The 54,612-nt window shown below is 66.6% G+C and carries 54 protein-coding genes, 1 tRNA gene, 1 pseudogene and 2 riboswitches (1 of these 58 running past the window's edge); of the genes and pseudogenes, 25 read left to right on the forward strand and 31 right to left on the reverse strand.

Annotated elements, in window-relative coordinates; translation table 11 throughout:
- Positions 1-2,576, forward strand: partial view of a TonB-dependent receptor plug domain-containing protein gene (locus tag AC3DE2_RS00665; RefSeq protein WP_488424623.1) — the 3' portion only. The gene continues 376 nt to the left of window position 1, outside the view; the window shows 2,576 of its 2,952 coding nt (coding positions 377-2,952); its start codon lies off the left edge, out of view; it ends in the stop codon at positions 2,574-2,576.
- Positions 2,577-2,767: 191 nt separating this feature from the next.
- On the opposite strand, the gene AC3DE2_RS00670 is transcribed toward AC3DE2_RS00665, so the two are convergent.
- The 3 genes from AC3DE2_RS00670 to AC3DE2_RS00680 form a co-directional block, all read right to left on the reverse strand.
- Positions 2,768-3,226 carry a hypothetical protein gene (locus tag AC3DE2_RS00670; RefSeq protein ID WP_488424624.1) on the reverse strand — a complete coding sequence of 153 codons (459 nt, stop codon included), beginning with the start codon at positions 3,224-3,226 and terminating at the stop codon, positions 2,768-2,770.
- Positions 3,227-3,282: 56 nt separating this feature from the next.
- Entirely contained in the window at positions 3,283-3,555 is a 273-nt protein-coding gene (locus tag AC3DE2_RS00675) for a hypothetical protein (protein WP_488424626.1), read from the reverse strand.
- Between the two features lie 172 nt (positions 3,556-3,727).
- A complete protein-coding gene (locus AC3DE2_RS00680; RefSeq protein WP_488424627.1) occupies positions 3,728-5,362 on the reverse strand; it encodes a serine hydrolase domain-containing protein in 1,635 nt (544 codons plus the stop codon).
- 635 nt (positions 5,363-5,997) lie between these two features.
- Here AC3DE2_RS00680 and AC3DE2_RS00685 point away from each other — a divergent pair.
- Together AC3DE2_RS00685 and AC3DE2_RS00690 are read left to right on the forward strand one after the other, a co-directional pair.
- Complete coding sequence (locus AC3DE2_RS00685) at positions 5,998-6,576, forward strand: CPBP family glutamic-type intramembrane protease (RefSeq protein ID WP_488424628.1); 579 nt, start codon at positions 5,998-6,000, stop codon at positions 6,574-6,576.
- Between the two features lie 275 nt (positions 6,577-6,851).
- Entirely contained in the window at positions 6,852-7,025 is a 174-nt protein-coding gene (locus AC3DE2_RS00690) for a hypothetical protein (protein WP_488424629.1), read from the forward strand.
- A gap of 117 nt (positions 7,026-7,142) precedes the next feature.
- Here the strand turns inward: AC3DE2_RS00690 and AC3DE2_RS00695 are convergent, their stop codons facing one another.
- The gene (locus AC3DE2_RS00695) at positions 7,143-7,547 is read right to left on the reverse strand and encodes a hypothetical protein (RefSeq protein ID WP_488424630.1); all 405 of its coding nucleotides are present in this window, start codon (positions 7,545-7,547) and stop codon (positions 7,143-7,145) included.
- A gap of 3 nt (positions 7,548-7,550) precedes the next feature.
- Complete coding sequence (locus AC3DE2_RS00700) at positions 7,551-7,982, reverse strand: Arm DNA-binding domain-containing protein (RefSeq protein ID WP_488424631.1); 432 nt, start codon at positions 7,980-7,982, stop codon at positions 7,551-7,553.
- A gap of 197 nt (positions 7,983-8,179) precedes the next feature.
- Here AC3DE2_RS00700 and AC3DE2_RS00705 point away from each other — a divergent pair, with 197 nt between their 5' ends.
- Complete coding sequence (locus AC3DE2_RS00705; protein ID WP_488424632.1) at positions 8,180-8,644, forward strand: hypothetical protein; 465 nt, start codon at positions 8,180-8,182, stop codon at positions 8,642-8,644.
- 158 nt (positions 8,645-8,802) lie between these two features.
- Here the strand turns inward: AC3DE2_RS00705 and AC3DE2_RS00710 are convergent.
- A tRNA-Met gene (locus tag AC3DE2_RS00710) sits at positions 8,803-8,879 on the reverse strand.
- A 118-nt stretch (positions 8,880-8,997) separates the two neighbouring features.
- Here AC3DE2_RS00710 and AC3DE2_RS00715 point away from each other — a divergent pair.
- The 3 genes from AC3DE2_RS00715 to bfr all read left to right on the forward strand — a co-directional run bounded on the left by AC3DE2_RS00715 (position 8,998) and on the right by bfr (position 10,513).
- Positions 8,998-9,594 (forward strand): RNA pyrophosphohydrolase, encoded by a 597-nt coding sequence (locus AC3DE2_RS00715; RefSeq protein WP_295374510.1) that lies wholly within the window; start codon positions 8,998-9,000, stop codon positions 9,592-9,594.
- A gap of 65 nt (positions 9,595-9,659) precedes the next feature.
- Positions 9,660-9,875 (forward strand): (2Fe-2S)-binding protein, encoded by a 216-nt coding sequence (locus AC3DE2_RS00720; protein WP_295374513.1) that lies wholly within the window; start codon positions 9,660-9,662, stop codon positions 9,873-9,875.
- A gap of 167 nt (positions 9,876-10,042) precedes the next feature.
- Entirely contained in the window at positions 10,043-10,513 is a 471-nt protein-coding gene (gene bfr, locus AC3DE2_RS00725) for a bacterioferritin (RefSeq protein ID WP_295374549.1), read from the forward strand.
- On the opposite strand, the gene AC3DE2_RS00730 is transcribed toward bfr, so the two are convergent.
- The 3 genes from AC3DE2_RS00730 to AC3DE2_RS00740 all read right to left on the reverse strand — a co-directional run bounded on the left by AC3DE2_RS00730 (position 10,486) and on the right by AC3DE2_RS00740 (position 15,545).
- Positions 10,486-12,924, reverse strand: coding sequence for an ATP-binding protein (locus AC3DE2_RS00730; RefSeq protein WP_488425229.1), 2,439 nt, complete (start codon positions 12,922-12,924; stop codon positions 10,486-10,488). The genes bfr and AC3DE2_RS00730 overlap by 28 nt on opposite strands.
- A 38-nt stretch (positions 12,925-12,962) precedes the next feature.
- A complete protein-coding gene (locus AC3DE2_RS00735) occupies positions 12,963-14,858 on the reverse strand; it encodes an EAL domain-containing protein (RefSeq protein WP_488424633.1) in 1,896 nt (631 codons plus the stop codon).
- Positions 14,859-14,939: 81 nt separating this feature from the next.
- Positions 14,940-15,545 (reverse strand): DUF4126 domain-containing protein, encoded by a 606-nt coding sequence (locus AC3DE2_RS00740; protein ID WP_295374518.1) that lies wholly within the window; start codon positions 15,543-15,545, stop codon positions 14,940-14,942.
- A gap of 95 nt (positions 15,546-15,640) precedes the next feature.
- On the opposite strand from AC3DE2_RS00740, the gene AC3DE2_RS00745 reads away from it, so the two are divergent.
- The 6 genes and pseudogenes from AC3DE2_RS00745 (at position 15,641) to AC3DE2_RS00770 (ending at position 20,254) form a co-directional block, all read left to right on the forward strand.
- The gene (locus AC3DE2_RS00745; protein ID WP_488424634.1) at positions 15,641-16,372 is read left to right on the forward strand and encodes a DUF6776 family protein; all 732 of its coding nucleotides are present in this window, start codon (positions 15,641-15,643) and stop codon (positions 16,370-16,372) included.
- Between the two features lie 2 nt (positions 16,373-16,374).
- A pseudogene (locus AC3DE2_RS00750) lies at positions 16,375-16,743 on the forward strand (bactofilin family protein); the annotation flags it as partial.
- 96 nt (positions 16,744-16,839) lie between these two features.
- Complete coding sequence (locus AC3DE2_RS00755) at positions 16,840-17,562, forward strand: DUF6776 family protein (RefSeq protein ID WP_295374524.1); 723 nt, start codon at positions 16,840-16,842, stop codon at positions 17,560-17,562.
- 27 nt (positions 17,563-17,589) lie between these two features.
- Positions 17,590-17,970 (forward strand): iron-sulfur cluster insertion protein ErpA, encoded by a 381-nt coding sequence (erpA, locus tag AC3DE2_RS00760; RefSeq protein ID WP_295374527.1) that lies wholly within the window; start codon positions 17,590-17,592, stop codon positions 17,968-17,970.
- Between the two features lie 55 nt (positions 17,971-18,025).
- The gene (gene nudC / locus AC3DE2_RS00765; protein ID WP_488424635.1) at positions 18,026-18,955 is read left to right on the forward strand and encodes an NAD(+) diphosphatase; all 930 of its coding nucleotides are present in this window, start codon (positions 18,026-18,028) and stop codon (positions 18,953-18,955) included.
- 405 nt (positions 18,956-19,360) lie between these two features.
- Positions 19,361-20,254 carry a cobalamin biosynthesis protein gene (locus AC3DE2_RS00770; RefSeq protein ID WP_488424636.1) on the forward strand — a complete coding sequence of 298 codons (894 nt, stop codon included), beginning with the start codon at positions 19,361-19,363 and terminating at the stop codon, positions 20,252-20,254.
- A gap of 298 nt (positions 20,255-20,552) precedes the next feature.
- On the opposite strand, the gene AC3DE2_RS00775 is transcribed toward AC3DE2_RS00770, so the two are convergent.
- The 8 genes from AC3DE2_RS00775 to AC3DE2_RS00810 form a co-directional block, all read right to left on the reverse strand.
- Positions 20,553-20,960, reverse strand: coding sequence for a DUF2752 domain-containing protein (locus AC3DE2_RS00775; protein ID WP_488425230.1), 408 nt, complete (start codon positions 20,958-20,960; stop codon positions 20,553-20,555).
- A gap of 7 nt (positions 20,961-20,967) precedes the next feature.
- Entirely contained in the window at positions 20,968-21,336 is a 369-nt protein-coding gene (locus AC3DE2_RS00780) for a CD225/dispanin family protein (protein WP_295374537.1), read from the reverse strand.
- A gap of 84 nt (positions 21,337-21,420) precedes the next feature.
- Positions 21,421-23,340, reverse strand: a complete 1,920-nt coding sequence (locus AC3DE2_RS00785) for an MFS transporter (RefSeq protein ID WP_295374540.1) — start codon at positions 23,338-23,340, stop codon at positions 21,421-21,423.
- 339 nt (positions 23,341-23,679) lie between these two features.
- Entirely contained in the window at positions 23,680-24,972 is a 1,293-nt protein-coding gene (gene purD, locus AC3DE2_RS00790) for a phosphoribosylamine--glycine ligase (RefSeq protein WP_488424637.1), read from the reverse strand.
- Positions 24,973-25,046: 74 nt separating this feature from the next.
- Complete coding sequence (locus AC3DE2_RS00795) at positions 25,047-25,913, reverse strand: DNA-methyltransferase (RefSeq protein WP_488424639.1); 867 nt, start codon at positions 25,911-25,913, stop codon at positions 25,047-25,049.
- A gap of 2 nt (positions 25,914-25,915) precedes the next feature.
- Complete coding sequence (gene purH, locus AC3DE2_RS00800) at positions 25,916-27,499, reverse strand: bifunctional phosphoribosylaminoimidazolecarboxamide formyltransferase/IMP cyclohydrolase (RefSeq protein ID WP_488424641.1); 1,584 nt, start codon at positions 27,497-27,499, stop codon at positions 25,916-25,918.
- Between the two features lie 119 nt (positions 27,500-27,618).
- Positions 27,619-27,888, reverse strand: coding sequence for a DNA-binding transcriptional regulator Fis (gene fis / locus AC3DE2_RS00805; protein ID WP_295377876.1), 270 nt, complete (start codon positions 27,886-27,888; stop codon positions 27,619-27,621).
- Between the two features lie 129 nt (positions 27,889-28,017).
- Positions 28,018-29,022, reverse strand: a complete 1,005-nt coding sequence (locus AC3DE2_RS00810) for a DUF3426 domain-containing protein (RefSeq protein ID WP_488424643.1) — start codon at positions 29,020-29,022, stop codon at positions 28,018-28,020.
- A gap of 15 nt (positions 29,023-29,037) precedes the next feature.
- Here AC3DE2_RS00810 and AC3DE2_RS00815 point away from each other — a divergent pair, with 15 nt between their 5' ends.
- Both AC3DE2_RS00815 and AC3DE2_RS00820 read left to right on the forward strand, forming a co-directional pair.
- Positions 29,038-29,418 carry a DUF4019 domain-containing protein gene (locus tag AC3DE2_RS00815; RefSeq protein WP_488425231.1) on the forward strand — a complete coding sequence of 127 codons (381 nt, stop codon included), beginning with the start codon at positions 29,038-29,040 and terminating at the stop codon, positions 29,416-29,418.
- Between the two features lie 201 nt (positions 29,419-29,619).
- Entirely contained in the window at positions 29,620-30,678 is a 1,059-nt protein-coding gene (locus AC3DE2_RS00820) for a serine hydrolase domain-containing protein (protein WP_488424644.1), read from the forward strand.
- 25 nt (positions 30,679-30,703) lie between these two features.
- Here AC3DE2_RS00820 and AC3DE2_RS00825 read toward each other — a convergent pair whose 3' ends face one another.
- From AC3DE2_RS00825 to prmA, 3 genes are all read right to left on the reverse strand, one after another.
- Positions 30,704-31,096 (reverse strand): GFA family protein, encoded by a 393-nt coding sequence (locus tag AC3DE2_RS00825; RefSeq protein WP_488424646.1) that lies wholly within the window; start codon positions 31,094-31,096, stop codon positions 30,704-30,706.
- Between the two features lie 148 nt (positions 31,097-31,244).
- Positions 31,245-31,625 carry a helix-turn-helix transcriptional regulator gene (locus AC3DE2_RS00830; RefSeq protein ID WP_295377888.1) on the reverse strand — a complete coding sequence of 127 codons (381 nt, stop codon included), beginning with the start codon at positions 31,623-31,625 and terminating at the stop codon, positions 31,245-31,247.
- Positions 31,626-31,776: 151 nt separating this feature from the next.
- Positions 31,777-32,700, reverse strand: a complete 924-nt coding sequence (gene prmA / locus AC3DE2_RS00835; protein WP_295377890.1) for a 50S ribosomal protein L11 methyltransferase — start codon at positions 32,698-32,700, stop codon at positions 31,777-31,779.
- 100 nt (positions 32,701-32,800) lie between these two features.
- Here prmA and AC3DE2_RS00840 point away from each other — a divergent pair, with 100 nt between their 5' ends.
- The 4 genes from AC3DE2_RS00840 (at position 32,801) to AC3DE2_RS00855 (ending at position 37,543) form a co-directional block, all read left to right on the forward strand.
- A complete protein-coding gene (locus AC3DE2_RS00840; RefSeq protein ID WP_295377892.1) occupies positions 32,801-33,727 on the forward strand; it encodes a hypothetical protein in 927 nt (308 codons plus the stop codon).
- The gene (locus AC3DE2_RS00845; RefSeq protein ID WP_295377895.1) at positions 33,724-34,089 is read left to right on the forward strand and encodes a hypothetical protein; all 366 of its coding nucleotides are present in this window, start codon (positions 33,724-33,726) and stop codon (positions 34,087-34,089) included. The genes AC3DE2_RS00840 and AC3DE2_RS00845 overlap by 4 nt, the downstream gene beginning before the upstream one ends.
- A 98-nt stretch (positions 34,090-34,187) precedes the next feature.
- The gene (locus tag AC3DE2_RS00850; RefSeq protein WP_488424647.1) at positions 34,188-35,405 is read left to right on the forward strand and encodes a hypothetical protein; all 1,218 of its coding nucleotides are present in this window, start codon (positions 34,188-34,190) and stop codon (positions 35,403-35,405) included.
- Positions 35,405-37,543, forward strand: coding sequence for a WG repeat-containing protein (locus AC3DE2_RS00855; RefSeq protein WP_295377899.1), 2,139 nt, complete (start codon positions 35,405-35,407; stop codon positions 37,541-37,543). The genes AC3DE2_RS00850 and AC3DE2_RS00855 overlap by 1 nt, the downstream gene beginning before the upstream one ends.
- Positions 37,544-37,915: 372 nt before the next feature.
- On the opposite strand, the gene accC is transcribed toward AC3DE2_RS00855, so the two are convergent.
- The 5 genes from accC to aroQ form a co-directional block, all read right to left on the reverse strand.
- Entirely contained in the window at positions 37,916-39,283 is a 1,368-nt protein-coding gene (gene accC / locus AC3DE2_RS00860) for an acetyl-CoA carboxylase biotin carboxylase subunit (protein WP_295377901.1), read from the reverse strand.
- Positions 39,273-39,653 (reverse strand): four helix bundle protein, encoded by a 381-nt coding sequence (locus AC3DE2_RS00865; RefSeq protein ID WP_488424648.1) that lies wholly within the window; start codon positions 39,651-39,653, stop codon positions 39,273-39,275. Before AC3DE2_RS00865 ends, accC begins: the two co-directional genes overlap by 11 nt.
- A gap of 87 nt (positions 39,654-39,740) precedes the next feature.
- Positions 39,741-40,220 (reverse strand): acetyl-CoA carboxylase biotin carboxyl carrier protein, encoded by a 480-nt coding sequence (gene accB / locus AC3DE2_RS00870; RefSeq protein WP_295377906.1) that lies wholly within the window; start codon positions 40,218-40,220, stop codon positions 39,741-39,743.
- A gap of 53 nt (positions 40,221-40,273) precedes the next feature.
- Positions 40,274-40,696, reverse strand: a complete 423-nt coding sequence (locus AC3DE2_RS00875; protein WP_488424649.1) for a lysozyme inhibitor LprI family protein — start codon at positions 40,694-40,696, stop codon at positions 40,274-40,276.
- On the reverse strand, positions 40,696-41,145 hold the full coding sequence (gene aroQ, locus AC3DE2_RS00880; protein WP_488424650.1) for a type II 3-dehydroquinate dehydratase: 450 nt from the start codon (positions 41,143-41,145) through the stop codon (positions 40,696-40,698). Before aroQ ends, AC3DE2_RS00875 begins: the two co-directional genes overlap by 1 nt.
- A gap of 258 nt (positions 41,146-41,403) precedes the next feature.
- On the opposite strand from aroQ, the gene AC3DE2_RS00885 reads away from it, so the two are divergent.
- Both AC3DE2_RS00885 and AC3DE2_RS00890 read left to right on the forward strand, forming a co-directional pair.
- A complete protein-coding gene (locus AC3DE2_RS00885) occupies positions 41,404-42,093 on the forward strand; it encodes a phytanoyl-CoA dioxygenase family protein (RefSeq protein WP_488424651.1) in 690 nt (229 codons plus the stop codon).
- Positions 42,094-42,352: 259 nt separating this feature from the next.
- Entirely contained in the window at positions 42,353-43,399 is a 1,047-nt protein-coding gene (locus tag AC3DE2_RS00890) for a DUF5694 domain-containing protein (RefSeq protein ID WP_488424652.1), read from the forward strand.
- A gap of 473 nt (positions 43,400-43,872) precedes the next feature.
- Here AC3DE2_RS00890 and AC3DE2_RS00895 read toward each other — a convergent pair whose 3' ends face one another.
- From AC3DE2_RS00895 to cutA, 3 genes are read right to left on the reverse strand one after another with little or no spacing between them, the layout of a single operon-like run.
- Positions 43,873-44,469, reverse strand: a complete 597-nt coding sequence (locus tag AC3DE2_RS00895) for a TlpA family protein disulfide reductase (protein WP_488424653.1) — start codon at positions 44,467-44,469, stop codon at positions 43,873-43,875.
- Complete coding sequence (locus AC3DE2_RS00900) at positions 44,466-46,799, reverse strand: protein-disulfide reductase DsbD family protein (RefSeq protein WP_488424654.1); 2,334 nt, start codon at positions 46,797-46,799, stop codon at positions 44,466-44,468. Before AC3DE2_RS00900 ends, AC3DE2_RS00895 begins: the two co-directional genes overlap by 4 nt.
- A 3-nt stretch (positions 46,800-46,802) precedes the next feature.
- Complete coding sequence (gene cutA / locus AC3DE2_RS00905; RefSeq protein ID WP_488424655.1) at positions 46,803-47,135, reverse strand: divalent-cation tolerance protein CutA; 333 nt, start codon at positions 47,133-47,135, stop codon at positions 46,803-46,805.
- A 206-nt stretch (positions 47,136-47,341) separates the two neighbouring features.
- On the opposite strand from cutA, the gene groES reads away from it, so the two are divergent.
- From groES to AC3DE2_RS00920, 3 genes are all read left to right on the forward strand, one after another.
- A complete protein-coding gene (groES, locus tag AC3DE2_RS00910; RefSeq protein ID WP_183640997.1) occupies positions 47,342-47,632 on the forward strand; it encodes a co-chaperone GroES in 291 nt (96 codons plus the stop codon).
- Between the two features lie 140 nt (positions 47,633-47,772).
- A complete protein-coding gene (groL, locus tag AC3DE2_RS00915) occupies positions 47,773-49,413 on the forward strand; it encodes a chaperonin GroEL (RefSeq protein WP_488424656.1) in 1,641 nt (546 codons plus the stop codon).
- Between the two features lie 340 nt (positions 49,414-49,753).
- Positions 49,754-50,827 (forward strand): 3-deoxy-7-phosphoheptulonate synthase, encoded by a 1,074-nt coding sequence (locus AC3DE2_RS00920; protein WP_488424657.1) that lies wholly within the window; start codon positions 49,754-49,756, stop codon positions 50,825-50,827.
- A gap of 187 nt (positions 50,828-51,014) precedes the next feature.
- On the opposite strand, the gene AC3DE2_RS00925 is transcribed toward AC3DE2_RS00920, so the two are convergent.
- Positions 51,015-51,632 (reverse strand): trimeric intracellular cation channel family protein, encoded by a 618-nt coding sequence (locus AC3DE2_RS00925; RefSeq protein ID WP_488424658.1) that lies wholly within the window; start codon positions 51,630-51,632, stop codon positions 51,015-51,017.
- Between the two features lie 110 nt (positions 51,633-51,742).
- Positions 51,743-51,834, reverse strand: a riboswitch (glycine riboswitch).
- 14 nt (positions 51,835-51,848) lie between these two features.
- Positions 51,849-51,937: riboswitch (glycine riboswitch) on the reverse strand.
- Between the two features lie 55 nt (positions 51,938-51,992).
- Between AC3DE2_RS00925 and AC3DE2_RS00930 the strand changes: the two genes are divergently transcribed.
- Positions 51,993-52,499 (forward strand): GNAT family N-acetyltransferase, encoded by a 507-nt coding sequence (locus AC3DE2_RS00930; RefSeq protein ID WP_488424659.1) that lies wholly within the window; start codon positions 51,993-51,995, stop codon positions 52,497-52,499.
- A 374-nt stretch (positions 52,500-52,873) separates the two neighbouring features.
- Here AC3DE2_RS00930 and AC3DE2_RS00935 read toward each other — a convergent pair whose 3' ends face one another.
- On the reverse strand, positions 52,874-54,067 hold the full coding sequence (locus AC3DE2_RS00935; RefSeq protein ID WP_295374491.1) for an acyltransferase family protein: 1,194 nt from the start codon (positions 54,065-54,067) through the stop codon (positions 52,874-52,876).
- Between the two features lie 135 nt (positions 54,068-54,202).
- On the reverse strand, positions 54,203-54,532 hold the full coding sequence (locus AC3DE2_RS00940; RefSeq protein WP_488424660.1) for a hypothetical protein: 330 nt from the start codon (positions 54,530-54,532) through the stop codon (positions 54,203-54,205).
- Positions 54,533-54,612 lie beyond the last annotated feature (80 nt).

The following is a 54,612-nucleotide window of genomic DNA, read 5'->3' on the forward strand; positions in this document are numbered from 1 at the left end:
GCAGCCTGCTGCTGATCAACGGCCATCGCGTGGCCGACTATCCGATGCCCTACCAGGGCAAGAGCAACTTCGCCAACTTCAACAACATCCCCACCGGCATCGTCGAGCGCATCGAAATCCTGGCGGGTTCCGCGTCCGCGATTTACGGCTCCGACGCGATGGGCGGCGTGATCAACGTCGTGCTCAAGGAGAACATGGAAGAGCACGTGGCGCGCGTGCGCTACGGCAAGGCCACCCGCGGCGGCCGCAACAACATGGACTTCTCGCTGTCCGGCGGCTTCACCGGCGAGCGCGGCTCGGTCGTCTACAACCTGCAGCATTTCAACCGCGGCGTGCTGCTGGCCAAGGATCGTCCGTTCATGGACGAGGAAGCCGACAAGGACTATCGCGTATGGGGCCCGGGCGAACGCCACTTCGGCGTCGCCCACCTGACGCCGTATCCCGGCCTGTACCTGCAGGACCGCGACAACCTGGTGCCGCTGGGCCTGGGCACCGCGTACCAACGCATCGCGCCGCCCTCGGGTTCCTGCGAGCAGTTCGGCAACCTGTATTACCGCGCCAACCTGCTGGGCTATGACCGCAACACCGGCACCGCCAACAACGCGGGTGAGTACTGCGCGCAGCGCGTGTTCGCCAACTGGGCGCTGCGCACCGGCAGCAAGGACGACTCGGCCTACCTGCACGGCACCTGGGACTTCAACGAGGAGGTACAGGGCTGGGCTTCGCTGGGCATCTGGCGTTCGACCGGCGACTTCAACACCTTCCTGGACGCGTTCGACAGCTCGGTCTACTGGGATCCGACCGTCAACAACGGCGCCGGCGGCAGCCGCCGCTTCCTGAAGTTCCACTCGCCGCAGGAAATGGGCGGCGAAGGCGCCATCCTGACCAAGTCGAACGAAGAAGCGATCGACTTCAGCGTCGGCCTGCGTGGCCGCCTGGCCGACAAGTTCGACTGGGAAGCGATGGTCGGCCGCGCCACCTACGAGGTGCGCGAATCGTTCCCGGTGCTGAACCAGGGCGATATGTTCGACTACTACATGGGCGCCCAGCAGGGCACCTCCGACAATGGCCTGCCGATCTACACGCCCGACTACAACAAGCTGTGGAATCCGATCTCGGTCGACGACTTCCGTTCGTTCTCCGATCGCGGCCACAAGAAGGCACGCTCCTACCTCAACCAGGCACAGTTCGTGCTCAGCGGCGACCTGTTCGAGGGCTGGGCCGGCCCGATCGGCTTCGCCGCGGTGCTGGAAGCCGGCAAGCAGGGTTACCGCCTGACCCCGGATCCCAAGACTCTCAACCAGGACGAGGACGGCTGGTACACCCCGTTCGGCAATGTCGAGCAGGGCGGCGGCGATCGCAACCGCTACGCGGCCGGCGTGGAGTTCCGCGTGCCGGTGCTGAGCACCCTGAACGCCAACATCGCGACCCGCTACGACAAGTACGACGCGGTGGCCAGCGACGCGGCGGTGACCTACCAACTGGGCCTGGAATGGCGGCCGATCGACACCCTGCTTGTGCGCGGCAGCTACGGCACCTCGTTCCGCGCGCCGGACATGCACTACATCTACGCCAAGCCGAGCTCGGGCGTCTCCGACTTCACCGACTATGTCGGCTGCGCCGATACCGGTTGGCCGAACCGCCAGTGCCCGCGCGACGACTTCAAGATCGAAGACGCGGCGGTGGAACGCACCGGTACCCCGGACCTGAAGTACGAGGAAGGCAAGTCCTGGAGCGCGGGCTTCGTGTGGGATGCGTTCAAGGGCTTCTCGCTGTCGGCCGACTACTGGTCGATCAAGGTCGACAACCTGATTGACGACATCAGCGCCGAACAGCTGCTGCTTGACGAGGCGTACTGCACGCGCGACGGTTTCGATCCGGAAGGCAAGGTCCGCGGAGTCGCCCCGAGCGCCGCCTGGTGCAACGAGGTGGTCAGCCGCATCCAGCGTACCGCGGGCGTTCCCAGCAGCGACCCGGGTTCGGTCACCATCCTGGTCAACCCGATCAACCGCGCCGAAACCGAAGTCACCGGCGTGGACGTCAACGCGCGCTACCTGATCCCGGACACCAACTGGGGCGACTGGAGCTTCAACCTCAACTACACCAACATGCTGACCTACAAGTCGCGCGGCTTCCCCACCGACAAGCTGGAGGACACCCGCAAGACCCAGAACCCGCGCACCAAGATCACCCTGAGCGCCAACTGGGTCCACGACAACTGGAACGCAACCCTGATGATGTACCAGAAGTCCGGCGGTCGTGATAACCGCTGGGGCGGGTGCATGCCGTTCGAGGATGGCTACGTGCCCAGCGGCGCGGCGAACTGCGAAGACCTGGATCCGGCCAGCCCTACCTACGGCGAATCGACCCAGCGCATCTTCAACCGCCGCGAACCGCGTCGTTACTTCAACGGCAGCGTGGGCTACTGGTTCACCGAGAACTTCAAGCTCAACCTGTACGTCAGCAACATCTTCGACAAGATCTACGGTGACAAGTGGTGCGGCGACTTCGCCTACTGCATCGACGACCCGGTCGGTCGCGAAGTGGCGGCGGAAATCATCTACAAGTTCAAGTAATCCTGCTGTATCGCATCGTCTCTCCCGATGCGACGGGGCCCGGCGAAAGCCGGGCCCTTTTTTTTGCCTTGCATCCGACCGCATCGGGCGATCCCAAAAAGACGGCACTTGCATGGCCCGGGCCAGGACATTGCGTGAAGACATTCGACTCATGCCTCCCGGCCGGCCATTCCCGGCATCGCAACCGGACGTCAGCCCAGCGCCTCGACCAACATCGGCAATCTTTCATTGATCGCGATGCCCCAACCTTCAATCATCTGGTCGAAGGAAGGCTCCTGATAGGCCTCCAGTACAGGCTCGTCCACCAAGGCGGTCATGTCGTAGCGGATGCGGACCCGGCTCATGCCTGGTGCCTGCTCTTCGACTTCGACCGCGACCGTTCCGACACGGAGTCCCGGCGTGGTGCGTGCATAGGTCGCTCGCAGGCGCGCGGGGTCGAACTCGAGCATCTGCCAGATGGTCTGCTCCTTGGTGTCACCGGTGATGAACACCATGCCACGGACGGTGTTGCCGTCCGGCGGATGAACATAACGGGGGCGCCAGGTATCAATCCAGAGTTCTTCGCCCTTGGGCGTGAACATGCGGAGCACGATCGGGGCGGATGCGGCGATATGAAGTTCGCGTTGCACGCGAACGTGGGTAACGGTCATAGAGGTTCTCCAGGCGATTCATGAAAGAAACGGCATGGACACCACTACCCCCGGCACTACGCTCCCTTGCGATCCTTCAAGTGGTGGCTGGCGGAAGCGTCAAGCTCGAGGCCATAAATCCCGCGGAGCTGCCCGATCAGGTCGAGCGTTTGCCGCGAGAACGGCTGCTTGCCTTCCAGCGCGTGCAACAGGATGCCCTCGAGCAACTCGCTCAGGGTCATGTCCTTGTGCTCGGCCAGGCCCTTCAGGACCTTGACCAGGCGCTTTTCCAGCCGTACACCTGTCTGGATACGTTCCACCTCGAATGAGGCGATCTCGTTCTTGGGCATGGCAGGCACGGCGGCATGAAGTTCGGCGTCATCCTACCACGGTATTTATCTACCTTGGTAAGGATGGCGGCGAGCTCAGGGCGCAGAAGAAGGAAAAGAAGCCTTTTCTCCGACGGACGGCATGGAGATGCCTGCGCAGCATCCATCGCCAGCTGCCCGGCCCACCCCTGGTCTAGGGCCTCCGGGCGAAACGGAGCCTGCCCAGGTTCTCGCCCACGAAATCGAATCCCTCGATTCGTCCGGAACCCATCCTGACGAACTGGATCGTGCCCATGCCGCCCACGAACCTGTCGATATGGGCCGGATGCGGCGCAAGCTCCGCATCGCCCCGGCGGAAGTGATGGATGACGAGCCTGCCGTCCTTCACGTCCACCTTGTACTGCGTGGCCAGATCGTCGTTGGAATAGACGCCGGCATACGCATCCAGGGCGGCGGGCGTGAAAGGCTCCACCTTCTCCCCTTCGACCGAGCGGAACAGGAGCACGGGCTTGCCTTGCCTCGCGGAGAAGGAAATGGGCGCGCGATAGGCGGGCACCCAGAACGCCGTGTCCGATTTCGCTTCGGTCGGCACCTTCTCTTCGCCCAGGTATTGCGCCATCAGCCGACCATTTTCCAGCGAGAGGGTGATCGCGTCATCCTTCCAGCGATAGACGCCCGCCAGAGCGCGCAGCCGCGCGGGGGCCGGATGTACGGTCGGCGCGTCACGCAAGCCATCCGTCTTTCCGTCGGCCGGCGATTCCGCTTCGTCCAGGAACAACGCCGCCACCTGCGGCACCTTCCTCGGATTCATGTCGTTGTCGCCGGCGTTGTTCAAGGCAACCACCGAAAGATGCCGCGCGGGATAGTGCCGGAGATTGGCGCGATAGCCGCCCCAGGCGCCGGTATGGAAAACGATGTCCTGGCCACGGTCCTGGCCCAGCATCAGGCCGAAGCCGTAGGGGACTTTCTCACCGCTGGCCAGCGCGCCCGGTTCCACCATCCGCAGATAGATCGGATCCCGGGCGGCCAGCCTGCGGTCGAAATGGATCGCCCAGCGGCCGAGATCGCGCAACGTGGACAGCATGTAGACGCCGCTGTCCTGCTGCAGATCGCGGCGGAAGCCATGTTCGCCGCGCGAATAGGGCATCGCCGCGCCCTTGATGATCCCGGCATAGTCGTCCACGAACCGGGTTGAATCCATCCCGATTGGATGAAAGATGTTTTCCGCCGTCCACTGCGGAAACGGCTTGCCACCGGCTCTGGCGACGATCGTCTGCAACAGCAGGTATTCGGTGTTGCTGTAGGCGTAGCGTGTGCCCGGCTTGAACGCCAGGTCTTTCTGCGCGACCGCGGTGCGCATGCAGTCATCACCGGAGAAAGCGTCGTTCCAGCGCCATCCGGCCGCGACCAGGACCGCGTAGCAGTCGCGGACGCCGCTGGTGTGGTGCAGCAGCTGGCGCACGCTGACCGGGCCTTCGGCGTACGCCGGCAACTCGGGCACGTATCTGCGCACGTCGTCATCCAGCGCGACCTTGCCTTGCTCGACTAGCATCGACACGGCCAGGCCGGTGAACTGCTTGGACAAGGACGCGGTGTTGAACGGGGTCGTCGGCGTGAACGGCGAGCCATATTCCATGCTGGCCAGGCCGTGGCTTCTCTCAAGCACCACCTTGCCATCCTTGATGATCGCGACCGCGTAGCCGGGCGCGTCGTCGGTGCCCGCGAAGATGGCATCGACCCGCGCGGTGAGGGGAGAAGCCTCTTCCGCGGCGAGGGTGCCAGCGCACGCAAGCAGTAGGAGCAGGAAGACGGGACGCATCGTTTTCATGGTCAGCAATCTCGCGGGGATTCAGCCATGGATGCACGAGCGACCGGAAGGGTTTAGAAGGAGCCTGCCCAGGTCGTTGCAGCCCCCAGCCCTGAGAGCTGAACGCACGGCCGTCCTTGCTTCCCCACGGCAGCGCGGCAGTGGCCACAAACCAGCCCGATGGAGATGGCAACGAGAGTGCTGCCATCCCTCGAATTTGATGACGAAAGCCAGCTTTGACCTGAGGCAACTGGTGCCCGCAGGCGAGTGCGCACACCCCGGGTGTCGCTACCGGCCAAGCCGGAACCCTGTGCTGCAGGAGAGGGAATTGGATAGACAGCCGAGTGCTGTGGCTTCTACTGGAAAATCGGGCGTCAATGTTCGCGTTATCAGCAAGAAAATAAGAAGTTTCCTATGGCCTTGGCGCGAAAACGATCCATATGTTTGACGCGCAGATTCTTGAGGGAAGGAATCTGAATGGTGGCGTATGCAAGCATCCGCCACTGCCGACGTTTGAGTGAATGGAGAAGTGCAATGCGTGAGCTGAAAAGCAAAGAAAAAAATAAATGCCGTTAGCGGCGGATTTCGTGCCATCACCATCAGTATTGCAGCCAACTTGATTTACGACGGGCTCAAGGCTGCGGGTGGTGCGCTGAATGAGCACTACAGTCGTCAGAGTACGGCAGTTCGCGACAAACCATCTGGTCGAGGTCGCGCCTTGCTGTAAGAAAAATCCGCGTCCGCACTCACGGGTGCGGACGCGGCAACGGAGGGCATGTCGGTTGCATAAGCGGGATGTTGAATTTCTGCTGATTGGGTCGCTTGTAAGTTTCCTTGCGGCAGCAATGGTGGCCTATCTGCTTTTTCGCTATTTCGGCCTCTCTGCGGCGGCGGATGATGTGCCAAAAACAAGAGGGGATGTGGCTCTATTTATACTGACCAGCGTCATGGCCGCTCCCGTTCTAGAGACGATGCTGCTCGCTTGGCTATTTAGCGCTTTGCTGAGGATGAAATTTGGCGCAATGAGTGCTGCGGTCGTGTGTGTAATCGCATTTGCCGCGGCGCACGCCATGCGGGAACCCTATCAAACGCTTGTCGTCCTGATTCCTGGTGGTGTTTTCATGTTTCCCTTTGTCCAGGCGGGAGGGCGGGACATCAAGCGTTGTGCATTGCTTTCCATGGGCGCAAATGCCTTGCACAACTCATATGCCGTAGTTGCATTTCTGGTCGGCTAAATGTGGTGCTCCTCTGCATTATCCGTTTATCCGATTTTTCGATGACTGCTGGAATGTGGTGACCAAGCAGGAGCACCGCGAGGACCATCTTGGGTGTGTGACGTGCTTGGCAATGCCGGATAGCCAGATGCCCATCTGGATGAGCATTGATGGCGGTCGCGAGGCGACCCGATAATGGATTGTCGAGTGAGACGACTAAGCGCCCCGCGAATAATGGACGACACGCTTGACGGGGATAACGAGGCTCGGTTATTTGTTGGATAGAGGAGTTTGTAATGGCTAAAGAAAATGGTTTATTCGGATCTATCGCATACAAGATCGAAGAGATCTCTAACGCTAGATCCTTCAAGGCTCTGTTGATTTTGATAGCAATTGAAGTTGCGTACTTCGCTCTCAAAGAGTTCTGGATGGGGTTCAAGGATGGAGTTGCTAGCGTTATCGGAGGATGATTGATCAGGCTTCCAATTTAATTTCAAGATTGATAGACCGCTAGATAAACGGGGGTGCCCGTGCTCCTCATGTTGGGAGATTGGTGCGAATACGGCCTAACGCAGGGACGCAATACTTCAATCCAGGGCTAGTAGTTCGCCCCTCCGCAGCCCAGTGTTCATCGCCAGCAACACGGCCGGCGTCAAATGGTCGGCATAGGCTCCCTCTGGAACCTCTGGAAGCAGCGGGCGTTTCCTGGCTGCGCGCCACTCATTGGCTGACCTACGTGCGGCAACGTGGTCGATGTCGCGCGCTGTAAGCGCGCCCCGTAAGCACTGCTCCTCAGCAGGACTCAGGAACCGCACCACGCCCCGCGGCTTCGCTGCCTTCATCCGTAACTGCTGGATGGGATTCTGTTCCAGCATGCCCCACTTAACTGCCTTGGCGATGACCGCCCGGAAGCTGGCGAGGTCGCGCCATGCGGTCGTCTTGGTGATGAGTCCTTCTCCGTCGGGTCGTGCCTTGGTCTGCAGGCGCTCCATCCATCACCGTTCGACCCATGCCGAATTGAGGTCAGACATAGGCATGTCCAGCGCGCGTTGGAATACCCGCTCCATGCGGTTGATGTACTTATCCGCGCCTTTCAGTTCACTGCGAGCCCATGGGCCGTAGTGGTCGCTTAGGAACACCGCGAGGGTCATCTTGGGCGTCATGGGCTTGGCGATGCTGGGCAGCCCAGTCTGGATGTACTCCGCGATGATTTTGCGAGCGATGTCCCGAGCTTGGTCGAGGGTCAGATGCCCAGCAGACCCCAGCGTACGACGCTTCCCATGCTCCCAGGTGACGACCCATGCTTTATGCCCACTGGGCTGCACCCGGAGCAGTAAGCCGCGTACCTGTGTGTCCCTGAGCTCGTAGGCGCGTTCTTTGGGCTGGGCTGTCGCCACGATACGCTTGGTGAGGTTGGTGACTGACATTCGGACGGCTTCCGTGGCTGGTGTAAGCCAACGATAGAAAGGGCCGGAGGTTCATGTTTGGACGCGGATTGTCCGTATTTGGGTAGCAGCGGCAGCTTTTGAGTTATCGCGATAGACTCTTGCATGGCTACCGCTGCAAAGGCGGGGTGCCTCAACAACGAGGGCAGGGGATGAAGCTAAGGTTGACTGTGGCTCCCATGATGCTGGGACTTGCGGGCTGCGCCACGATGGGCGACAGACCCACGGAACAGATGATTGCTCAGCAACTGACCAAGGAGCGGAAGCTCGTACATCTGACATCCACAATGTCTCCGGAGCAGTTGCGACAGAAAGCGGTTGAAACTGACTGCGGTAAGGAGACGAAGGACATCACTTCCATCATGCCCGTGGTGGGGACTGGGGTCGTCGGTGTTTCGAGTAGATACGAGTACACGATGCAATCGGGTACCAGCCCGAATGGAGACAGCTGGGTAGCCCTGCGGACGACCAATGGCACCTTGCACAGCTCACCAATGGGATACACGATGAAACCCACAGATACGGGTGGTTCGCAAGTGACCGTTTATGCCGCCGACAAGAGGCAATTGGACTCGATTCGAGCGCACGTCGAGTCCGGAACATTGCTGTGCCATTGGCGCGATTACAGCTATCCCTACGACTGAACCGGTTCGTGGCCGCAAGGTGGTGGGCTTGCGTGCTACGCGCCATCCCTAAGCCACCCTGAAGCCGGCTCCACCCTCTCCGCCATCCCCGGCGAACGACCACAAAAAAACCGCCTCTTGGGCGGCTTTGACTAACACCTTGATTCCTAAACCCTGCATGGTGGCTATGGGTGGACTCGAACCACCGACCCCAGCATTATGAGTGCTGTGCTCTAACCGGCTGAGCTACATAGCCGTGCAGGAACCGCACATTTTTCCGGTTCGGGCGTCGCCTGTCAATCCAGCCGGGCCGGCTTGTCGGCACGGGCCGGGCGTGGCAGAGTCGGGGACAGTAGATTTCAGGAGTCCGCATCGTGATCGATCCGGACGGTTACCGACCGAACGTCGGCATTGTGTTGATGCGCCCGGATGGCCGGGTGTTCTGGGCGCGAAGGGTGCGCCGGGACGGCTGGCAGTTCCCGCAGGGCGGGATGAACACCGATGAGACGCCGGTCGAGGCCATGTACCGCGAGTTGCGCGAAGAAACCGGCCTGTTGCCCGAACATGTCGAAGTGTTGGGGGCCACGCCCGGCTGGCTGCGCTATCGGCTGCCGCCACGCGCCATCCGCCACCATGAACGCCAGGTCTGCATCGGCCAGAAGCAGGTCTGGTTCCTGCTGCGCTTGGTGGGCGATGAGACCCATCTGCGCCTGGACGCCACCGACACCCCCGAATTCGACCACTGGCGGTGGGTGGATTTCTGGTACCCCATCGAGCACGTGGTGATGTTCAAGCGCGGGGTGTACGCGCGTGCCCTGGGTCATCTGGCCTCCTATGCCCGCAGCGTCGTCGCGACCTTGGCCGTGCCGCCCCAGCGGTCTGAGCGGTTGGGGGAGGGCCACAGTCGCCCCCGCCCGCGAAACCGGCCGAAGCGTAAACAGGGCCAAGGCGCCGGCGAAGCCAAGAATTGACAATCATTCTCATTCGCGGTCAAATGCGTACCGGGCCGCTCCGGCCCGCCCATCCGACCGCCGCCGTGTACGTCTGCATCTGCAACGGAGTCACCGACCACCAGATCCGCGAGGCCGCCGCCAACGGCGTGCGCACGGTGGCCGAGCTGACCATGCGGACCGGCTGCGGTGCCACCTGCGGCAGCTGCCTGGACATGGCCGGCGGCCTGCTGGATGCGCATCACGCCCGTGCCGAGCGCGAGTTCAGCCTGCCGATCCTGGGCCTTTCCCAAGCTGCCTGATCGCCTGCCTGCCTGATCCACGGGTGTTCCCGCGCGCGTACCGCCGCACGCGCTGATCGCCGTCCGCTTTACCCCCCCTCCGACAAAAATGAGCACGATTCGCGTTCCGTCACCGGGCGGAACGAACGGTTAGCATGCGCCCCGTCCACACGCACGGGAGCAACGCCATGAAGGGCGACGCCAAGGTCATCGAATTCCTCAACAAGGCGCTCTACAACGAGCTGACCGCGATCAACCAGTACTTCCTGCACGCCAAGATGCTGAAGAACTGGGGTCTGAAGGAACTGGCCGAACACGAGTACAAGGAATCCATCGACGAGATGAAGCACGCCGACAAGCTGGCCGAGCGCATCCTGTTCCTGGACGGCCTGCCGAACTTCCAGGCACTGGGCAAGCTGCGCATCGGCGAGAATCCGCGCGAACTGCTGGAGTGCGATCTGGCGCTGGAGATGGAAGGCCTGCCGCTGCTGCGTGACGCGATCAAGTATTGCGAGGACCAGGGCGACTACGTCAGCCGCCAGTTGTTCGCCGACATCCTGGATTCGGAAGAAGAGCACGTGGACTGGCTGGAAACCCAGCTGTCGCTGATCGAGCGCATCGGCGAACCGAACTATCTGTTGACCAAGCTCGAGGATTGAGTGGCGCTGGCCACCGGTATCGGTGGCCGTCCCAGCTGCTGGGTCGCATAGCCCAGCAGCGCCATCCGCGCGCGCGCGTACTCGGCAATCACCAATGCCACCGCCACCGCGGGGCGGTCGAGTTTGGCCGCGCGCGCGCCCAGTTCGACCCGCTTGGCCGCCGCCGACAGGGCCATCGCGCCGACGTTGGCGCTGGAGGATTTCAGGGTGTGCGCGGCGTCGCGCATCGCATCCAGATCCGGCACCGCGGCGGCCTTCTCCAGCGCGGCGATCAGGCGCGGCGCGTCTTCCAGGAACAGGCTGATGATGCGTACGGTTTCGTCGCCGGCGATCTCGCGCAGTTCCTCCAGCATGCTGTGGTCCAGCACCGGGAACGTCGGCGTGGCGGCGCGCGCGGCCGCGGCGGCATCGGCCGGGATTGGCTTCACCGATGCCGGTTCGGGATGGCGTAGCGCGGCGACCGCGACATGGCCGGGCAGCCAGCGTTGCAGGCAGGCTTCCAGTTGTTCGCGGGTGACCGGCTTGGCGAGATAGTCGTCCATGCCGGCATCCAGGCAACGCTGGCGATCGCCGGCCATCGCGTTGGCCGTCATCGCCACGATCGGCAGTCGCCGTTGCGCGCCGAGCTCGTTTTCGTGCGTGCGCCAGCGGCGGGTCGCGCTGTAGCCGTCCAGCACCGGCATCTGGCAGTCCATGAACACCAGATCGAAGGGTTCGATCATCATCCGCTGCAGCGCCAGTTCGCCATTGGCTTCCGACTCGCTGCGGAATCCCAGCGCGGCCAGCAGCTTCTGCGCCACCAGCAGGTTCACCGGGTTGTCTTCCACCAGCAGCAGGCGCGCCTCGGTCGATGGCGTGCCGCTCGCCGTTGCCTGCGCATCGGTACCGGTGTCGGCCGGCGCTTCCGCGGTGTCCGCGCTCGCCGGTAGCGGATCGAACATCGGCGCTGGCGCGGGAGCCGGCGTGGCCTCGACGTCTTCGAAGATATCTCCGATCACCACCGGCGGCACCGCGGATTCCGGTTCGGAAGACTGCCCGGTCAGGGCCGCGCGTAACGCCGAATCCGGGGCCTGGCGCGACAGCAGGGTGCTGTCGCTGCGCAGTTCCTCGGGCACGGTCTCGTCGCCGTACAGCCAGATCAGGCGAACCGGCGCCGCACCCGCGGGACGCCGCGCCAGGGTGCGATGCAGGGCGCGGGCGGTGCTGCGGATGCCGGCGGCGTCGGCGACCACGGCGACGAAGTCGTCGTTGCGCGTTTCGCCGGCAACGCGCAAGCGCTCGAGCGCTTCCTGCGTCGTTTCCACCACGTTGACCTGCAGGCCCCAGTTGGTCAGCAGCAGGCCGAGCCTCTGGCGCAGGCGGTTGTCGGGCGTCACCACCAGCACGCGCCCCTGATCGAAGGCGTGCGGATCGCGCATCTTCATGTCACCGATGACCTTGGTCAGCGGGGCTTCGAACCAGAAGGTCGAGCCGCGGCCGGGTTCGGAGACCAGATCGATGCGCCCGCCCATCAGCTCGACGATGCGCTTGCAGATGGCCAGGCCAAGGCCGGTACCGCCGTACAGCCGGGTGGTGGATGCGTCGGCCTGGGTGAAGGAGCGGAACAGGCGCGCCTGCGCGTCGGCGGAAATGCCGATGCCGGTGTCGCGCACCTCGAAGCGCAGCAGGTGCTGGGCGGAGGTTTCGCCGAGGCGGCGCACCACCAGGGTGACGCCGCCCCGCTCGGTGAACTTGATCGCGTTGCCGATCAGGTTGCTCAGCACCTGGCGCAGGCGCACCGGATCCCCGCGCACGGGCAGGCGCACCTGCGGGTCCAACTGCAGGCCCAGGCGCAGGCCCTTGTTCTCGGCGGGACGCTGCATCAGCTGCAGCACGCCATCGAGCAGCTCGCGCAGGTTGAACGCGGTGATCTCCAGCTCCAGCTTGTTCGCTTCCAGCTTGGAGTAGTCGAGGATGTCGTCGACGATGCGCAGCAACTGGTGCGAAGACGCGCTGGCGGTGTTGAGCATCTCGCGGTGATCGCTGGCCAGCGGCGCGCGCGCCAGCATGTCCAGCATCGGCACGATGCCGTTGAGCGGGGTGCGGATCTCGTGGCTCATGGTGGCCAGGAATTCGCCCTTGGCCAGCACCGCCGATTCGGCGGCCTGCTTGGCCTGCAGCAGTTCCTGTTCCAGTTGGTCATGGCGCTGCAGATCCCGGCGCAGCGCGTTGCGTTCGGATTCGGCGATGGCCGCGCGCGCTTCGGCGCCGGCCAGTTCGCGGTGCGCGGTGCGGGCGTTGAAGGCGGCGAAGCTGCCGCACAGCATCGCGATCGCGGCGGCGGCCAGCGCGGCCTGCCACCAGGGGCCGGCGATCCCGGCATAGGGCAGGATCAGGAACACCAGCGCGGCCACGCCCGCGGCGAGGGCCAGCCAGGGGGCGACCGGGGCAGGCCGCTGCGCGGGCATGCCTACAGCACCGCGTTGTGGAAATCGAAGCCGAGTTCGCTGCCGACGGCCTGGACCAGATTGCCCTGGATGAAGTCGACGCCGCCCATCCACATCGCGGCGGCGGCCTGCGGATCCTCGATCTGCTGGCCGATGACCTGCAGCCCGGCACGATGCGCCTGGTCGATGATGCCGCGCAGTTCATCGCGCAGCTTCGGATCGGTGTGCGCGCCGGCATAGCGGCTGGCCACGCGCAGGTAACCCAGCGGCAACTGGGTGAGCAGGGCGTCGGCCTCACGTCCGGGTTCGAACTGGCTGAGGCAGAACTGCACGCCGCTGGGCATCAGCTGGTGGCAGAAATCGCGCAGGGTCACGGTATGGATCAGGGCATCGGCCATGCGCAGGTCGATGACCAGCGAAGTGCCTTCGATGCCGCGTTCGGCCAGTGCGTCCAGCAGCCACTGGGCATGCGATTCGCGCGCCAGCGTGCGCGGCGATTGCGAGACGAACAGGCGCAGCGAAGGCCCTTGAGACTGGCGCTCGGCCAGCACGTAGAGGGCATGTTCCAGTACCCAGTGATCGATCTGGGCGATGCCGCCGGCCGATTCGGCCGCCGGAATCACTTGCGAGGCGGGCAGCAGCGAGCCGTCGGGCTGGCGCATGCGCAGCAGCACCTGGTACTGGGCCTGTTCGCTGCCGGCGACGGCGACGATGGGCTGGTAGGCCAGTTCGAAGCGGCCATCTTCCAGGGCGATCTTCGGCACGTCCTCGGCGATCTGCGCCGGGGTGTAGCCGGCCAGGTTGTTGCCTTTCAGGCGCGCCTGCAGCACCGCGCGCTCGGTGGCTTCCAGCGCGCTGCCGGCGTCGGTGAAGCCGATCGACAGCGGGGTGTAGCCGATGGAGCTGCGCAGGTTGAGGGTCTCGCCGGCGCCGATCGGGAATGGATTGCGGGTCAGGCCATCGCGCAGGCGTTCGGCCTGGGCCTCGAGCGCGGCTTCGTCCAGGCCGGCGGCCAGCGACAGGAAACTGTTGTCGTTGAGGCGGGCCACCGGGTGGGGCGCCGCCACTTCGGCCAGGCGCCGGCCGGCCTGGTTCATCAGTTGCTCGAACGCCGCGTAGCCGTAGCGTTCGCGCAGGCTCAGCGCGCTGCCCACCTCGATGAAGAACAGGCCGCCAGCGACCCCCGATTGCAACGCCGCGCCGACCTGCTGCAGCAGGTAGGTGCGGGTCGGCAGACCGGTTTCGGTATTGATGGTGGCGCGCAGGGTCGCCGGCGCGACCCGCTGGCGCGCGCGCTGGATGCGATTGGCGACCGCGGCGATCAGGTGGCGCGGCCGGATCGGCTTGTTGAGGAAATCGTCGGCGCCGCTTTCCAGCACTTCGAACTGGCGCTCCGGGTCCGGGTCGCCGGTGAGGAACACGATCGGCAGGTGCAGGTATTCCGGCTGCTGGCGGATCAGCATGGTCAGGTCCATGCCGTCGCGCCCGGGCATGTGCAGATCCATCAGCACCAGGTCCGGCTTGAACCGCGCCATCGCATCGAGGACGCCGTCGGATTGCATCTGCACGTCGGCCTGCATGCCCGCGCCGTGCAGCACGCTCTGCGCGAACAGCGCCTGGCCGCGATCGTCTTCGACGATCAACACCCGATACGGACTTTCCTGGGTGTCGTTGGGGCGTCCGGACGTCGCCGACGCGGCGGCCCCGGCGTCGGTGGCCGGCGTTGCTGGCGCATCGCCGTTCGCGGCCGGTGGAGAAGATGCGGTCATCGCGGCGATACCTCCATTCAGCGGCATCGGCGCCGGCGCGGGCGCGTCGGCCGTCCAGCGCCGCCAGTAACCCGGCGGTGGCGTTTCGGCCCGCAGCCGGGAGCGCGAAGGCTCATCCGGCCGGCGGGATGTGGCATCAGTGGCAGACATCAGGCTTCCCCAAGCATGTGTCGCATTATGCGATGAAGTTCACGGCCCGGGACAAGCGTCCCCGGGCATCCGGCCTCCGATCTAACGGGTCGGCACATGAGGATCAGACGTACCGAGCAGCCGTTTCAGGCCACGGCTGAGGCGGCGCCAGACCCACCACACCATCAGCGCCAGCAGCACCGACACCCCGACCACCAGCAGCAGCGCGATCCAGGGGTGGGCGAAGGCCAGCGCCAGGCCCCCCACCACCACCGCGTCCTCGGTCACCGAGGCGGTCCAGTTGCTGACCGGCTCGGGCGAAGTGTTCATCAGCGCGCGCGATCCGCTCTTCAGGACGTGGCTGGTCAGGGCGATGCCGGCGCCGGCCGCCAGCGCGCCACCGCCGAGCTGCCCGTCCGGGGACAACGTGGCCGCGGCCAGGAAGGCGCCGGCCGGCACCCGCGCCAGGGTCTGCAGCAGATCCCAGCCCGAATCCACTCCGGGAATCTTGTCGGCGAAGAATTCGGCCAGCGCGAGCGCGCCGGAGGTGCCCAGGACCCACCAGGACTGGGTCACCTGCAATGCCGGCGGCAGGTCCAGCCAGCCCAGCGCACCGGCCAGGCCGAGCCCGAATACCGTCAGGTAGACACGGATCCCGGCCATCCATGCCAACAGGATCCCAATTACGAAAAGATGTGCTTCGGACATCCCGGCGGTTCCCAGTAGACTCGACGGCCCTGTCGATTGTCCCGAGTATAGGCCTCCCGTCTGGCTGCTGCCTGAGCGCGGCCAGCGATTCGATCATGTCCGGATCCTCCTTCCCGCGGTACCAGATCGTCGAGCAGCGGCCGTCGCGGCGCGGGCTCTGGCTGACCGTGGCCGGGCTCGCCTGGGCGGGCACGCTGGCGGGTATCTGGTTCTGGGCCAGCCATACCGCCGCGCCGCGGCTGGGACGGGTGCAGCAGGAACTGGGACAGGTCCAGGCCCGGTTCCGGCAGCAGCAGGGCGAACTGCAGCGATTGAGCCAGCGTGAGAGCACCCTGAGCCTTTCCGATCGCATCAGCCGCACCGCCAACCAGGAACTGCAAGCGTCGCTGGCCGAGCGTGACGAGGAAATCGCGGGCCTGCGCGCGGACGTGGCCTTCTACGAACGCCTGGTCGGCGCGACCGCGCCGCGGCGCGGCCTGAACGTGCACCTGGCCGAGTTCAACCGCGTGCCCGGCGGCGCCTGGCAGTACCAGATCACCCTGACCCAGACCCTCAATCGCGGTGCCATCAGCGAGGGCCAGATGCGCTTCGCGGTGGAAGGCGTGCGGGGCGGCCAACTGGCGACGATTGGCTGGGACGAATTGCACCAGCAACCCGGCGTGGCCGGGCAGGCCTATTCCTTCCGCTATTTCCAGCAGCTCGACGGCAGCGTGATGCTGCCCGGCGGCTTTACCCCGCAGAGGGTGAAGGTGCAATTGAGCGGCGGCGACAGCCCGGTGGAACAGGCATTCGATTGGAAACTCGCGACCTCAGCCGGAGGAAAGTAATCATGTTCAAGCACAAGCCCCAACGCGATGGCCAGGCCATCGACACCCTCATCGGCCCGCAGGTCACCATCCAGGGCGATCTGGTGTTCAGCGGCGGCCTGTACGTCGAGGGACGCATCCAGGGCAAGGTGCTGGCGGTCGAGGGCGAACGCGCGGTGCTGACGCTGGCCGAACAGGGCCGCATCGAGGGCGAGGTGCGCGCGCCGGTGGTGATCATCAACGGCCAGCTGGTCGGCAACGTGTACGCGGATGATCGGGTCGAACTGGCAGCCAAGGCGCGGGTGCAGGGCAACATCCATTACCAGGTGGTGGAGATGAGCGCGGGCGCCCAGCTCACCGGCCGGCTGGTGCATGCCACCGCGCTGGCGACGGTCGACGAAGCCGGCGGGGAACTGGTCCACGCCCACGCCTGAACCGGTTCGCCGGCGTTCAGAGCCCCCTCTGGCGGGCCGCGCTATGCTCGGCCCATGAGTGAGCCTTCTCTCCCTTCCCCGCCGCCGCCGGCCAGCGGGCGGGTCTGGTTCTACGGTGCGGTGGGTCTGCTGGCGCTGTGCCTGGCCTTCGGAGGCTGGGGCCTGTGGCAGGTCCTGTCCGCGGGCGGGCAGGCGCCGGGCGCCCGCCAGTTCCAGGCCCAGAAACAACAGGTCGAACAACTCGAGCAGCGGGTGGCGACCCTGTCCCGGTCCGATCAGATCACCCGCGACGCCAACCGCGACCTGCAGACCGCGCTGGCCGAGCGTGACGAGGAAATCGCCGGCCTGCGCGCGGATGTCGCCTTCTACGAACGCTTCGTCGGTGCGACCGGCCAGCGCCGTGGCCTGACCGTACACGAACTCCGGCTGCAACCGCAGACCGAGCAGGCCTGGCACTTCACCGCCACCCTCACGCAGAACCTCAACCGCGGCGCGGTCAACGCCGGTCGCCTGCTGGTCTCGGTCGAAGGCACCCGTGCCGGCAAGCTGCAGCGGCTGGCCTGGTCGGATCTGCGCCAGCAGGCCGATGCCCCGGGGCTGCCGTATTCGTTCAAGTACTTCCAGCAGGTCGAGGGCGATCTGGTGCTGCCGGCCGATTTCCAGCCGGTCCGGGTGACCGCGCGACTGGTGCCGCAGAGCGGCGCGGCGGTGGAACAGTCGTTCACCTGGGCCGCCGCCGCCGCGCGCGAAGGCACGGGCGCTTCCGGCTTGAAGTGAGTCCCTCCAACCCCCATCCTGATCGCCATGGACAACCTTGTTTCCCTGCCTTCGGCGGCGCCGGACTACCAGTCGCTGGATCGCCCGTTGAACTTCAGCCATGCCGCGGCCGCCAAGGTTCGCGAGCTCATCGATGAGGAAGGCAACGCCGGACTGGCGTTGCGCGTCTACATCCAGGGCGGTGGCTGTTCGGGGTTCCAGTACGGCTTCGAGTTCGACGAGAACCGCGCCGAGGACGATCTGGCGGTGGACACCGACGGCGTCACCCTGCTGGTGGATCCGTTGAGCCTGCAGTACCTGATGGGCGCGGAAGTGGACTACAGCGAGAGCCTGCAGGGCGCCCAGTTCGTCATCCGCAATCCCAACGCCAAGACCACCTGCGGCTGCGGCAGCAGCTTCAGCATGTGAACATGCTCGCCGGCAGCACGCGCACCCATCGCCCGCTTTTCGACACGCTCACCCCGTGAGCGCATTCCCCACGTCCGCCCCGCCCGCGTTGACCGGCTTCGCCTTCGCCGGTGATCCGCTCGATCGCGCCGATCGCCTGCGCGACGATGCCGAGGCGCTGTTCGGCCTGTGGCCGCGGGCGAGGGTGATCGTGCTGACCCGCGAAGGGGAAGCGTTCGCCGACGCGACCGGGCAACTGGCCGCGCCGTCCGGTGCTGATCTGGGCGGCGGTCCGGGCACCGCGATTTTCCTCGGACTCCGGGATGACGTGGCGTGGTTCGCGCTGGAAGCGGACAGCGTGCCGTTCGAGGCCGCGCAGCGCGTGGACCTGCGCCGCGCGGCGGCCATCTGGCCCGGATTCGAAGCGGGCGTGTTCGCGTTGGCGCGGGCGATGTTCTATTGGCGTTCGCGCAACCGCTTCTGCGGATTGTGCGGTGGCGAAGTCGAATTCCGCCGGGCCGGCTACCAGGGCCGGTGCCTGCAGTGCGGAGCGGATCATTATCCGCGCGTGGATCCTGCGGTGATCGTGGCGGTGAGTGATGGCGAACGCCTGTTGCTGGGGCGCCAGTCGGCCTGGCCGGCGCGCCGGTATTCGGTCATCGCCGGTTTCGTCGAGCCGGGCGAGTCGCTGGAGCAGACGGTGGCGCGTGAAGTGCTGGAGGAAACCGGGGTGCGCGTGCGCGGTTGCCGGTACCTTGGCGCGCAACCCTGGCCATTTCCCGGCGCGCTGATGCTCGGTTTCTCGGCCGAGGCCGAACCGGACGTGCCGCAGGTCGACGATGAACTCGAAGACGCGCGCTGGTTCACCTTCGAGGAAATCAGCGCCGCCCGCGAACGCCGGGAAGGCGATGGCGACGATGGACTGCTGCTGTCGCCCGGTATCTCCATCGCGCGCTCGCTGATCGATCACTGGCATGCCGGGATGCTGGCGCGCCGGCAGGGCTGAGCGGCTCTGCCGCTATCCCGCCAGGAATCGTCGCTTTCAACAGCCATTGGCGGGTCAGAACTTCGCCGTTCGCATTGCGCGGCTCCATCTTGTGGCGTTCCACGACCGCCGCCGAAGGCAGGTCAAGGGCCATCAGCCTGGTGGCGGATGGAGACGTCGGAACGACCTCCGCCTTTCCGCGGGGAAATCATCGGGAGGCGCTGAGGATGGCAATCCCGGAAATAGCTGCCCTTTTGCAAAAAGCGGGATCCAGGGCGCCTGTTTTCTGCGCCAAGAGCAATCCCCCGTCACCCGCTGGCGCGGGCGACCGCCCCCTTTTGCAATGGGGGCCTTGTGGACGCGGCCTTCCCCAGACCCGACATTAACGAAGCGGCAGGCTAGAATCCGGACTGGAGGAGGAACCGCATGTCCATCACCCTGGTCGCCGTGGTCGTTGCGCTGGTACTTGGCCACGTGGCGCCGTCGCTGGTCACGTCGCTCCGCCAGTTCCACTGGTACGGACACTGGCTGCGCTGGCTCGACGAACGTTTTCCCGGCGACGGTTTCTGGCGCGGCCGCTACGGCATCGTGCTGGCGCTGCTGCCGCCGCTGCTGCTGGTCGGCCTGTTCCAATGGGTATTGCACGCGCCGCTGTTGGGCCTGGTCGGGTTGCTGTTCTCGATTCTGGTGCTGGTGTATGCGTGGGGACCGCGCGATCTCGACGTGGACGTGGAAGCGATCATCGATGCGCACGAACCCGGGGCGCGGCGCGAGGCCATCGCCCGGCTGTGGCCGGAGGGCGAGAACGTGGCCGCCGATGGTCCGGCGCTGGTGGAGGCGGTGTTCCGCAATGCGTTGCGGCGCTGGTTCGGGGTGCTGTTCTGGTTCCTGCTGCTGGGACCGATTGGCGCGCTGCTGTACCGGCTGGTCGCGCTGACCGCCGAGGGCGAGTTCCAGCGCGCGCTGCCGCACGATACCCGCGAGGGCGCGCGCGGCCTGCTGGCGGTGCTGGAGTGGCCGGTCGCGCAACTGATGACCCTGGCGATGGCACTGGTCGGCAACTTCGATACCGTCTTCCACGCCTGGCGTGAAGCACACGGCAACACCCTGCAGTTGCGGACCGGATTCCTCGGCCATGCCGCCCGCGCCAGCGTGCGCAGCGAACTGGCGGAGGAGGCCGAGGACTATGCGGAAGAGGGCATGGTCCAGGCCATGCGCGAACTGCCCGAACTGCGCGACGCCATGAGCCTGGTCTGGCGCATCCTGCTGGTATGGATGGCGGTGCTGGCGGTGTTCGTGATCGGTGGCTGGGTGAGCTGACCCGGCCTTGTTCCTGCCTGGCAGGAGCGACGTCGGTCGCGACCGTGGTCCCTGCCGAAAGGCTGGTCGGAAAACACTCACTGTGGGGGCGACGCAAGTCGCGATATCCCGACGGCATCCAGATGACAGGACAGCGCATGGGCTGGCCAATGGTGGCGGCAAGGGCAGTGCTTTCGGGTTGGAAGCTCGCGACTTGCGTCGCTCCCACAGGTGGCGCCTTCGGCCAATCCGGATCGCCGGTTGGCGTCACGGTCGCGACTGACGTCGCTCCTACAGAGGACCCTGCAGAGGAGAAGGATCAGCCTGGCGCGAGCAGGGTAAAGGGATACCACGGCAGGTTGCGGGCTACCCAGAACGTCGGCAGCAGCACCAGCCACAATCCCGGCTTCAGCGCCACGCGCATCACGGGTTGGAGCAGGCGCGGCCGCCAGCCCTGCGCATGGGCCACCAGCAACGGCGCCAGGGGCAGCAGCAACATCGCCAGCGGATTCATCCCGAAGGCGCGGAGCACGTCGCCGTGCACCAGCGCGTGCAGGGCGCGGGTCATGCCGCAGCCGACGCAGTAATAGCCGGTCAGCGCATGGAACATGCACGGCGGGAAGGGATTTCCCGCCGCGTTGGGATCAAAGTTCAGCAACAGCCAGAAGCCGGCGGGGACTGCGACCGCAGCCCCCGCACCCAGCGCATGGAGAGCCGGACGTGGCAAGGGCACGTCAGCCGCCCTGCTGCTGTTCCATCTGCTGGCGGATCTGCTCCATGTACTGCATGTACGCGTCGGGGCCGACCACGATGAACCAGATGACCGAGATCACGACCGCGAGAATCAGGATGCCGGTGGTCACCCAGTTCCAGATCTTCGCATTCTTCGAGGCGCGCCGCGCACCCTCGATGTCGCCCTGGTTCAACTTGCCGTTGACCTGGGTGGAAAACACGATCGCCACGATGCCGGTGATGATGCCCGGGAAACTGAGGCAACTCAGGCAGCACACGATGAAGGAGCCGATGGTCGACAGGATCGACCACACCAGGTAATTGGGGATATTGCCGGGGGCATCATTGGGCAACGGGGGAACGGCACTCATCGGAGTCTCCTTGCAGTGATGAAGCGGGGTGGTCGGACCCTAGTCTAACGTCTGGACCCGCGATTCGTATGCGTGCCAGAGCGATCAGGCGGCATCGCCGCGCAAACCGCGCACAGTGGCTTCCAGGTTGCCGGCGGTCGCGCTGGCGCCATCCACCGGTGGCGCGGCGACCACGTCCACATGGGCGCGGAAGCGACGCGGCACCCGCATCCGGCCCAGCCGGCTGTCGCGGCGGCTCCACATGCTGCTCCACATGCCCTTGAGCGCCATCGGCACCACCGGCACCGGCCGTCGTTCCAGGATCTTCTCCACGCCCGATTTGAACGGGGCGATGTTGCCGTCGCGGGTCAACGCGCCCTCGGGGAAGATGCCGACGATCTCGCCATCGGCCAGCGCCTGGTCGATTTCGTCGAAGGCGTGCTGCATCAGTTCGGGATCCTCGCGGGCGCCGGCAATCGGAATGGCCTTGGCGGTGCGGAAGATCCAGCTCATCACCGGAATGTTGAAAATCTTGTAGTACATGACGAAGCGCACCGGCCGCGGAATGCTGGCCGCCAGCAGCAGCGCGTCCATGTAGCTGACGTGGTTGCAGACCAGCAGGGCCGGGCCTTCATCGGGAACATGCCGCTCGATGCCGTGCAGGCGTAGCCTGTACAGCACCCGCACCAGCACCCAGCTGAGGAAGCGCATCAGGAATTCGGGCACCAGGGTGAAGATCCAGATCGCCACCAGCGCATTGGCGATGGCCAACACCAGGAACAGCTGCGGGATGGTCAGACCGGGCAGCGGAATGCGCACGCCACCCAGCGCCAGTTCCTTCATCTGCAGGGCGATGCCCAGCACCGCCGCCAGCACGATGTAACCGGCGTTCTGGATGTTCATGCCGGCGATGACCCGGGCCAGCTCCTGCTTCGGCGTGCGGCTCTGGATCAGCGCGAACAGCGGCACCACGAAGAAGCCGGTGAACAGGCCGATGCCGACCAGATCGATGACGATGCGCCAGCTGCCCGGTTGCTGCAGGAACGCCGACACCGACAGTCCGGCGACCGGGGCCACACCGCCGCGGGCGAAATACAGGTCCAGCAGGAACGCGCTCATGCCGAACGCGCCCAGCGGTACCAGGCCGATTTCCACGGTGCGCGCGGACAGGCGTTCGCACAGCAGCGAACCCACGCCGGTGCCGATCGAGAACAGCGCCAGCGGAAACACGTACCAGGTGCCGATGCCCAGGTTCAGATCGGCATAGGTGGGGATGTTGCCGGTCAGCACGGTGCCGAAGAACCAGAACCAGGACACGCCCAGCACCGAGTTGCGCACCGCGACCTGCTTCTTGGCCAGGCGCAGCACCGCGCGCGATTCGGTCAACGGGTTCCAGTTGATCTTCAGGTCCGGCGCGCCCGCGTCGGCCGGCGGAATCAGCCGGCTGACCAGATTGCCGGTGATGGCCAGCAGGATGATGGCGATGGCGGCCACGGTGGGGCCATGGCTGCCGGCGAGGTTGAAGATCAGGCCACCGAAGATCATGCCGACCAGGATCGACAGCGAGGTGCCCATCTCGACCAGGCCGTTGCCGCCGGTCAGTTCCTCGGGTTTCAGCACAGAAGGCAGGATGGAGTACTTCACCGGCCCGAACAGCGTGGATTGCAGGCCGGTGCAGAACAGCGCGGCCAGCAGGACGACGAGGTCCTGGGTGAAAAAGCCGATCGCGGCCAGCGACATGATGACGATTTCCATCGTCGTCGTGATCCGGATCAGCTTCGACTTCTCCAGCTTCTCCGCGATCTGGCCGGCGGTGGCCGAGAACAGGAAATAGGGCAGGATGAAGATCGCCGGCGCCAGATTGGTGTACAGCGTCTTGTCCTGCGGGCTGACGCTCATGAAGCCCAGCAGGCCGATGATCGCCTGGCGGTAGACATTGTCGTTGAAGGCGCCCAGCGACTGGACCAGGAAGAACGGCAGAAAGCGCCGCTGTTTCAACAAGGCGAACTGGCTGTGGCTGGACATGCGCCCTCCGTGGGTTGCGCGCAGCCTAGCAGAACCCTGGCGTCATCCGGTTTACCGGGGGCGGCTTTCGGGAGGAGTCTTGAGAGATCCCGCGCAAATTCCCCGTCACCCGCGGCGCGGGTGCCCGCCCGTTTTCAAAGGGGGCTGTTGGAGCTCACAACGCCGACCGAAGACCATCCCGATGCGCTGATGATGCAATATCCAGGAAATGTCTCCCCCTTGACCAGCCATTCGGCTGTTGAAAGCGAAAAAGGGGGATCAAGGGGGATTTGCTGCGTTGTTTTTTTAGTGCGCAAGAAGGAGGATCAATCGCCGGGTATCCCAGCAGCAAGCCCGGCTCTACGCGGTGTTCTTTTCCCGCGCGATCGCGCGCCAGCCGATATCGTTGCGATGGAATTCGCCGTCCCAGCCGATGCGCTCGACCGCGGCGTAGGCATTGCGCTGCGCCTCGCCCACGCTGTCGCCGAGCGCGGCCACGCACAACACGCGGCCGCCGCTGGTCAGCACGTCGCCGTCGCTGCCCAGGCGGGTGCCGGCATGGAAGACCTTGGCCTCGCCCAGGTCCGTGTCCAGGCCATGGATGGCATCGCCGGTCCTCGGCGTTTCGGGATAGTTGGCCGCGGCCATCACCACGCCCAGGGACGGGCGTCCGTCCCAATCGGCCCGGGTGGCATCCAGGCGTCCATCGATCGCCGCTTCCACCAGATCCACCAGATCCGAGCGCAGGCGCAGCATCACCGGCTGGGTTTCCGGATCGCCGAAGCGTACGTTGAACTCGATCACCTTGGGCGCGCCGCTGCCGTCGATCATCAGGCCGGCGTAGAGAAAGCCGGTGAACGGCACGCCATCGGCGATCATGCCCTGCACGGTCGGATTGACCACTTCGCGCATCACCCGCGCATGCACCTCGGGCGTCACCACCGGCGCCGGCGAGTACGCGCCCATGCCGCCGGTGTTGGGGCCGGTGTCACCGTCGCCGACGCGCTTGTGATCCTGCGAGGTCGCCATCGGCAGCGCGGTGCGGCCATCGACCATGCTGATGAAGCTGGCCTCTTCGCCGTCGAGGAATTCCTCCACCACCACCCGCGCGCCGGCCGCGCCGAACGCGTTGCCGGCGAGCATGTCCTGGATGGCGGATTCGGCCTCGGCCAGGGTCATCGCCACGATCACGCCCTTGCCGGCGGCCAGGCCGTCGGCCTTGATCACGATGGGTGCGCCTTTTTCGCGCACGTAGGCCAGCGCCGGCGCGGTCTCGGTGAACACCGCGTAGTGGGCGGTGGGAATGCCGTGGCGGGCGAGGAAATCCTTGGCGAACGCCTTGCTGCCTTCCAGCTGCGCGGCGGCGGCGGTGGGGCCGAAGATGCGCAGGCCTTCGCTGCGGAAACGATCCACCACGCCGGCCACCAGCGGCGCTTCCGGGCCAACCACGGTCAATGCCACGCCTTCCTGCCTGACCAGCTCGACCAGGCGATCGATTTCGGTCGCGCCGACGGCGACGTTGCGGCACTTGTCCTCGCGCGCGGTGCCGGCGTTGCCGGGGGCCACCAGCACCTCGGTGACGCGCGGCGACTGCGCGATCTTCCAGGCCAGCGCGTGTTCGCGGCCGCCGGAACCGATGACGAGGATCTTCATGGCTGTCTACTCCGAAATGCGTGTGGATCCGCGAGGCGGATCAGGAAAAGGAAGGAACGGGGATCGTGGTGCGATCATGATTCGGCCCCCAGCCGCGCGGCGGTCAGCCGGACGAAGGCCGGATCCAGCTCGCTGCCGACGTAGCGCCGGCCACTGCGCAGCGCGGCCACGCCTGTGGTACCGGAACCGTTGAAGGGGTCGAAGATGCGATCGCCCGGGTCGGTGGAAGCCTCGATGCAGCGCAGCAGCAGTTCCACCGGTTTCTGGGTGGGATGGCGACCGTGGCTCTTCTCGCCCTTGGCCGGGGCGGGCAGGCGCCAGACCGACTTCATCTGCCTGTCGCCGTTGTCGGCCTTCATCTTGCGGTAGTGGAAGCGGTGCCTGCTCTTCTCCGTCTTCGCCGCCCAGATCAGGGTTTCGGTCGAATGGGTGAAGGTGCGGCAGGCCAGGTTGGGCGGCGGATTCGGCTTTTCCCAGATGATGTCGTTGAGCAGTTTCATGCCCAGTTGCTGCATGGCGAAACCCACCGAATGGATCACATGGTGGGTGCCGGACACCCACAGGGTGCCGTCGGGCTTCAGCGCCGCCTGGCAGCGTTGCAACCAGGCCAGGTTGAACTCGTGGTTGTACGCCGGGCCCTGGCTGCGATCCCAGTCGCCCTTGTCGACCTTGACCATTTTTCCGCCATGGCAGGTGACGCCGCCGTTGGAGAGGAAATACGGCGGGTCGGCGAAGATCATGTCGAAGAAGCCGTGCGGGTGGCGTTCGATGATCCGGTCCAGCAGCTCCAGGCAGTTGGCGCGATACAACAGCGCGCGGCCATCGACGTCGGCCCAGGCCAGCCGGTTGGGCGAAGTCGAGGTCGCCGCCAGCGTGCCCAGCCCCAGCGCGTCGGCCAGGGCGGGGGCGTCGTCGTCGTCGGTCTGCGCGCGGGCCGGCACGATCAGTGCCGGAAGTGGCGCACGCCCGTGAACACCATGGCCAGGCCATGTTCGTCGGCCGCGGCGATGACCTCGTTGTCGCGCATCGAGCCGCCCGGCTGGATCACCGCCTTGATGCCGGCCTCGGCGGCGGCATCGATGCCGTCGCGGAACGGGAAGAAGGCATCGGAGGCCATCACCGAGCCTTCGACCTGCAGGTCCGCGTCGGCGGCCTTGATGCCGGCGATGCGGGCCGAATACACCCGGCTCATCTGGCCGGCGCCGACACCGATCGTGCGGTTGTCCTTGGCATAGACGATCGCGTTGGACTTGACGTACTTGGCCACCCGCCAGGCGAACAGCAGGTCGCGCAGCTCGGCCTCGGTCGGCGCGCGCTGGCTGACCACCTTCAGCTCGTCCGCGCTCATGCCGCGGTTGTCGGAGGACTGCAACAGCAGGCCGGAACCGATGCGCTTGCTGTCGTAGTTGTTGAGGCCGGCGCCCAGCGGGATCCGCAGCACCCGCACGTTGGCCTTCTTCTTCGCGTAGTCCAGCGCGCCTTCCTCGTAGTCCGGCGCGATCAGCACCTCGACGAACTGGCGATCCAGGATGACCTTGGCGGTGGCCGCGTCGAGGGTGCGGTTGAAGGCGATGATGCCGCCGAACGCGCTGGTCGGGTCGGTGGCGTAGGCCAACTCGTAGGCGTCGCCGCAGGCCACGCCGACGGCCACGCCGCAGGGATTGGCGTGCTTGACGATCACGCAGGCCGGCGCGTCGAACTGGCGCACGCATTCCCACGCCGAATCGGCGTCGGCGAGGTTGTTGAAGCTCAGTTCCTTGCCCTGCAGCTGCTGGAACGTGGCCAGCGTGCCCGGCACCGGGCCGAGGTCGCGATAGAACGCACCAGACTGGTGCGGATTCTCGCCGTAGCGCAGATCCATCACCTTCACGAAGGTGGAATTCATCTGCGCGGGAAACTCGCTGCGCGCCGGCACCACGGCGGACGCGTCGGTGACGGCGGACAGGTAATTGCTGATTGCCGCGTCGTACTGGGCCACGCGATTGAACGCGGCCACCGACAGGGCGAAGCGGGTCCGCGCCGACAGGCTGCCGTCGTGCTCGCCGAGCTCGCGCACCAGATCCGCGTATTGCGCCGGATCGGTGGCGACCGCGACGTGGGCGAAGTTCTTGGCCGCCGCGCGCAGCATCGCCGGGCCGCCGATGTCGATGTTCTCCACCGCTTCGTCCAGGCTGCAGTCGGCGCGCGCGGTGACCTTCTCGAACGGATACAGGTTGAGCACCAGCAGGTCGATCGCGCCGATGCCGTGCTGCGCCATCACCGCGTCGTCGGTGCCGCGGCGTCCGAGCAGGCCGCCGTGGACCTTCGGGTGCAGGGTCTTGACCCGTCCGTCCATGATTTCGGGAAAACCGGTGACGTCGGAGACATCGCGGACGGCCAGGCCGGCGTCACGCAGGGCCTTGGCGGTGCCGCCGGTGGACAGCAGTTCCACGTTGCGCGCGGCCAGGGCCTGCGCAAGTTCGATGAGGCCGGTTTTGTCGGAAACGGAAAGCAGTGCCCGGCGGACGGGCAGGCGTTGGTCGGTCATGGGGAGATGCGGCGGGAAGACCGCGGAATTATAGCCTCCCGGGCCGTGGCTTCCCCCTGGAGCGCGCTGGATCAGGCGGGATCAGGTGCGGTCAGCCCGGATCAGGCGCTCCCGGGCGATCAGGCCAGCCCGTAGTCCTTCAGCTTCTTGCGCAGGGTGGCCCGGTGGATGCCGAGCAGGGAGGCGGCCCGGCTCTGGTTGCCCTCGCAATGGTTCAGCACTTCCACGAACAGTGGAATCTCCATCTCGCGCAGGACGATCTCGTACACGTCATCCGCATCGCAGCCATCCAGATCACGCAGGTATCGGCGTACCGACTGGGCGACATGCTCGCGCAGCGGCGGACGGGACGAACGGGGATTGTCTTGGCGGGTGGAAGCAGCGTTCACACGGGTTCCCGGAAGCTGAGGACGAAGCGCCCGCCTTGTGGTTGTGTTTTACGGCGGGGGAGGGAGTCTAGCGCCAGTCGTGCGTCCGTGCACCCCGTTCGTCGCTGCGTGCCCGCCGGGAGGACCCGCTCAGCGGAAGTCGAAGGAAAACGCGACCACGTTGGCGCTCGGCTCGCGGACCCGCACGGCCACCTGGGCGCTCTGGCCGGGACCGAGGGTCGTCGAGGCGGCGCTGTCCCGTGGCAGGTACTCGGCAGGACGCATGGCGCGCGCACCCAGGGTGCGCCCATCGGCGTCCCTGAGGGTGAGCACCAGGACCGGCCACGGCTGCGACCAGCGCGCATCATTGCGGAAGGTCGCCTGCGCCAGCAGCACGCCGGGCGCGCCAGGCACCGGGCGGACATCGCGATCCAGCATGGCGAATGCCTGCGGTTCACGCCACGGCGGCAGCGAACAGCCCAGTGCATTGCACAACGTGGTCAGCGCCGGACGCCAGCCGGCATCGGCCGCCAGGCGCGCGCGATCGGCCAGCATCACCTGCAATGCCAGCGTCACCGCCAGCACGCCCAGCGTGATCCACTGCCAACCTGGCACGCGCGTGGATGCCGCCGGCGCGCGTGCGGAACCCTGCAGGAAACTCGGCGCGCGCGCGCTGGCGCGGTGGGGAATCGCAGCGGCCGGCGAGGCGACGGGAACGGGAGCGCCAACAGGCGCGTCGACAGCCGCCGGCCCGGTGGCAGCGTCGGCGGCGGATTCGGACATGGTCGCGGTCGGTTCGACATCGAAGGCGATGCTTCCCGGTGTATGGCTTTCGTCCATGGATGCCGCCGGGTCAGCCACGTCCGCTTCGACCACGCCGGCTTCCGTCACTCTCGCTTCCCGTGCCGCGGCATCGGTCGCCATCTTTCCGGTCGGCCCGGCCGCGTCAACCGTCCCGTCGCGGCGCAGCAGGCGCGCGAGACTGGGACCGCCATCGGCGGCATCCGCATCGCGTGGAGACGTGGCCGGCTGCCCACCGGTCCGCGTGCCGGCGTCGCCGAGTACGCCACCGCAGCGTGGGCAGTGCGCGGGCGCGTCCTGGCCGCGCGGAGCGGTCGCCACCAGATAGCGGCAATGGGGGCAGGCGATGAACATGCGGCCTATTCAAGCATGTGTGCGGGGGGCGGAAAAGACAGGGCGCGGCCGCGACGACGTTCCGGGCGCCAAGGCCGACGGCAAGCGCTACGCGGAACCTGGCAGACCGCCGGACCCGCGTTGAAGGGAATGAGCAATGAGGTCATGTGGGTCAATACGCTCAAGTTGACCCGCAAGATACCGCTTCCCGAGGGACGCGAACTGCAGGGCATCGGGTTCAATACACGCGTGGACGCGCGTGCGCCGGAAGGCGAGTACGCCGTGCTGGAATTCGTCCGGCGCGCGGGCGATACGACGGCGACGGAGAAGGTGGTCATGCAGAAACATGAGTCCCGCTGGATGATCGTCGGCTACTTCGTCAACAAGCGGGTCAACCTCGTCGGCGGCAAGGACTAGCGGCATCCAGCTGCCGACTGTGTTGATGCGGGGTGTGGGAACATGTCGTCATGGTGTCCGCCCGGCTTGCCCGGCCATGCCGGAAGTCGGCGGGCCTTCCGGCGGTTGGCGATGTCCGGTACGGCTTCTAGATTCCGGAACATCCGAAATGGGGCGTGTCTCGTCGATACGTCCTTGCGCCGCAATGGATGAGGGATTCCGATGACGTGTCGATTCGCCGGATGGCTGCTGGTGTTGTGCGGATGGTCGGCCGGCGCGCATGCCGATGAGTGCCCGCCTGCGCTGGTGAAACCGGACGCGCCCGTGCCGGGCCTGGTCGTCGTGTCCCTCGACGACACGGGGATGGCGTTCACCACCTGCGGGATGGCGGATATCCGGCGCAAGCGCGCGGTGTCGCGCGACACCCTGTTCCAGGCGGCCTCGTTGACCAAGCCGGTGACCGCCCTGATCGCGCTGACGCTGGTGGAAGAAGGGAAACTGGATCTGGATCGTCCGCTGGTCGGCTATCTGGACGGCCCCTATCGACACGACCAGGCGTTGCTGGGCGGACAGCCGGTCTGGGATACCGTCGAGGATCCGCGCCTGCGGAAAGTCACCGCGCGGCTGGTGCTGAGCCATCGCAGCGGGCTGCCCAACTGGGCGTTCGGCGAGCCGCTGCGGTTCGCGCTCGATCCGGGCACCGAGTGGAAATATTCGGGGGAGGGATTTTCACTGCTGGCCGCGGTGCTGGAACACATCAGCGGCCAGACGTTGCCGGCGTTGGCCGCCGAACGGGTATTCACCCCGCTGGACATGCGTGACAGCGACCTGGTCTGGCGCGACGACTACGCGGATCGCATGGCCACCGGTTACGACACCCAGGGCAAGGTAATCGACGCGATGCAGTTCCGGCGTCCGGTCGCGGCGGCATCGCTGTACACCACGCCGGCCGACTATGCGCGGTTCGTGCAGGCGCTGTTGCGGGCGAAGCCGGGTTCTGCGTCGGCGCGGTTGCGCGAACGGCAGGTCGAGGTGGATGCGACCTACGCGCTGGGCTGGGGTCTGGGCGTGGGGCTGGAGGAACACGAACAGGGCGATTGCCTGTTCCATCACGGGATCAACAACGGCTTCCAGTCATTCTTCATGGTCTGTCCGGAGCAACGGCGCGGCGTGCTCTGGTTCACCAACAGCGACAACGGCCTGTCGCTCGCCCCGTCGTTGCTCAAGACCCATCTGCCGGGCCCGCATCCGGTGCTCGACTGGCCGGTGCTGCGCCCCTAGCGTCCCGGCGGCGGCGGAGGCGGATTCAGCCCGCGCCCTGGGCGCGCGCCTGCAGGAACTGCCGGGCAGCGTCTTCCCAGTTGTGGCCGTCGAACGGGAACACCTTCAACTTCGACACATCCACACCGTCCACGCAGCGCAGGTTCACCACCCAGGCGCTCGGCGCGATGCGCGGATGGCTGAACGGACTGGCGCCGCACGTCGTGCAGAAGTAGTGGCTGGCGGTCATCGTGCCGAACCGGTAGACGCCCAGTTCCGATTCATCGGACAGCAGGCGGAAATGCGCGTCGTCGGTGCCATGCCACAGCGCACCCTTGCGCCGGCAGATCGAACAATTGCATTCGATGGCGACACCGACGTCGCCGTCGAATTCGAAGCTGATGCGGCCGCAGTGGCAGGATCCTTGGTGCGTGGTCATGCGGGTTTCCTGTGTCGATCCGGAGGAGTGGATCGCGTCCCGCGAGTGGTGCCGGAAACCCATCCATCCGGATGGCGGGAGCGCGCCGGGCCCCAGCGTATGCCGGCGCGCGGAGGCCCACAAGCCGCCAGCCAGGGTCGCCGCGGCTTCAGCGGCGCCTGCGCTTGCCGCCGTCGCCGATCAGATCCAGCAGGCCGGTGCGCTGCCGGGGCGACAGGCCGTCGAAGCGCTCCAGCAGGCGGCGCTGTTGTTCGTTGAGTTCGTGGCCATAGCCGGAACCCTCTTCGGCGATGCGCGGATTGGGGTTGTCGATGAACGCCGGGCCGCGGCCGGTGGCGAGGAATTCGAAACCCATGCCGGTGCACTGGGCGAGCGCGATCATGTTCTCGATCGAGGGGCAGGTGCCCTCAATCATCTCCCATTGGGCGATCGCGCTGCGGGTCAGGCCCAGCTCGACCGCGAGTTGCTCCTGGGTCAGGCCGGCATGTTCACGGGCCTGGCGGACCCGCAGGTAGAGCTTCTTGCTCACGGCATTGGCATGGGAGGACGAAGGGGAAACCGATATAGCCGGTCCTCCATGCAAGTGAGGTTAGTTACACTGGCTGTGGCGGATTGTTAGTGATTCTAACATGGTGAAAATTACGCCACTCACATTAGTGGGCCAATGAAGATTCGGTGCCTCACATTGAGCGACGCACGCCGTCGATCCGCATCCAGTCGTCTTCGCGTTCGACTCGCAATGGCTCGAACCACGGCGAGTAGCGTTCCAGCAGATCCGCTTCCTGTCCGTGCAGGATTCCCGACAGTGCGATGCGTCCGCCCGGCGCCACGCGATCAGCGAGGGTTTCAGCCAGTGCGTCGAGCGCGGAAGCCAGGATGTTGGCGACCACGATCGGATATCGGGTCGCCGGTTCGTCATCCGGCAGGAACACCGACAGGCGATCGCCGACCGCGTTGCGCGCCGCGTTGTCTGCGGTGGCGATCAGCGCTTGCGGATCGTTGTCCACGCCGACAGCCGAAGTGGCGCCCAGCTTCAGCGCGGCCAGGGCCAGGATGCCGGAGCCGCAGCCGAAATCCAGCACGCTGCGATTGACCAGTTCGCCGGCATTGGCGAGGCCGTCCAGCCAGCGCAGGCACAAGGCGGTGGTGGGATGGGTGCCGGAGCCGAACGCCAGGCCCGGATCCAGCCGCACCACGGCGGCGTCGGCGCCGCGTGCTTCTTCGGGCAGGTCATGGTTCCAGGGCACGATGAAGGTGCGATCTCCGAACCGCATCGGCTTGAACTGGTCGAGCCAGGCGCGCTCCCAGTCCTCGTCCTCGACGGTGCGGAACGCGGCCAGGCTCCAGTCCAGTCCGGGATCGAAGGCCTCCAGCGCCGCCAGCAGGATCAAGGCATCGGTGTCGGCGGGGAACAGCGCGGTCAGCACCAGGGCGTGCCACAACGGGGTCTCGCCCACGCCCGGTTCCAGGATGGCCCGCTCGTTGCCGGTGTCGGCGTCGGCGTCCAGCAGCGTCACCGACAGGGCGCCGACGTCCTCCAGGGCGTTCTCGTAACGCGGCTGTTCAGATTCCCGGCAGCGCAAGGTGAGCTCGAGATAGGGCATGGGAGGCTGGAAAATACGGTTGGGACGCGCATTGTCGCATGCGGTCCCGGGGCGAACCGGCCGCGTTGAAACCCCCTCCGGGGCCACGGATAATCATGAGATGCCTCGCGTACTCCCCTGGGTTCTGGTCTGCGCCTGCGTGCTCGGCACGGCGGGCGCCTGGTGGTGGGCGCAGGGCGCGCGGGATGCGGCGGCTGGGACCCCGGCCTCCACAACCGTCACCGTCGGCGAAGCACCGATTCCGGCTGCCATGCCGACGCGCCGGATCGAGGAACCGTCGCGATCCGCGCTGGCGTTCGACAGCCGGCGCGAGTTCGAGACCGCGCCCGATCTGTTCGTCTATGCCCAGCAACTGGCTTTGCAGGCGCGTGCCGGCGACGCCGATGCGTGGTGGATGCTGAGTCGCGTGCATGACTACTGCGCGGGATTCGCCAGCAATCCGGCGGGTTATGCCCGCGATACGCGCGCCATCGCGGCGCTGGACGTATCCAGCGCCGCGACCATGGCGGCGGCCCGCGAACGGGTGAGTGCGCGCTGCGCGCGGTTCGTGCCGGAGGACGGGCTGTCCTCGCGCAGCGTCCGCGAAGCGCGTCTGCAGGCGGCCAAGGGCGGCAGCCTGGCCGCCGAGGCCGCATTGCTGGCCGATGGTGAACCGCTGTCGGAAGCGCCCGGCTACCGCAGCGAACTGGTCGCGCGGGTCAGCGCCTCCGGCGATCCGCAGGCCTTCCTGGCGCTGTCGCGGGCCATGGGCCTGACCGCCAGCGGCGCGGAAAGCGAGCTCGGGGACGTCTCCGGAACCTGGTTGTCGGAAGTGGCCTGGCAGATCGCCGCCTGCCGACTGGGGCTGGATTGCCGTCCGCAGGGCAACCTGATGACCGCCTATTGCGCCCACGGCGGCATCTGCTCGCGGGACCCGTCACTCGATTTCCCCGCCTTTGTCCTGGATGCGGGAGTTCCGCGACAGGGCGTCGAGAACCTGAACGAAATGGTCGACAGTCTGCTGTCGCGCAGGAGAGCAATCCAATGAGCCACCCATCGAGTCGCAAGCGATTCTATCCAAGGCCACATGTCTGGCTGTGGATGCTGGTGTTCGTCACCTATGCCGCGGCGGCCACCACCGTGGTGATCAACGCCATGGATGCGCCCTATCGGAATCTGCAGCGCACCCCCGCGGGTGTGCAGGCCTCGCAGGAAGATCGTGCGATCGGTGCGGCGCAGATGGTCGCACTGTACCGTGCGCGCAGCGGTGCGCCGTTCTCCGTGCTGCCGGCTGGCACCACCCTGGAGGTCACCTGGCCGGATGGTTCCCGCGAAACCCTGCGCATCGTCGATCCGCTGTCGCCGACCGGCGTGGTGCCGGTGAAGGGCACGCAGAAGCGCGCCGACTGAGAGTCCTCACCTTTGCACGAGGAAAACGGCGCCTGCGCGGGCGCCGTTTTTCTTTTGCGGCCATGCAGGGCTATCCTTCCGGTTCTGCCGGAAGGGAAATGGAAACATTGTTTGTCAGACATGGACGCGGGCGTGGCGCATGGCTCGCCCTGGTACTGGGACTCTGGAGTGGTTTCGCCGCGGCGCAGTCCGCCGAAGCCGAGCATTCATCCAATGCACCGCGGCAGCGGTGGCTGCGGTTCTTCGGCGACGATGCGCACGCCATCGATCGCCAGCGCCTGCACGTACGGCCGGACGGGTTGCTCGAATCGGCCACCCGCTATCCGCGCACCTCGCGCGAGGGTTGGAGCGCGGAGCAGAACGCGCAGGGCTACTACGAATACCTCGAACGCTTGATCGATTGCCGCACCGGCCTGCATGTGAACACCGCGCTGGTGCTGCTGGACGAACGCGACCGGACAATCGGACGGCAGGAACGCAGCCTGGACGATCAGCTGGAGCAGATCGCGCTGCGCCAGGACGAGGTCCGCAGCCATCGCTGGCCCGGCGGCAGCGAGATCTGGCTGGCCTGCGTGGCCGCCGCCGCGCCGCAGCTCGTGCAGGGTGACACGATGCCGGAGGTGGACGTTCCCGTTTACGACTTCGCTGCGATTGGCGATGCGCCGCCGGCCGATACGCGTGGCCTGTTCCATGCACTGCGCGCCCAGTACGACGCCTGGCTGGCGCGTACCGTGCCGGGACCGCAGGTAGCGGCGACGATGAGGACCGAGTTGATGACGCCGCTCCGTCCACCTGGCGGAGAGCGCCGGCTGGTGGTCGATGCGAGCGATTTCGATCTGGACTCGCTGCGTCATCACGGCGGGGGCGTGATCGAAGTGACCGCGCGGATGGATCGGGTGGAACGCTGGCCGGCCGGCGTGCCGGAGTCGGCCCGGGTCGAGCAGACCCTGGACATCGATTGCCGCAACGGCCTGAGCGTGCCGGTGCGCCAGCGCTTCCTCGACAGCCGGAGCGGCGCACTGCAGCTGGAGCGATCCGCGCCGGTGTTCACCACCCTTGAACAGATGGCGCAGGCCGCGCGCTGGGAAGCCGGTGGCTGGCGCGAATGGCTGGGGCCGGACGCCGACACCGCGCCAGCGCGGTTGTGCCGACTGGCGGCGCAGCGTTGCGGCGCACCGGTCGGAAATAGAGCGTTCGAACTGGACCCCGTGCGTCTGGGCCACCAGCCCGGCGCGCCGTTGTTGCTGGCCGCGCGGGCGATCTGGCTGCAACACCGCGCCACGTTCGTACCCGCCTGCCTGCTGGGAGATCAATGATGCGCCGCCTGTTTGTCCTGTCCCTGCTGGCGTTGTCGCACGCCGCGTCGTCCACCGCGCCAGCGGCCACGGCGGCCGATGGTCCCGCCGATGGACCCGCCGGTGGGCTGGAAGTGTTTACCCTGGAGAACACGCTGATCCACTGGCGCGCGCAGGGGCTGCGCGATGCGCAGGGGCAGGTCGTGGTGCCGGCCGATACCGTCGAGTTGACCCGGCTGCCGGGCGGTGGCTGGCTGAGCCGCGCCGGCCTGGGCGGCGAACTGCTGGATGCGCGCGGGCAGCGTATTGCCGGTCCGTTCGTTTACATCGAGCAAGTGGATCCGGTACTGGACGTGCTGCTGGTCGGCACCGAAGGATCGCCATTGCTCGGCGGAAAAGGCGGGCTGGTGCGCGCCGACGGCAAGATGGTGGCCGAACCCGTGCATCTCAGGCTCCACTATCTGGAAGGCACCGGCATGTTCACCTTCCAGCGCGCCCGCCGCACCGGCGTGATGGACGCGCAGGGCCGGGTGGTGCTGGAACCCATCCATGACAGCTTGACCGCGCTGCCACCGCGGTTGCTGCTTGCCAGCAAACAGGACGAGGTCGCGGTGTTCGATCGCGATGGCGGGAATCTCACCGGTTTCCAGCGCGGCATCGCCTATCAGGCCATCAAGGACACGCCGTTGATCCGCGAATGCCGCGTGCCGGTATCGGAAAATGGCGACGGACTGCCGCGCTGCCGCGTCCTCGACGCGGCCCTGCGCCCGGCGTTTGCCGGCGAGTTCAGCGAAATCGAATTCCTGCCCGGCGTGCGGCGCTGGGTGGCGGCACCCTGGCGCAAACCCGCGCCGGAGGATGCCGGCACCTATTCGTCGTCCAGCAATCGCAGCCTGCTGCTGCTCGACGAACAGGGCCGGCGCAAGGCGGAGTTGCAGGCGCAGTCGATCATCGAGAGCGAGGGGCGCCTGCTGATCACCGTGGACGGACCGGAGGGCAGTTACGGCCGTCGCACCGGCCTGGCCGATGTCGACGGAGGCTGGCTGTTCAAACCCGATTACGACCAGATCGAGGCGATGGCGATCGCCTTCGGCGAATGGCGCGAGGGGAAGAAGCCCGTGACACGCCAGTTCCGCGTTCTGCATTGGGGCCAGGGCGGCAGTTACCGCACCGGCGTGATCGATGCGGATGGCCATCTGTTGGTACCGCTGTCGGACGTGCAGATCCTGCAGCACTATCCCGGCCTGGATGTGTATGTCGCCAAGCAGGGCGACAAGATCGGCGTGATCGACGCGAACGGACAGTGGCGCATTCCCGCCCGCCACCAGCAGACCGCGCCCAACAGCACGCTGCCATCGCCCTATCTGCTGTTCGCGGACAGTGACTATTCCGGCAAGGACGACAGCAGTCGCTACACCCTGTACGACCTGCGCAGCGGGCAGCCGGTGTTCAAGGCGCAGTACGACTACCTGAGTCTGGAGGACAGCTGGTGGCCGCTGGGTGTCCGCGCGCCGTGGCCGGAGTACGTGGTCGTCAACGCGCGCAAGGGCGGCAAGTACGGCGTGATCGATCTGGAGGAAAACGTGGTGGTGCCGTTCAAGTACGACAACCTGAACTCACCGGATCGCTGGGGCCGGGTGATGGTGTTCCGCGGCGAAGACGACGAGGAGGGCACGCCCCGGGATGGCCTGTCGCCGGACCGGATGGCTCGGTTGCGGGAGCAGGTGTCGCGCGAAATCCGCGCGCAGCAGGCGCCGCTGGCGAGTGCGCATGCGCCGTATGCCGGCCGCTATGTGCCGGTGGATTACGCCGATGCGGCACGGGTGTCCGCCGCCGCGGCCAAGGGCGCGTTGTCGCGGCCGGTGGCGCCGATGATCCTGGTGGATTCGGAAACCGCGATCCTGGATCTGGACATGATCACCGACCGCAAGCGTCCGCCGCTGGATTACCTGGAGTACTACTGCTGGCGTCAGGACGGCTTCGACATCCTGATGCCCGGCGCGGGCCTGTCCGAGGATGCCTGCGCGGATCCGAAGGCGCCGAGGCTGGTCATGCGCCCCGCCGCGGACGAGGAATGGGAATGCAGTACCTGTACCGGCTTCGGCCTGCCGGCACGCTGGCGTCGTACGGATCCCGCGCCGAATCCCGCGTTGCCCTGATCGAAGAAAGGCGGATTCCACGAATCCGCCTTTTCCGCGGTTGGGGGAGCGACATCAGTCGTGATCTGTCGCAGGACAGCCAGCCGCAGGATATCCACCGGCGCGGAGGTTGCTTGACTTTCGTGGAGTCCGGTCGCGACTGACGTCGCCCCTACAGGGGATGGATGCCGCGTCCGCACCGTCCCGATGGGTGAATTCCGCCACAACGCCTTCTTCTTTCCGACCCGTCGAACCTCATTGTGGGAGCGACGTCAGTCGCGACCGCAACATCGCCCAGCCTGTAACCCCCCAACGAAGCGGCCCGAAGCGTTTCCGCCCCGGGCCGGGTTCTTCGCGACCTGCGTCGCTCCACAGCCCAGTGGAAGGGCGATGTCACACCAGCGCGATCGACTTGTTCTTGCGTTCGGCCAGGCGCTTTTCCAGGTAGTGGATGTTCTGGCCACCGGCCTGGAACCCCTGGTCGCGCATGATCCGCTGCTGCAGCGGGATGTTGGTCTTGATGCCGTCGACCACCATCTCGCTCAGCGCCACCCGCATGCGGGCGATGGCGGTCTCGCGATCCGGGCCGTGCACGATCAGCTTGCCGATCATCGAATCGTAGTTCGGCGGCACGCGGTAACCCTCGTAGATATGGGTGTCCACGCGCACGCCGGGCCCGCCCGGCGGATGGAAGTGCTGGATCAGGCCCGGGTTGGGCATGAAGGTTTCCGGATCCTCGGCGTTGATGCGGCACTCGATGGCGTGGCCGCGCAGGACGATGTCCTCCTGCCTGATGGTCAGCTTGCGGCCGGCGGCGATGCGCAGCTGCTCGCAGACCAGATCGATGCCGGTGATGCGCTCGGTGACCGGATGCTCCACCTGGATGCGGGTGTTCATCTCGATGAAGTAAAAGCGGCCGTTCTCGTACAGGAACTCGAAGGTGCCGGCGCCGCGGTAGCCGATGCGCAGGCAGGCTTCCACGCAGACCTTGCCGATTTCGGCGCGCTGTTCGTCGGTGATGCCCGGGGCGGGCGCTTCCTCGACCACCTTCTGGTGGCGGCGCTGCATCGAGCAGTCGCGCTCGCCCAGGTGGATGGCATTGCCTTGGCCGTCGGCCAGCACCTGGATTTCCACGTGGCGCGGATTCTCCAGGAACTTCTCCATGTACACCTGGTCATTGCCGAACGCCGCCTTGGCTTCGGACTTGGTGGTGGCGATGGCGTTGCTCAGCGCGGCTTCCGCGTGGACCACGCGCATGCCGCGACCGCCGCCGCCGCCAGCCGCCTTGATGATGACCGGATAGCCGATCTCGCGCGCGATCTTGGTGTTGGCGACGATGTCGTCGCCGAGCGGACCGCCCGAGCCGGGCACGCACGGCACGCCGGCGGCTTTCATCGCGCGGATGGCTTCCACCTTGTCGCCCATCAGGCGGATGGTGTCGGCCTTGGGACCGATGAAGATGAAGCCGGACTGCTCCACCCGTTCGGCGAAGTCGGCGTTCTCCGACAGGAAGCCGTAGCCAGGGTGGATGGCCTGGGCGTCGGTGACCTCGGCCGCGGCGATGATCGCCGGGATGTTGAGGTAGCTCTCCGACGAGGGCGCCGGACCGATGCAGACCGACTCGTCGGCCATGGCCACGTGCTTGAGGTTGCGGTCGACCGTGGAATGCACGGCCACCGTGCGGATGCCCAGGGTGTGGCACGCGCGCAGGATGCGCAGCGCGATTTCACCCCGGTTGGCGATGACGACTTTATCGAGCATGGGATTGGGGATTCGGGATTGGGGATTCGTAGGAAGCGTGCGTCTCACGGACGCCGCGCGGCGAGGATTCGAGCAAGCGGATCAGGGCGTTGAGACGGGCGAAGGTGCGATCGAGCAGCGCTTCGGTGGCATCACCCGCCTCCATGTGGCCGAGCCGGCACGCTATTTCGATCTGGGTGCTGATCTCGGCCAGCGAGCCACGTGCCATCGAGAGAAAGCGCAGGTACTCGGCGGTCGAACGGCGGGCGGCGCCCTCGGCGATGTTCGACGGCACGCTGACAGCGGCGCGCCGCAACTGCATGGTCAGGCCAAACCGTTCCGAATCGGGAAACGGCGTCGTGATCCGGTAGATCGATTCGACCAGCGCCATCGCATCGCGCCAGACTTCCAGGCGCTCGTGCGGTCGCTGTTTTGCCGAATCCCGAATCACGAATCCCGAATCCCGTCGTGAGCGGCGTCAGCCGATCACGAACAGCGGCTGATCGAATTCGACCGGCTGGCCGTTCTCGGCCAGGACGGCCTGCACGGTGCCGGAGACATCGGCTTCGATCGGGTTGAACATCTTCATCGCCTCGATGATCGCCAGGGTGTCGCCGGCCTTGACGGTCTGGCCGACGGTGACGAACGCCGGCTTGTCCGGCGAGGCCGAGGCGTAGAAGGTGCCGACCATCGGCGCGCGCATCACGTGGCCTTCGGGCAGGTTGCTGGCCGGCTTGGAGGCCCCGCCGGTGGACGCCTCGGTGGGCGAGCTCATCGGCATCGGCGCGGCCGGACGGGGCTCGACCTGGGCAAACACCGGCGCCGGCGCGGCGGCGACCAGGCCGCCCTTGGGCACGCGCGCCAGGCGCACGGATTCCTCGCCTTCCTTGATTTCGATTTCGGCGAGGTTCGACTCTTCCAGCAGGTCGATCAGCTTCTTGATTTTTCGGAGATCCATAGGGGCCTCTTGGTTCTTGATGTCAGTGTGGTGGCGGGCGCGTCGCGCCCAGGTCAAAGCAGTTCGTAGAAATCGCGCAGCTGCCGGGTACGGTCGCGCGCGAGGGTGGTGAGGCAGTGCATCTGCGCGCCGTTGCGCGAGGTGCCGTCGGCATGGAAGGCGTACACCGCGTCGCAGTCGTGATCGCGCAGTTGCATCCAGGCGCGTTGGGCCAGGACCAGTTGCTGTTCGGCGCTGGCGCAGTACGTGCAGGAACCGTCGGCGGCCTGCGCGCGCAACTGCTGGCGCGCCTGCGCGTAGACCCGGTTGAGTTCGGCGTCGGCTTCGGTGGCCAGATCGGAGGCGCACAGGTCCCTGGCCATCGTGCCGACCGGGTGGGTGCAATCGATGCCCTCGGCGCTGCGGTCGGCCGCCACGGCGCCGCCGCACAGGCAGGCCAACGGCACGAGGCCGGCGAGGATGCGTGGCAGGGCCATCACGCGGAGGCGGCCGCCACCCGGGTCAGTGCGGCGTCCATCGCATAGCGGTAACTGTCGGCGCCGAACCCGCAGACCACCCCGGCCGCCAGATCGCTGAAATAGCTGTGGTGGCGGAAGGGCTCGCGCCGGTGCGGGTTGGACAGGTGGATTTCGATGAACGGCACGGCCACCGCCGCCAGCGCGTCGCGCAGGGCGACCGAGGTATGGGTGAAGGCGGCCGGGTTGATCAGGATGAAGGCGGTACCATCGGTGCGGGCCGCCTGGACCCGGTCGACCAGCCGGTGCTCGGCGTTGGACTGGAAGCTGGCCAGTTCGTGGCCCGCGGCCTGGGCCTGCGCCAGCAGGCCGGCATCGATGTCTGCCAGGGTGGCATGCCCATAGACCTCCGGCTCGCGCGTGCCGAGCAGGTTTAGGTTGGGACCATGCAGGACCAGTAGCTTTGCCATGGGTACTCCAGCGGAAGGGCGGCAGTCTGCGCGAAGCGGGCGATCCTGTCCAGATCGCCGAAGTTATTGGCGTTTTAAACGGATGTTTGAATTTTGCCCTGCCTGCCGGGGCAGACTGGCCAAACCCCCGCCGTTGCTCGCTCAGGGCCCGGACCAGGCGTGACGCGTCACGCCGTTTCCGTGTCACGCTTGCTTGAGACGGGTTTCCGGGAGCCCGGAGTCCGGCGCCTCCCCCTATCCCACAGGTCACCGTCCACCATGAGATCCCTCGAAGCCGACGTGTTTGCTGCACAAGGCTACCTGCGCCTGGAGGGCTTCCATGCCCGCGCCGAGCTGGCGACGCTCAGGCGGGCGCTGGATCGTGAACTGAAGCGGATACACGCGGGGCGGGGTGCGGCGACATCGCTGCGGGCCCTGCCGGTGTTCCAGCAGATCGGCCGATTGTCCGCGCTGGTGAAGGTCCCGGGCCTGCACGAAACCCTGGTGACGCCGGAACTGCGGCAGGTGATCGCCCACCTCGGCGGCCGCGCGCCGTCCGGCACCCAGCAGACGCAGTGGCTGCTGTCGCCGGCCAGGCAGGGCGCATGGACACTGCAGGGCCTCAACTGGCACGTGGACGTGAGCGCGGATGCGCGCGGCCCGATCCCCGGCATCCAGGCCTTCTTCCTGATCGACGACGTGGCACCGCGCGGAGGAGCGACGCTGGCGCTGGCCGGATCCCACCGGCTCGACCCTGCGGACGCGATGCCCCGGTTGAGGCGCGTGCTCAGGATGTCGACGAACCTGGAACGGGACCTTGCCGATCTGGATGTCCGGGTCGTGGAAATGTCGGGACGCGCCGGCGACGTGTTCCTGATGGACATGCGCACGCTGCATACGCCGTCGATCAACACGACCGGACAGATACGCATGATGGCGACCACGCGTTGCTTCATGGGCAACGCGTGAGGGTGCCGTGCGTGGCCACCTCACCCAGGAGAGCAGCGGGTACGGGACTCCAGGTGGCGAACGATGACAGGCCTGATTTCTCCCGGGAGAAGCGTTTCGCCCGGATCGAGCAACGGTGGGCGCCCCTGCCGGCGTTCGGCGATATCCGCGGGGAGCGGCCGACAACCGCATCGAGCGGGTCTTTTCCGAAGCCGGATTCAAACCCTGTTGCCCGTTCGTGCATCGGACTGTGCGGGAATACGACAAGCGAGGACGATGGATGCGCAAGAAGACGATGCTGCTGGCCTGCCTGGCCTGGACCCTTCCGTTCCTGGCCCATGCCCAGGAACTGACCACGCTCGACGACGACATGGTCGGCCCGCGCACGCAGATGCTGGTGCTGGGATCGGTCCACCTGGGTGAGCGCAAGGAGTTCAAGGGCGAGGGCCTGGCGCCGCTGCTGGACAAGCTGGCCGCGTTCGGGCCGCAGGTCATCACCATCGAGGCGATTGGCGGCGAACAGTGCGACCTGGCCGCGCGCCACCCGACGGTCTATGGCGAGGACTATTGCCGCAGCACGGACAAGGCGCGGGTGGCCACCGGCCTGGACATCCCCGCCGCGCTGGCCGAGGTGAACAAGGCGCTGGCCACCTGGCCGGCCAATCCCGCGCCCGCGCAGCGCCGGCATCTGGCCGCGCTGTTCCTGGCCGCCAGCGATCCGGCGTCGGCCTATGTGCAATGGCTGCGGCTGCCGGCGGGCGAACGCCGGGCCGGCGACGGCCTGGACGACGCGCTGGTGCTGGCGCTGCGCGCCCTGGAAACGCGCAACAACGAGAGCTTCCAGATTGGTGCGCGGCTGGCGGCGACGCTGGGGCTGGAGCGCGTGCATCCCATCGACGATCACACCGGCGACAGCCATCAGCTGGCGGACACCAAGGCCTTTGGCGAAGCGGTGATGGCGGCGTGGAAAACGGATCGCACGAAACTGGAGGCGGTCATCGCCGAACAGGACCGCCTGATCAAGGCGCCGGATCTGCTGCCGCTGTATCGCTACATCAACCAGCCTGAAGTGTCGTGGATTTATGCCGAAAACAATCTGCGCGGTCCGCTGCGCGCAACGTCGGCGCAGCACTATCCGCAGATCTGGGTCAACGGCTGGGAAATCCGCAACCTGCGCATGGTCGCCAACATCCTGGAGACGGTGCGCGACCGGCCGGGACTGCGTGTGCTGAACATCGTCGGCGCCTCGCACAAGCCCTGGTTCGATCAGTGGCTGGGGCAGATGCCGGGGGTGAGCATCGTGGATGTGCGGACGGTATTGAAGTAGAGGGGCAGTGGATTTGCGGGGTGCGGGGAGGAAAAAGCAAATCCCCTCCATCCCCCTTTTTCAAAGGGGGAGGCAAGAAGTTCGTCCTGGTTCTGATAGCCCCCTTTGCAAAAAGGGGCGGGCACCCGCGTAGCGGGTGACGGGGGATTTGCGGGGTGCGGGGAGGAAAAAGCAAATCCCCCTCCATCCCCCTTTTTCAAAGGGGGAGGCGAGAAGTTCGCCCTGGTTCTGGTAGCCCCCTTTGCAAAAGGGGGCGGGCACCCGCGTCAGCGGGTGACGGGGGATTTGCGGGGTGCGGGAGGAAAAAGCAAATCCCCCTCCATCCCCCTTTTTCAAAGGGGGAGGCGAGAAGTTCGTCCTGGTTCTGATAGCCCCCTTTGCAAAAGGGGGCGGGCACCCGCGTCAGCGGGTGACGGGGGATTTGCTTTGTGCGGAAAAGCAAATCCCCTCAATCCCTTTTCTGGAAGGCAACGCTAGCGCTTGGCCGCCCAGGTCGTGATCTCGCCTTCGACGAACGGCCCGATCTTCTGCTTGAGGATGCGGCCGTCGGCGCCGACCAGCACGGTGTAGGGCAGCACGCCCTTGGCATTGCCCAGCCAGATGCTGCTGTCGGCCGGACCGGGCGTGTCGAGCAGAATCGGATACCGCACCGGCACCCTGGCGAGAAAGTCGTTCACGCCCTCGACGGTGTCCAGCGCCAGGCCGACGACCTGCACGCCCTCGGCGCCCTGTTCGCGGGCGAAGCGATCCAGTTCCGGCATTTCCTTGATGCACGGGCCGCACCAGCTGGCCCATACGTTGATGAGCAATGGTCGGCCCCGGTACTGCGCGAGATCGACGGTCTTCCCGTCGGGACCGGGCAGGGCGATCTTCGGCATCGGATCGCCCACCTTCGCGGGCGTGACGCCCGGCGGCGGCGCGGGCGCGGTCGCGTTGGCGACGGTCTGCAAGGCCTGTTGTCCGGGTCCGGTGCGCCACAGCCAGCCGCTGTCGAAGGCATGGCTGGCGAGCAGGCCGAGTCCAGCCGCGGCCACCGCCACCCACAGCACGCGCGCGGTGGTGACCTTCATCGCGCGGCCCTCGCCAGCGCGTCCTCGACCATGGATTGGGTCAGCACGGTCGGCAGCACTTCACCCTCGCCGCCGCCGCGCGGATACACCACGTACAGCGGCACGCCGACCGCGCCGTGTTCCTCGAGGTAGGCGGTGATGGTGGCATCGACATTCGTCCAGTCGCCGCGCATCAGCACGCCACCGGCGTCGGCCAGCGCCTTGCGGAAAGGTTCGCGGTCCAGCACGGTCTTCTCGTTGGCCTTGCAGGTCACGCACCAGTCGGCGGTGATGTCGACGAACACGACCTTGCCCTCGGCGCGCAATGCGGCCAGGCGTTCGGGCGAGAAGGCCACGCTGTCCTGTGCACCGGCGGGCGCGGCGCGTTCGGGCAGCGGCAGGCGATGCGCCATCACCAACGGCGCGACGGCCGAAGCCAGCACCAGCAGCGCCAGCGCGCGCTGCACCGGCGCGGACCGCCAGCGCAGGCGCTGCAGCCACCATGCCGCCAGGGCCAGCAGCACCAGGCCGACCAGCACCAGCGCCACCGCGTCGATGCCGCGCTGGCGGCCCAGCACCCACAGCAGCCACACCGCGGTCAGGTACATCGGGAAGGCCAGCGCCTTCTTCAGCGCTTCCATCCAGGCGCCGGGACGCGGTAGCCGGTTGGCCAGCGCGGGGATGAAGCCGATCAGCAGGAACGGCAGCGCCAGGCCCACGCCCAGCATCAGGAACACCAGCAGCGCCAGCGGCACCGACGCGGCGAACGCGAACGCCAGCGCCGCGCCCATGAACGGCGCGGTGCACGGACTGGCCACCACCACCGCCAGCACGCCGGTGAAGAAATCGCCCGCCGGGCCGTGCCGGCGCGCCAGTCCATCGCCCGCGCCGGCCAGTCCGTAGCCGATCGCGAACACGCCGGACAGGCTCAGGCCGACCGCGAACAGCACATACACCAGCACGCCGATCACCAGCGGCTGCTGCAACTGGAAGCCCCAGCCCAGCGCCTGGCCGGCCGCGCGCAGCGCGATCGCCACGCCGCCCACCGCCAGGAAGCTCAGCAGCACGCCGGCGGTGTACCAGAGCGCGCGCGCCTTCGGCCGATCGCCGCTGGCCAGGGACAGCGCCTTCAGCGACAGCACCGGCAGCACGCAGGGCATCAGGTTGAGGATCAGGCCGCCGCCCAGCGCCAGCAGCAGCGCCAGCCACAGGCTGGTCGGGGTGCGCGAGGCGCGGCGCAGCGCGTCTTCCGGCGGCAGCGTGCGCGGCACTTCGGCGGCGGTCGTCGCGGCGCCGGTGTTCGCGTCGTCGACGGCGGATTCCGCATCCGGCCCGGCCGGGGCGGAAGTGGCCGGCACCTTGTCGGTTGTCGGAAGCGACGCGGGCGCAGCGGTGGCGGCAGCGCCCTCGGTAGCGGCGTCTGCGGCCGGCGTCAGCTTGCCGGCCGGAATCGACAGCGCGATCCGCCGGGTCATCGGCGGATAGCAGATGCCACCGGTCTGGCAACCCTGGAAGGTCACCCGCAGCGTGGCCTTGGTGGCCTTGGCGTGCTCGCGGGTCAGCGGCACCGGCACTTCGGCCTGATCGAAATAGACGATGACATCGCCGAAGTGTTCGTCGTGGTAAGCCTGCCCCTTCGGCCAGCGCGGTTTCTGCAGGCCGATGCCGGGCGCGCCTTCCAGCGCCATCGAAGTGCGGTCGCGGTAGACGTAATAGCCACGCGCCGGGGTGAAGCGCAGCAGCAGCTGGTTGCCGTCGAAGGCGATCGCTTCCACCGCGAAGGCGCGATCCTGCGGCAGCGGCGCGGCATCGACCCCACCCTTGCCGCCGCCCAGCAGCGACGAGGCGCCGGCACCGGTCAGCGAACCCAGCGGTACGAAGCCGCCGGCGTCATTGCCTGCCATGGCGGTCGCGCCGCCGGGCAGGTTCACGGTGAGGCTGCGGACCTGCGGCGGATAGCAGATGCCTGCATCCGCGCAACCCTGATACTTGATCTTGAGGGTGACCGAATCCGCGTCCGCGCCGGCCTGGCCGGGCAGGACCGCGGTCAGGCGGCCGCGGTAGGTCTCCACGTCGCCGAAGAATTCGTCGCGGTAGGCCTTGCCCTTGGGCAGCTGCAACGGTCTGGCGGTGAAGCCGCCGGCACTCACCTCGACCCCGGTCCGGTGCCGGTACAGGTAGTAGCCGTCGGCGATCTTCCAATGCACCTCGATGCGGTCGCGGCTGGGCGCGCTGACGCTGGGGACGAACACCTCATCGACCGGCGGCAGGTCCTGCGGGCGGATCTGGGCCTGCGCGGCGCAGGCGAAGGACAGCAGGCCCAGGGCCAGCAGGCGGGACAACCACGTCATCGGTCAGGGTTCCTCACGGGGCTCGCTGGTCTCCGCCGTCACCCACGCCAGATAGGCGGGCAGGCCGGCGGCGGCTTGGACCGCCAGCAGCTCGGGGAGTTCGTAGGGATGCAGTTCGGCCAGCCGGGCCGCCAGCGCGGGCAGCCGCGCGGCGGTGGTCTTGATGATCAGCTGGACCTCGTCGGTGGTTTCCACCGCGTCCCGCCAGCGGTAGACCGAGGTCATCCCGGGCAGGAGGTTCACGCAGGCCGCCAGCCGCTCGTCCACCAGCGTGCCGGCCAGGCGCCGGGCGCTGTCGGCATCGGGGCAGGTGCAGAAGGCGAGCAGGACGGACATAGGCCAGCGATTATCGCAGACGCCTCCTTGATCCCCGGTCCAAACTTTTTTCCGCGGCCAGCTCTTGAAAGGCTCCGGCCGGGCCCCATTTCCGTGCAATCCCGGTTCGCCGGGGTTTGTTTGCCCGCGTTGCTGGCACTCTCCCTTTCCGAGTGCTAACATCGCCGCCCTTTCCCAGTCCAATCAATCACTTAAAGAGGATTGAAATGAGCAATATCAAGCCGCTGTACGACCGCGTGGTCATCAAGCGTATGGAAGAAGAGAAGCTGTCCGCTGGCGGCATCGTGATTCCGGACTCGGCCACCGAGAAGCCGATCAAGGGTGAAGTCGTCGCCGTCGGCGAAGGCAAGGTCCTGGACAACGGCAACGTGCGCGCCCCGAAGGTCAAGGTCGGCGACAAGGTCCTGTTCGGCAAGTACAGCGGCACCGAAGTGAAGCTGGACGGCACCGACTACCTGGTCGTGAAGGAAGACGACATCTTCGCGATCCTCGGCTGATCGCCGAGGCGGGATTCGGCATTGGAGATTCGGGATTCGGACAAGCGCGACTTCTGCGCTGATCGAATCCCGACCCATTCCGCTCCCCGCCAACCCATCGAATCCCCAATCCCCAATATCGAATCCCGGAGTTAATACCCATGGCTGCAAAGGATATCCGTTTCGGCGAAGACGCCCGTTCGCGCATGGTGCGCGGCGTCAACGTGCTCGCCAACGCCGTCAAGGCCACCCTGGGCCCGAAGGGCCGCAACGTCGTGCTCGAGAAGAGCTTCGGCGCCCCGACCATCACCAAGGACGGCGTCTCCGTCGCCAAGGAAATCGAACTGGCCGACAAGTTCGAGAACATGGGCGCGCAGATGGTCAAGGAAGTCGCTTCCAAGACCTCCGACAACGCCGGTGACGGCACCACCACCGCCACCGTGCTGGCGCAGGCGCTGATCCGCGAAGGTTCCAAGGCGGTCGCCGCCGGCATGAACCCGATGGACCTCAAGCGCGGCATCGACAAGGCCGTGGTCGCCGCCGTGGCCGAGCTGAAGAAGATCAGCAAGCCCACCGCCGACGACAAGGCCATCGCCCAGGTCGGCACCATCTCCGCCAACTCCGACGAGTCGATCGGCAACATCATCGCCGATGCGATGAAGAAGGTCGGCAAGGAAGGCGTGATCACCGTCGAGGAAGGCTCGGGCCTGGACAACGAACTGGACGTCGTCGAAGGCATGCAGTTCGACCGCGGCTACCTGTCGCCGTACTTCGTCAACAACCAGCAGTCGATGACCGCCGACCTGGATGACCCGTTCATCCTGCTGCACGACAAGAAGATCTCCAACGTGCGTGACCTGCTGCCCGTGCTGGAAGGCGTGGCCAAGGCCGGCAAGCCGCTGCTGATCGTCGCCGAGGAAGTGGAAGGCGAAGCGCTGGCCACCTTGGTGGTCAACACCATCCGCGGCATCGTCAAGGTCGTGGCCGTGAAGGCCCCGGGCTTCGGCGACCGTCGCAAGGCGATGCTGGAAGACATGGCCGTGCTGACCGGCGGCACCGTGATCTCCGAGGAAGTGGGCCTGTCGCTGGAGAAGGCCACCATCAAGGATCTGGGCCGCGCCAAGAAGGTGCAGGTCTCGAAGGAGAACAGCACCATCATCGACGGCGCCGGCGACACCGCCGCCATCGAAGCCCGCATCAAGCAGATCAAGGCGCAGATCGAAGAGACCTCTTCGGACTACGACCGCGAGAAGCTGCAGGAGCGCGTGGCCAAACTGGCCGGCGGCGTGGCCGTCATCAAGGTCGGTGCCGCCACCGAAGTCGAGATGAAGGAAAAGAAGGCGCGCGTCGAAGACGCCCTGCACGCCACCCGTGCGGCCGTCGAGGAAGGCGTGGTCCCGGGCGGCGGCGTCGCCCTGATCCGTGCCAAGGCCGCCATCGAAGGCCTGAAGGGCATCAACGAAGACCAGACCCACGGCATCCAGATCGCCCTGCGCGCGATGGAAGCCCCGCTGCGCGAAATCGTCACCAACGCCGGCGAAGAGCCCTCCGTGATCGTCAACAAGGTCAAGGACGGTTCGGGCAACTTCGGCTACAACGCCGCCAACGGCGAGTTCGGCGACATGGTCGAGTTCGGCATCCTGGATCCGACCAAGGTCACCCGCACCGCGCTGCAGAACGCCGCGTCCATCGCCGGCCTGATGATCACCACCGAAGCGATGGTGGCCGAGGCCCCGAAGAAGGACGAGCCGGCGATGCCGCCGGGCGGTGGCATGGGCGGCATGGGCGGCATGGATTTCTGATCCGGCTTTCCACGCGGTACCGCGACACCGGAAAACCCCGCCGCAAGGCGGGGTTTTTCTTTGGGCCACCGCAGGCTGCTCCAGTGGGAAGGGCCGGGTGCTTGCAAATGAAACATTTTGCATCGCGGCAAACCTGTGCTATCAATGCACCCTCATGAACGCAGCCCGCGCCAGCTTTTACTTTTGGTACTACTTTCCGATGCCGCTGGCGGAGGAAGGACTGCGCTCACCCTGACGAAACGTTCAGACGCATTCCCGAAAGCCGCCAGCGAACCTGGCGGCTTTTTTGCTTCCGGGGCTGGCGACATCGAAAACAGACAAACAACCTGGAGATTCCCCGATGGCGCCCCATACCGACGACCTGCGCATCCGCAAGCTGGAACCGCTCACGCCTCCCGCCGAGGTGATCGCGGAACTGCCCTGCGATGAAGCCGTATCCGAAACCGTCACCCGCAGCCGGCAGGCGCTGCACGAGATCCTGCAGGGCCGCGACGACCGCCTGGCGGTGGTGATCGGTCCCTGTTCCATCCACGATCCCATCGCCGCGATGGAGTACGCGCAGCGCCTGCGCCCCTTGCGTGATGCGCTGGGCGGGGAACTGGAAATCGTCATGCGCGTGTATTTCGAGAAGCCGCGCACCACGGTGGGCTGGAAAGGGTTGATCAACGACCCCGGCCTGGACGGCAGCTTCCGCATCAACGAAGGCCTGCGCCTGGCGCGCGGCCTGCTGCGCAACATCAATCGCCTGGGCCTGCCGGCTGGCTGCGAATACCTGGACACCACCTCGCCGCAGTACATCGCCGACCTGGTGGCATGGGGCGCGATCGGCGCACGCACCACCGAGAGCCAGATCCATCGTGAACTCGCCTCCGGCCTGTCGTGCCCGGTCGGCTTCAAGAACGGCACCGACGGCAACGTGAAGATCGCCGCCGACGCGGTCAACGCGGCTTCGCATCCGCATCATTTCCTGGCCGTCACCAAGGAAGGCCGATCGGCCATTGCCGCCACCACCGGCAATCCGGATTGCCACGTGATCCTGCGCGGCGGCAAGGCGCCGAACTACGACGCCGGCAGCGTCGAGGCGGCCAGCCGGGTGCTGGCGAAGGCCGGCCTGGCGCCGCGCCTGATGATCGACGCCAGCCACGCCAACAGCCTGAAGGATCCCGAGAACCAGCCCGCGGTCATCGAGGACATCGCCGCGCAGATCGAGGCCGGCGAGACCCGCATCATCGGCGCCATGATCGAAAGCCATCTGGTCGCCGGCCGCCAGGATCTGGTACCGGGCCAGACGCTGGCCTACGGGCAGAGCATCACTGATGGCTGCATCGGCTGGGATCGTTCGGTCGCGGTGCTGGAACGACTGGCGGCCGCGGTGCGCCGCCGCCGCGAACGCAACGTGTCGCAGGCGGCGTAACGGGAAAAATCGCGGGCCGCAGGAGTGGCCCGGGTGCGAAGGCGATCCGTCTCCCTCTCTCCGGATCGCCGGCGCAGTTCCCGGAGCCGCTCCTGCGTGGTGCGGAGGTCTTCGCCACGGTGATGTCCTTTCCTGCCACCGCGTGTGATTTGCTTGCGCGGCTTATTGGGGAAGGGCTCGCGGCCGGTCAGTGGACTTCGTCGCGGTAGACGAACTTCGGCACGTCCCAGTTGTAGCGGATCGCCATCAGCCGCAGCAGGAAGCCACCGCCCAGGCAGCCCAGCGTGGTGGTGGACTCGTTCACTCCCTCATGCAGCAGGAGCAGATACGCCGCGCCGGTGAGCAGCGACACGCTGGCATACAGTTCCTTGTGGAACAGCAGCGGGATTTCATTGCAGAGCACGTCGCGCAGGACACCGCCGAAGGTGCCGGTGAGCATGCCGGCGATCACCACGATCACCGGCGCGTGCCCGGCCTCGCGCGCGATCGCGCAGCCGATCAGGGTGAAGGCGACCAGGCCCAGCGCATCCAGCCACAGGAAGGCCTGGCGCAGGTGGTGCATCCAGCGGGCGACGAAGGTGGCGACGATGGCTGCGCCAATCGTGTAGCCCAGGTACTCGGGATGCTTGACCCAGCCCAGGGGATAGTGGCCCAGCACGATGTCACGCAGTGAACCGCCGCCGAGCGCGGTGACCGAGGCGATGATGACGACGCCGAACAGATCCATCCGCCGGCGGCCGGCGGACAGCGCGCCGGTCATGGCTTCGGCGGTGATGGCGACGAGGTAGATCAGGGACAGCAACATGTCGGGTATCCGGCAGGAAAGTGGCCGGAACCGGCGTGGGTGCGCACGCGGCAGCCACGCGCCAGGGGCGCGCGGGGCAAGGCGCTCGCATCAAGACCGGAATCCGGTGCCGCTCCCGCTGTCCTTTTGCCTGAGAGTTCGGCGGCGTGGGCCGCTTGCCCCTTCGGCGGGTCATCGAAGACCTCTCTCCAGATCGGCGTGGGTGGACGCAGTGGATGGCTGCCGACGGCAACCGGGCCTGAGCGATTATGGGAGCCTGCGCCTTCGGCGGGAGCCGCGTGGCTCCACTCTCCTGCATCCGGCGCGCACTTTAGCAGAGCCGGATGTGAAAATGCCGGCTCCGTTCGTCCACCTGTCGCCATGATCGCCTACGCCCTGCGCACCGAAACGCCCTCCGACCTGCCCGCCATCCGCGCCCTGATCAGCGAGGCCTTCGCCGGCGCCGAGCACAGCAGCGGCACCGAGGCGGCGATAGTCGACGCCCTGCGCGCGCGCGCCGAACTGAGCCTGGCGCTGCTGGCGGAACAGGGCGGCCGGGTGATCGGACATGTGGCGTTTTCGCCGGTGGTCATCGACGACGGCGCAGCCGGCTGGTACGGACTGGGACCGGTGGCGGTGGCGCCGGATCGACAGGGCGTGGGCGTCGGTGCCGCGCTGATCGAAGCCGGCTTGGCCCGGCTGCGCCAGGCCGGCGCGGGTGGCTGCGTGGTGCTGGGGGATCCCGGTTACTACGCGCGCTTCGGATTCGCGCACGACGCCGCGTTGCGCTACGAAGGCGCGCCGGCCGAATACTTCATGGCGCTGACCTTCGATGGCAGTCGTCCGCAGGGCGCGGTGAGTTACAGCCTGGCGTTCGAGGCTTCCTGACGAAGTCGCCGGCAGGCGCGCGTCCTGCTGCGGTTCGGAAAAATGGCATCCATCCGCGGATGCCGCATCTCCGCCTTCCTTTGCTTCGCCCTTCGGAGAAGGGGGATTGAGGGGATTTGTGCTCAGCCCCAAAAGCAAATCCCCCGTCGCCCGCTGCGCGGACGCCCGCCCTCTTTTTTAAAGGGGGCTAAAAGAGCACTGGAAGTGCTCTGCTTTTCCTCCCCCTTCGAAGAAGGGGGACCGAGGGGGATTTGCTCTCCGCGCCAAAAACAAACCCACCGTCACCTGCCACGCCGGGACCCGCTCCTTTTCACTTTCAACATCCGAATGGCGGGTCAAGAGGGTCATGAAGGACGTCAACCCGCAACAGCGCTTCAGCGGTATTCCAACCCGCGCGGCTTGCGCCGCCCGTTGAGCCAGGCGCCGATGAAGCTGTTGCGTACCAGCAGGTCGTAGCTTGACAGCAGCAGCGCCATCGAAACCAACAAGACCACCAGGAACTCCACGAACCACGGCCATTGCACGCGCGACATCGCCACCTGCATCGCCATCACCACCGGCAGGTGCGCGAAATAGATCCAGTACGAAGCATCGGCCAGGTAGCGGCGAATCCGGCTGTGTCCGGACAGGAAGCGCAGCCCCATGCCAACCAGGGCGAAGCTCCAGCTCCAGCCGGCGATGGAATAGGCCACCGCGTAGGCCAGCGTAACCATGTCCCGGGGCGCGGCGACCAGTTGCGGCGCAAGCCCGATGTGCAGCATGCAGCCGATGGTCGCCACGACCGCAATCGCCAGGTGCAGTGGCCAGTGGCCGGCCCAGCCCCGCAACAGTTGCGGTTGCCGATGCAGCAGCCAACCCAGGCCGAAGGCGCTGCCGAAAGCGATCCACGCCGCCAGGCTGGGATACAACGACTGGTCCGGTGTCGGGATGCCAAACCAGGCGAACCACGAGGCATGCGTGGCCAGCGCGGATCCCAGCGGTATCGCAAGCAGCAGCGGGCCGATCGGCGAGGCGAACAGGCGCACGCCGGCATCGGCGGCGCGTTGCACGAATGCGCTGCGGCCAAGCGTGGCACGCACCAGCATCGCGGCGATGTAGCACAGCAGCAACACGTACAGGAACCAGAGATGCGTGAGCGGGAAATGGCGCGGCGACAGCGGCGGGGTGGGAGGGGCTTCGGGCATCTTTCCGTTGTTGACCAGCCAGGCGTTCCATGCCGCCACCGCGAGGATCGCCATCAGCATCGGGAACCAGCCGGACAGCAGGGGCATGGCGATGCGCTTCCCGCGATCGCGGATGAATGCCCGGGTTCCCATGCGTTCGTGCGCCAGGCGCGCGAAGAAGCCCGCAAGCAGGAAGAACAGCAGCATGCGGAACATGTGCGGCACGTAGAACGCCAATCCGGCCCATGCGTTCGGGGTCGCATCATGGGTGAGCCAGAAGTACTGCGCGCCGGGCAGCCAGGACATGCTGGCATGCACGACCAGGCCGAGCAGCAGGGCGATGGCGCGCACGGCATCCAGGCCGTGCAGGCGTTCGCCGGAAGGAGGGACGGGTGTGGATGGCATGGAATGCTCCGAGGTCGGGATGCAAGGGGCCGCACCGCATGCGACGGGCTTGCGGCCGGTGAGGTACTTCGGTTCGAGGCCGGAGGCGCCGGCATTGCGGGAATGCGCGGTTCAACGCGCTGGAAGCGCTTCAGCTCATTTCAGCTGCGCCAATGCCCCGCGCGGGCTGCCGCCATTCCGGGCGCCGTCGATCTTCCGGCGAGCCCGCACCAGTGAAAGCATCCTGGCCAACAGGTCGACGCCGCCCTGGCGAACAGGCACCGCTGCGCGCCTGGTCGACGTTCGGGCAGGCGCGCAAATGTTGCGCGGTGATCCCCCGTGCCGGATCGGCAGGGTCTTGAACGTGGCATGCACGGCTGCGGGAAACCTTGAATACGATGCCGGAGGAGCGTCGCGGCGGCGCACCGAAGGCGTGCGGGCGTCGATCGCGGTCATGGCGGGGATGGTAGGGGTGATCGTATCCATGGGCTTCCCGGCGCGGACTTCGCGCCCTCGACACCATGATTCGCGCCGGCGCGCGAAACATCACACCCGCCCGCAGGAAT

The sequence above is a fragment of the Pseudoxanthomonas sp. 68-E7 genome (assembly GCF_057773145.1).

Excerpts from the sequence above, each read along its gene's own strand:
- AC3DE2_RS00670 (WP_488424624.1), bottom strand. The coding sequence starts at position 3,226 with ATGACCGTTACCCACGTTCGCGTGCAACGCGAACTTCATATCGCCGCA.
- AC3DE2_RS00675 (WP_488424626.1), bottom strand. The coding sequence starts at position 3,555 with ATGCCCAAGAACGAGATCGCCTCATTCGAGGTGGAACGTATCCAGACA.
- AC3DE2_RS00680 (WP_488424627.1), bottom strand. The coding sequence starts at position 5,362 with ATGAAAACGATGCGTCCCGTCTTCCTGCTCCTACTGCTTGCGTGCGCT.
- AC3DE2_RS00685 (WP_488424628.1), top strand. The coding sequence starts at position 5,998 with ATGAGCACTACAGTCGTCAGAGTACGGCAGTTCGCGACAAACCATCTG.
- AC3DE2_RS00690 (WP_488424629.1), top strand. The coding sequence starts at position 6,852 with ATGGCTAAAGAAAATGGTTTATTCGGATCTATCGCATACAAGATCGAA.
- AC3DE2_RS00695 (WP_488424630.1), bottom strand. The coding sequence starts at position 7,547 with ATGGAGCGCCTGCAGACCAAGGCACGACCCGACGGAGAAGGACTCATC.
- AC3DE2_RS00700 (WP_488424631.1), bottom strand. The coding sequence starts at position 7,982 with ATGTCAGTCACCAACCTCACCAAGCGTATCGTGGCGACAGCCCAGCCC.
- AC3DE2_RS00705 (WP_488424632.1), top strand. The coding sequence starts at position 8,180 with ATGATGCTGGGACTTGCGGGCTGCGCCACGATGGGCGACAGACCCACG.
- bfr (WP_295374549.1), top strand. The coding sequence starts at position 10,043 with ATGAAGGGCGACGCCAAGGTCATCGAATTCCTCAACAAGGCGCTCTAC.
- AC3DE2_RS00735 (WP_488424633.1), bottom strand. The coding sequence starts at position 14,858 with ATGTCTGCCACTGATGCCACATCCCGCCGGCCGGATGAGCCTTCGCGC.
- AC3DE2_RS00740 (WP_295374518.1), bottom strand. The coding sequence starts at position 15,545 with ATGTCCGAAGCACATCTTTTCGTAATTGGGATCCTGTTGGCATGGATG.
- AC3DE2_RS00745 (WP_488424634.1), top strand. The coding sequence starts at position 15,641 with ATGTCCGGATCCTCCTTCCCGCGGTACCAGATCGTCGAGCAGCGGCCG.
- AC3DE2_RS00755 (WP_295374524.1), top strand. The coding sequence starts at position 16,840 with ATGAGTGAGCCTTCTCTCCCTTCCCCGCCGCCGCCGGCCAGCGGGCGG.
- erpA (WP_295374527.1), top strand. The coding sequence starts at position 17,590 with ATGGACAACCTTGTTTCCCTGCCTTCGGCGGCGCCGGACTACCAGTCG.
- AC3DE2_RS00770 (WP_488424636.1), top strand. The coding sequence starts at position 19,361 with ATGTCCATCACCCTGGTCGCCGTGGTCGTTGCGCTGGTACTTGGCCAC.
- AC3DE2_RS00780 (WP_295374537.1), bottom strand. The coding sequence starts at position 21,336 with ATGAGTGCCGTTCCCCCGTTGCCCAATGATGCCCCCGGCAATATCCCC.
- AC3DE2_RS00785 (WP_295374540.1), bottom strand. The coding sequence starts at position 23,340 with ATGTCCAGCCACAGCCAGTTCGCCTTGTTGAAACAGCGGCGCTTTCTG.
- purD (WP_488424637.1), bottom strand. The coding sequence starts at position 24,972 with ATGAAGATCCTCGTCATCGGTTCCGGCGGCCGCGAACACGCGCTGGCC.
- purH (WP_488424641.1), bottom strand. The coding sequence starts at position 27,499 with ATGACCGACCAACGCCTGCCCGTCCGCCGGGCACTGCTTTCCGTTTCC.
- AC3DE2_RS00810 (WP_488424643.1), bottom strand. The coding sequence starts at position 29,022 with ATGTTCATCGCCTGCCCCCATTGCCGCTATCTGGTGGCGACCGCTCCG.
- AC3DE2_RS00815 (WP_488425231.1), top strand. The coding sequence starts at position 29,038 with ATGTGTGCGGGGGGCGGAAAAGACAGGGCGCGGCCGCGACGACGTTCC.
- AC3DE2_RS00820 (WP_488424644.1), top strand. The coding sequence starts at position 29,620 with ATGACGTGTCGATTCGCCGGATGGCTGCTGGTGTTGTGCGGATGGTCG.
- AC3DE2_RS00825 (WP_488424646.1), bottom strand. The coding sequence starts at position 31,096 with ATGACCACGCACCAAGGATCCTGCCACTGCGGCCGCATCAGCTTCGAA.
- prmA (WP_295377890.1), bottom strand. The coding sequence starts at position 32,700 with ATGCCCTATCTCGAGCTCACCTTGCGCTGCCGGGAATCTGAACAGCCG.
- AC3DE2_RS00840 (WP_295377892.1), top strand. The coding sequence starts at position 32,801 with ATGCCTCGCGTACTCCCCTGGGTTCTGGTCTGCGCCTGCGTGCTCGGC.
- AC3DE2_RS00845 (WP_295377895.1), top strand. The coding sequence starts at position 33,724 with ATGAGCCACCCATCGAGTCGCAAGCGATTCTATCCAAGGCCACATGTC.
- AC3DE2_RS00850 (WP_488424647.1), top strand. The coding sequence starts at position 34,188 with ATGGAAACATTGTTTGTCAGACATGGACGCGGGCGTGGCGCATGGCTC.
- AC3DE2_RS00855 (WP_295377899.1), top strand. The coding sequence starts at position 35,405 with ATGCGCCGCCTGTTTGTCCTGTCCCTGCTGGCGTTGTCGCACGCCGCG.
- accC (WP_295377901.1), bottom strand. The coding sequence starts at position 39,283 with ATGCTCGATAAAGTCGTCATCGCCAACCGGGGTGAAATCGCGCTGCGC.
- AC3DE2_RS00865 (WP_488424648.1), bottom strand. The coding sequence starts at position 39,653 with ATGGCGCTGGTCGAATCGATCTACCGGATCACGACGCCGTTTCCCGAT.
- accB (WP_295377906.1), bottom strand. The coding sequence starts at position 40,220 with ATGGATCTCCGAAAAATCAAGAAGCTGATCGACCTGCTGGAAGAGTCG.
- AC3DE2_RS00875 (WP_488424649.1), bottom strand. The coding sequence starts at position 40,696 with ATGGCCCTGCCACGCATCCTCGCCGGCCTCGTGCCGTTGGCCTGCCTG.
- aroQ (WP_488424650.1), bottom strand. The coding sequence starts at position 41,145 with ATGGCAAAGCTACTGGTCCTGCATGGTCCCAACCTAAACCTGCTCGGC.
- AC3DE2_RS00885 (WP_488424651.1), top strand. The coding sequence starts at position 41,404 with ATGAGATCCCTCGAAGCCGACGTGTTTGCTGCACAAGGCTACCTGCGC.
- AC3DE2_RS00890 (WP_488424652.1), top strand. The coding sequence starts at position 42,353 with ATGCGCAAGAAGACGATGCTGCTGGCCTGCCTGGCCTGGACCCTTCCG.
- AC3DE2_RS00895 (WP_488424653.1), bottom strand. The coding sequence starts at position 44,469 with ATGAAGGTCACCACCGCGCGCGTGCTGTGGGTGGCGGTGGCCGCGGCT.
- AC3DE2_RS00900 (WP_488424654.1), bottom strand. The coding sequence starts at position 46,799 with ATGACGTGGTTGTCCCGCCTGCTGGCCCTGGGCCTGCTGTCCTTCGCC.
- cutA (WP_488424655.1), bottom strand. The coding sequence starts at position 47,135 with ATGTCCGTCCTGCTCGCCTTCTGCACCTGCCCCGATGCCGACAGCGCC.
- groES (WP_183640997.1), top strand. The coding sequence starts at position 47,342 with ATGAGCAATATCAAGCCGCTGTACGACCGCGTGGTCATCAAGCGTATG.
- groL (WP_488424656.1), top strand. The coding sequence starts at position 47,773 with ATGGCTGCAAAGGATATCCGTTTCGGCGAAGACGCCCGTTCGCGCATG.
- AC3DE2_RS00920 (WP_488424657.1), top strand. The coding sequence starts at position 49,754 with ATGGCGCCCCATACCGACGACCTGCGCATCCGCAAGCTGGAACCGCTC.
- AC3DE2_RS00925 (WP_488424658.1), bottom strand. The coding sequence starts at position 51,632 with ATGTTGCTGTCCCTGATCTACCTCGTCGCCATCACCGCCGAAGCCATG.
- AC3DE2_RS00930 (WP_488424659.1), top strand. The coding sequence starts at position 51,993 with ATGATCGCCTACGCCCTGCGCACCGAAACGCCCTCCGACCTGCCCGCC.
- AC3DE2_RS00935 (WP_295374491.1), bottom strand. The coding sequence starts at position 54,067 with ATGCCATCCACACCCGTCCCTCCTTCCGGCGAACGCCTGCACGGCCTG.
- AC3DE2_RS00940 (WP_488424660.1), bottom strand. The coding sequence starts at position 54,532 with ATGGATACGATCACCCCTACCATCCCCGCCATGACCGCGATCGACGCC.